The sequence below is a fragment of the Sphingomonas aerolata genome (assembly GCF_003046295.1).
GTDB classification, from domain to species: domain Bacteria; phylum Pseudomonadota; class Alphaproteobacteria; order Sphingomonadales; family Sphingomonadaceae; genus Sphingomonas; species Sphingomonas aerolata.
Genome location: NZ_PZZN01000003.1, coordinates 688590 through 746260, shown reverse-complemented (window position 1 = coordinate 746260; position 57671 = coordinate 688590). Strand labels below are relative to the sequence as shown.

General features: G+C 68.6%; 45 protein-coding genes and 1 pseudogene (2 of these 46 cut by a window edge). 13 read left to right on the top strand and 33 right to left on the bottom strand.

Features of this window, described 5'->3' with window-relative positions:
- On the bottom strand, positions 1-28 hold the 5' end (the start) of the coding sequence (locus C8J24_RS15900; RefSeq protein WP_107933872.1) for an SDR family oxidoreductase. It extends 713 nt beyond the left edge of the window; only the first 28 of its 741 coding nucleotides appear in the window; the start codon lies at positions 26-28; its stop codon lies off the left edge, out of view.
- Positions 25-1359, bottom strand: a complete 1335-nt coding sequence (fucP, locus tag C8J24_RS15895; protein ID WP_244180774.1) for an L-fucose:H+ symporter permease — start codon at positions 1357-1359, stop codon at positions 25-27. The genes C8J24_RS15900 and fucP overlap by 4 nt, the downstream gene beginning before the upstream one ends.
- 118 nt (positions 1360-1477) lie before the next feature.
- On the opposite strand from fucP, the gene C8J24_RS15890 reads away from it, so the two are divergent.
- Both C8J24_RS15890 and C8J24_RS15885 read left to right on the top strand, forming a co-directional pair.
- On the top strand, positions 1478-2332 hold the full coding sequence (locus tag C8J24_RS15890) for an amidohydrolase family protein (protein ID WP_107933868.1): 855 nt from the start codon (positions 1478-1480) through the stop codon (positions 2330-2332).
- Positions 2329-3105 carry an L-fucose dehydrogenase gene (locus C8J24_RS15885; RefSeq protein WP_107933866.1) on the top strand — a complete coding sequence of 259 codons (777 nt, stop codon included), beginning with the start codon at positions 2329-2331 and terminating at the stop codon, positions 3103-3105. Before C8J24_RS15890 ends, C8J24_RS15885 begins: the two co-directional genes overlap by 4 nt.
- A 4-nt stretch (positions 3106-3109) precedes the next feature.
- On the opposite strand, the gene C8J24_RS15880 is transcribed toward C8J24_RS15885, so the two are convergent.
- Together C8J24_RS15880 and C8J24_RS15875 are read right to left on the bottom strand one after the other, a co-directional pair.
- Positions 3110-3448, bottom strand: a complete 339-nt coding sequence (locus tag C8J24_RS15880) for an L-rhamnose mutarotase (RefSeq protein WP_107933864.1) — start codon at positions 3446-3448, stop codon at positions 3110-3112.
- 50 nt (positions 3449-3498) lie between these two features.
- Positions 3499-4311, bottom strand: a complete 813-nt coding sequence (locus C8J24_RS15875) for an IclR family transcriptional regulator (protein ID WP_107933862.1) — start codon at positions 4309-4311, stop codon at positions 3499-3501.
- Positions 4312-4455: 144 nt separating this feature from the next.
- Here C8J24_RS15875 and C8J24_RS15870 point away from each other — a divergent pair, with 144 nt between their 5' ends.
- A complete protein-coding gene (locus tag C8J24_RS15870; protein WP_107933860.1) occupies positions 4456-4776 on the top strand; it encodes a hypothetical protein in 321 nt (106 codons plus the stop codon).
- Between the two features lie 13 nt (positions 4777-4789).
- Here the strand turns inward: C8J24_RS15870 and C8J24_RS15865 are convergent, their stop codons facing one another.
- From C8J24_RS15865 to C8J24_RS15835, 7 genes are all read right to left on the bottom strand, one after another.
- Positions 4790-5869, bottom strand: coding sequence for a histidine-type phosphatase (locus tag C8J24_RS15865; protein WP_107933858.1), 1080 nt, complete (start codon positions 5867-5869; stop codon positions 4790-4792).
- Complete coding sequence (locus C8J24_RS15860) at positions 5851-6297, bottom strand: DUF4880 domain-containing protein (RefSeq protein WP_107933856.1); 447 nt, start codon at positions 6295-6297, stop codon at positions 5851-5853. The genes C8J24_RS15865 and C8J24_RS15860 overlap by 19 nt, the downstream gene beginning before the upstream one ends.
- A 7-nt stretch (positions 6298-6304) precedes the next feature.
- Entirely contained in the window at positions 6305-6790 is a 486-nt protein-coding gene (locus tag C8J24_RS15855; protein WP_244180773.1) for an RNA polymerase sigma factor, read from the bottom strand.
- 105 nt (positions 6791-6895) lie between these two features.
- Positions 6896-8308: an efflux transporter outer membrane subunit gene (locus C8J24_RS15850; RefSeq protein ID WP_107933852.1), complete on the bottom strand. Its 1413-nt coding sequence runs from the start codon at positions 8306-8308 to the stop codon at positions 6896-6898.
- Between the two features lie 10 nt (positions 8309-8318).
- On the bottom strand, positions 8319-11492 hold the full coding sequence (locus C8J24_RS15845) for an efflux RND transporter permease subunit (protein ID WP_107933850.1): 3174 nt from the start codon (positions 11490-11492) through the stop codon (positions 8319-8321).
- A gap of 122 nt (positions 11493-11614) precedes the next feature.
- The gene (locus tag C8J24_RS15840) at positions 11615-12883 is read right to left on the bottom strand and encodes an efflux RND transporter periplasmic adaptor subunit (RefSeq protein ID WP_107933848.1); all 1269 of its coding nucleotides are present in this window, start codon (positions 12881-12883) and stop codon (positions 11615-11617) included.
- 371 nt (positions 12884-13254) lie between these two features.
- The gene (locus C8J24_RS15835; protein ID WP_244180772.1) at positions 13255-14127 is read right to left on the bottom strand and encodes an oxygenase MpaB family protein; all 873 of its coding nucleotides are present in this window, start codon (positions 14125-14127) and stop codon (positions 13255-13257) included.
- Positions 14128-14246: 119 nt separating this feature from the next.
- Here C8J24_RS15835 and C8J24_RS15830 point away from each other — a divergent pair, with 119 nt between their 5' ends.
- Both C8J24_RS15830 and C8J24_RS15825 read left to right on the top strand, forming a co-directional pair.
- A complete protein-coding gene (locus C8J24_RS15830) occupies positions 14247-16058 on the top strand; it encodes a DUF885 domain-containing protein (protein ID WP_107933846.1) in 1812 nt (603 codons plus the stop codon).
- Positions 16059-16069: 11 nt separating this feature from the next.
- Positions 16070-18712: a M1 family metallopeptidase gene (locus C8J24_RS15825; RefSeq protein WP_244180771.1), complete on the top strand. Its 2643-nt coding sequence runs from the start codon at positions 16070-16072 to the stop codon at positions 18710-18712.
- On the opposite strand, the gene C8J24_RS15810 is transcribed toward C8J24_RS15825, so the two are convergent.
- From C8J24_RS15810 to C8J24_RS17995, 3 genes and pseudogenes are all read right to left on the bottom strand, one after another.
- Entirely contained in the window at positions 18709-20892 is a 2184-nt protein-coding gene (locus C8J24_RS15810) for a penicillin acylase family protein (RefSeq protein WP_107933840.1), read from the bottom strand. The genes C8J24_RS15825 and C8J24_RS15810 overlap by 4 nt on opposite strands.
- A gap of 81 nt (positions 20893-20973) precedes the next feature.
- Entirely contained in the window at positions 20974-22086 is a 1113-nt protein-coding gene (locus C8J24_RS18000; RefSeq protein ID WP_277352416.1) for a DEAD/DEAH box helicase, read from the bottom strand.
- A gap of 46 nt (positions 22087-22132) precedes the next feature.
- Positions 22133-22258: pseudogene (locus tag C8J24_RS17995) on the bottom strand (hypothetical protein); the annotation flags it as partial.
- A 559-nt stretch (positions 22259-22817) separates the two neighbouring features.
- Between C8J24_RS17995 and C8J24_RS15800 the strand changes: the two are divergent.
- Both C8J24_RS15800 and C8J24_RS15795 read left to right on the top strand, forming a co-directional pair.
- The gene (locus tag C8J24_RS15800) at positions 22818-25964 is read left to right on the top strand and encodes a TonB-dependent receptor (RefSeq protein ID WP_107933838.1); all 3147 of its coding nucleotides are present in this window, start codon (positions 22818-22820) and stop codon (positions 25962-25964) included.
- 110 nt (positions 25965-26074) lie between these two features.
- Positions 26075-27742 (top strand): glycoside hydrolase family 43 protein, encoded by a 1668-nt coding sequence (locus C8J24_RS15795; RefSeq protein WP_107933836.1) that lies wholly within the window; start codon positions 26075-26077, stop codon positions 27740-27742.
- 95 nt (positions 27743-27837) lie between these two features.
- On the opposite strand, the gene C8J24_RS15790 is transcribed toward C8J24_RS15795, so the two are convergent.
- The 5 genes from C8J24_RS15790 to C8J24_RS15770 all read right to left on the bottom strand — a co-directional run bounded on the left by C8J24_RS15790 (position 27838) and on the right by C8J24_RS15770 (position 33122).
- Entirely contained in the window at positions 27838-28218 is a 381-nt protein-coding gene (locus C8J24_RS15790) for a hypothetical protein (RefSeq protein ID WP_031394795.1), read from the bottom strand.
- Positions 28219-28339: 121 nt separating this feature from the next.
- On the bottom strand, positions 28340-28993 hold the full coding sequence (locus C8J24_RS15785; RefSeq protein WP_107933834.1) for an alpha/beta fold hydrolase: 654 nt from the start codon (positions 28991-28993) through the stop codon (positions 28340-28342).
- A 66-nt stretch (positions 28994-29059) separates the two neighbouring features.
- Positions 29060-30361 (bottom strand): CitMHS family transporter, encoded by a 1302-nt coding sequence (locus C8J24_RS15780; protein WP_056408458.1) that lies wholly within the window; start codon positions 30359-30361, stop codon positions 29060-29062.
- Between the two features lie 170 nt (positions 30362-30531).
- On the bottom strand, positions 30532-32037 hold the full coding sequence (locus C8J24_RS15775; protein ID WP_107933832.1) for an OprO/OprP family phosphate-selective porin: 1506 nt from the start codon (positions 32035-32037) through the stop codon (positions 30532-30534).
- Positions 32034-33122 (bottom strand): ABC transporter substrate-binding protein, encoded by a 1089-nt coding sequence (locus tag C8J24_RS15770; RefSeq protein ID WP_107933830.1) that lies wholly within the window; start codon positions 33120-33122, stop codon positions 32034-32036. The genes C8J24_RS15775 and C8J24_RS15770 overlap by 4 nt, the downstream gene beginning before the upstream one ends.
- Before the next feature lie 113 nt (positions 33123-33235).
- Between C8J24_RS15770 and C8J24_RS15765 the strand changes: the two genes are divergently transcribed.
- Both C8J24_RS15765 and C8J24_RS15760 read left to right on the top strand, forming a co-directional pair.
- Positions 33236-33901 (top strand): response regulator transcription factor, encoded by a 666-nt coding sequence (locus tag C8J24_RS15765; protein WP_031439546.1) that lies wholly within the window; start codon positions 33236-33238, stop codon positions 33899-33901.
- Positions 33891-35291 carry a sensor histidine kinase gene (locus C8J24_RS15760; RefSeq protein ID WP_107933828.1) on the top strand — a complete coding sequence of 467 codons (1401 nt, stop codon included), beginning with the start codon at positions 33891-33893 and terminating at the stop codon, positions 35289-35291. The genes C8J24_RS15765 and C8J24_RS15760 overlap by 11 nt, the downstream gene beginning before the upstream one ends.
- A gap of 11 nt (positions 35292-35302) precedes the next feature.
- On the opposite strand, the gene C8J24_RS15755 is transcribed toward C8J24_RS15760, so the two are convergent.
- From C8J24_RS15755 to madL, 14 genes are all read right to left on the bottom strand, one after another.
- The gene (locus tag C8J24_RS15755; protein WP_107933826.1) at positions 35303-35761 is read right to left on the bottom strand and encodes a MarR family transcriptional regulator; all 459 of its coding nucleotides are present in this window, start codon (positions 35759-35761) and stop codon (positions 35303-35305) included.
- On the bottom strand, positions 35758-36945 hold the full coding sequence (locus tag C8J24_RS15750; RefSeq protein ID WP_107933824.1) for an HlyD family type I secretion periplasmic adaptor subunit: 1188 nt from the start codon (positions 36943-36945) through the stop codon (positions 35758-35760). The genes C8J24_RS15755 and C8J24_RS15750 overlap by 4 nt, the downstream gene beginning before the upstream one ends.
- On the bottom strand, positions 36942-39104 hold the full coding sequence (locus tag C8J24_RS15745) for a type I secretion system permease/ATPase (protein ID WP_244180770.1): 2163 nt from the start codon (positions 39102-39104) through the stop codon (positions 36942-36944). The genes C8J24_RS15750 and C8J24_RS15745 overlap by 4 nt, the downstream gene beginning before the upstream one ends.
- Positions 39101-40429 carry a TolC family protein gene (locus tag C8J24_RS15740; RefSeq protein ID WP_244180768.1) on the bottom strand — a complete coding sequence of 443 codons (1329 nt, stop codon included), beginning with the start codon at positions 40427-40429 and terminating at the stop codon, positions 39101-39103. Before C8J24_RS15740 ends, C8J24_RS15745 begins: the two co-directional genes overlap by 4 nt.
- Before the next feature lie 114 nt (positions 40430-40543).
- Entirely contained in the window at positions 40544-48043 is a 7500-nt protein-coding gene (locus C8J24_RS15735) for a BapA/Bap/LapF family large adhesin (RefSeq protein WP_146163716.1), read from the bottom strand.
- A gap of 243 nt (positions 48044-48286) precedes the next feature.
- Complete coding sequence (locus C8J24_RS15730) at positions 48287-49165, bottom strand: hypothetical protein (RefSeq protein WP_107933820.1); 879 nt, start codon at positions 49163-49165, stop codon at positions 48287-48289.
- A gap of 35 nt (positions 49166-49200) precedes the next feature.
- Positions 49201-49413 (bottom strand): CsbD family protein, encoded by a 213-nt coding sequence (locus C8J24_RS15725; protein WP_056408432.1) that lies wholly within the window; start codon positions 49411-49413, stop codon positions 49201-49203.
- On the bottom strand, positions 49410-50942 hold the full coding sequence (locus C8J24_RS15720; RefSeq protein WP_107934290.1) for a PAS domain S-box protein: 1533 nt from the start codon (positions 50940-50942) through the stop codon (positions 49410-49412). Before C8J24_RS15720 ends, C8J24_RS15725 begins: the two co-directional genes overlap by 4 nt.
- Positions 50943-50946: 4 nt before the next feature.
- A complete protein-coding gene (locus C8J24_RS15715) occupies positions 50947-51312 on the bottom strand; it encodes a CsbD family protein (protein WP_031395490.1) in 366 nt (121 codons plus the stop codon).
- 40 nt (positions 51313-51352) lie between these two features.
- Positions 51353-51682: a hypothetical protein gene (locus C8J24_RS15710; protein WP_107933817.1), complete on the bottom strand. Its 330-nt coding sequence runs from the start codon at positions 51680-51682 to the stop codon at positions 51353-51355.
- A gap of 94 nt (positions 51683-51776) precedes the next feature.
- Positions 51777-51971: a hypothetical protein gene (locus C8J24_RS15705; protein WP_056676852.1), complete on the bottom strand. Its 195-nt coding sequence runs from the start codon at positions 51969-51971 to the stop codon at positions 51777-51779.
- Positions 51972-52126: 155 nt separating this feature from the next.
- On the bottom strand, positions 52127-52816 hold the full coding sequence (locus C8J24_RS15700; RefSeq protein WP_031440053.1) for a GntR family transcriptional regulator: 690 nt from the start codon (positions 52814-52816) through the stop codon (positions 52127-52129).
- A 4-nt stretch (positions 52817-52820) separates the two neighbouring features.
- Positions 52821-53585: a malonate transporter subunit MadM gene (madM, locus tag C8J24_RS15695; RefSeq protein WP_056022622.1), complete on the bottom strand. Its 765-nt coding sequence runs from the start codon at positions 53583-53585 to the stop codon at positions 52821-52823.
- A gap of 11 nt (positions 53586-53596) precedes the next feature.
- Complete coding sequence (madL, locus tag C8J24_RS15690) at positions 53597-54040, bottom strand: malonate transporter subunit MadL (RefSeq protein ID WP_107933815.1); 444 nt, start codon at positions 54038-54040, stop codon at positions 53597-53599.
- Positions 54041-54205: 165 nt separating this feature from the next.
- On the opposite strand from madL, the gene mdcA reads away from it, so the two are divergent.
- The 4 genes in view from mdcA to C8J24_RS15670 are tightly spaced (at most 11 nt apart) and all read left to right on the top strand, a layout consistent with a single transcriptional unit that may run on beyond the window.
- Positions 54206-55852: a malonate decarboxylase subunit alpha gene (gene mdcA, locus C8J24_RS15685; RefSeq protein ID WP_107933813.1), complete on the top strand. Its 1647-nt coding sequence runs from the start codon at positions 54206-54208 to the stop codon at positions 55850-55852.
- A gap of 11 nt (positions 55853-55863) precedes the next feature.
- On the top strand, positions 55864-56181 hold the full coding sequence (mdcC, locus tag C8J24_RS15680; RefSeq protein ID WP_056408413.1) for a malonate decarboxylase acyl carrier protein: 318 nt from the start codon (positions 55864-55866) through the stop codon (positions 56179-56181).
- Positions 56178-57137: a biotin-independent malonate decarboxylase subunit beta gene (locus tag C8J24_RS15675; RefSeq protein ID WP_107933811.1), complete on the top strand. Its 960-nt coding sequence runs from the start codon at positions 56178-56180 to the stop codon at positions 57135-57137. Before mdcC ends, C8J24_RS15675 begins: the two co-directional genes overlap by 4 nt.
- A protein-coding gene (locus tag C8J24_RS15670; RefSeq protein WP_107933809.1) for a biotin-independent malonate decarboxylase subunit gamma crosses the window boundary here: on the top strand, positions 57124-57671 show its 5' portion. The gene runs 169 nt beyond the window's last position; the window shows 548 of its 717 coding nt (coding positions 1-548); the start codon lies at positions 57124-57126; the stop codon falls past the right edge of the window. The genes C8J24_RS15675 and C8J24_RS15670 overlap by 14 nt, the downstream gene beginning before the upstream one ends.

Genomic DNA, 57671 nt, shown 5'->3' with positions numbered 1-57671 from the left:
CCAGCGCGCGTTTACCGTTCAGTCTCAATGGATCGTCCTCATGATAGGGGAAAGGGGGGCGTCGGTCGCGCCGCGCGCGAACAGTGCGACGACCGCGAAACAGATCAGCGGCAATGCCATCGCGACGTGCAGGCCACCCGCTGCGCCCGCGATCAGGCCCATCACCGGCGGCACGAGCGCACCACCGATGATCGCCATGATGATCAGCGAGGAGCCGATCGTCGCGCGCGGCCCGAGATCGCGGACGCCGAGCGCGAAGATCGTCGGGAACATGATCGACATGAAGAAGCTGGTCAGGCCTAGCGCACCGACCGCGATCCAGCCGCCCGACAGCATCGCCACCGCGCAGAGCGCGATGTTGGCGACCGCGCACGCGAACAGCAACCGGGTCGCCGGCAGCCTGTGCATCAGCGCGGCGCCGATGAACCGCCCCGCCATGAACAGCACGAGGCTGAGCGACAACAGATAGGCGGCCGACCGCTCGGGCGTGGCGGGGAGGCTGTCCTTCACGAAATCGACGAAGAAGCTCCAGATGCCGACCTGTGCGCCAACATAAAAGAACTGTGCGACCACCGCGCGCCACAGCCCCGGCGCGCGCAGGACCGTGAACAGCCCGTCATGCGCGCTGTCGTCGGTCTTGGTGTCGAGCGCGGGGAGGCGGACCAATGCGATGGCGACGCCGACCAGCACGACGATGATCGCCAGCAGCAGATACGGCACCTGCACCATGCGCGCCTCGGCGACGCGATAGGCAACCAGCTGCGCCTGCGGCATCGTCGTCAGCGTCGCCGCGTCATGCTCGACGCCTGAGAAGATGAACAGACCGCCGATCGTCGGCGCGAGCACCGCGCCGAAGCCGTTGAACGCCTGGGCGAGGTTCAGCCGCTGCGAGGCGCGCGCCGGATCGCCGAACGCGACGATATAGGGATTGGCGGCGGTTTCCAGGAAGGCCGCACCTGACGCCAGCACGAACAGCGCGCCGAGAAAGGCCGCATATTCGCGGACTTCGGCGGCGGGCCAGAACAGCAAAGCGCCGATCGCGTACAGCGCCAGACCGGTCAATATGCCTGCGCGATACCCAAAGCGGCGCATCACCAGACCCGCGGGCAGCGCCATCACGAAATAGCCGACATAGAAGACGAACTGGATCAGGCCGGCCTGCGCGCGATTGAGGTCGAGCGCCTTCTGGAACTGGCGAATCAGGATGTCGTTGAAGTTGTTGGCAAGCGCCCAAAGGAAGAACAGGCTGGTGACGAGGATGAAGCCCGTCCGAAATCCCGGCCGGATGAAACGCCCAGTGCTCGTCGCGGTGTCAGCTATGTCGGCCATGTGGCTCGAGCCCTTCGCAGCGTGTGCCATGACATCCTCTCTTCGTCGCCTCTGGTGCGATTGCCGCCATCATAGGCCTTGAGAGAGGTTTGCATATATAAAAAATCATGTCACAGGTGAGCAACAAGTGAAGGGATGCAAAAGCCCGATGGTGAAGAGGATCGATGCCCACCAGCATTTCTGGCGTTATCGCGCGGCGGAGTATGGCTGGATCCAGCCCGGCAGCGTGCTCGCGCGCGACCGGCTCCCGGTCGATGTCCGGCCCGCGCTGGAGGCCACCGCGTTCGACGGCTGCATCGCGGTGCAGGCCTGCCAAAGTGCGGCGGAGACCGACTGGTTGCTCGCGCTCGCGGACGAGACGCCCTGGATCATGGGCGTCGTCGGCTGGGTCGACCTGACCGCGCCCGACGTCGCAGTCCAGCTCGACCGTCACGCATCGCGGTCGCTTGTGGGCATACGGCACATCGCGCAGGACGAACCTGACCCGCGCTATCTGCTGGGCGAGGATGTCCTGCATGGCGTGCGGACGATCCTGGGGCGCGGTCTCGCCTATGACATACTGGTCCGCGGGCCGGCACAGCTGGGATGCGTTCCCGACATGCTCGCAGCGGCCGGGCCGGGGGCGCTGGTACTCGATCATGGCGGCAAGCCCGACATCGCGGGTGGCGAATGGGGCCCCTGGGCCCGGACGATCGCAGACATCGCCGCCTTTCCAGGCGTCACCTGCAAACTGTCGGGGCTGGTGACCGAGGCCGATCACGTCACCTGGTCGCCGACCGACATCGCGCGGTATCTCGACCATCTGCTCGCCTGCTTCGGACCGGACCGGCTGATCTTCGGATCCGACTGGCCGGTGTGCCTGCTTGCCGCCGAGCATGCGGCGGTGGTCGACCTGATCGAAACCTTCGTCGCGCGCGCCTGCCCGGGGCACCGCGATGCGATCTTTGGCGGCACGGCGGCGCGCGTCTATCGCTTATCTACTATCGAGGATGGACTATCATGAAGCTGGGACTCGACGGTAAACTGGTGATCGTCACCGGCGGTGGCGCCGGGATCGGCGGCGCGATCTCGACGCTGCTTGCGGAGGAGGGCGCGATCCCCGCGATCCTCGGTCGCAGCGCGCTCGACCCTGCGTTCGAGGCGAATATCCGTGCGCTTCAGCCCGCAACGATGTTCATCCGCACCGAGATGACCGACGACGGCGCCTGCGCCTCGGCAGTCGCGCAGATCGTCGCGGCGGGGCACGGCGTCCATGGCCTGGTCAACAATGCGGGCGCCAATGACGGGATCGGGCTGGAAGCGGGAACAGCGGCCTTCCTCGCCTCGCTGGTCGCCAATGTTGGCCATTATTACGGCATGGCGCATCATTGCCTGCCGCACTTGAAGGCCAGCCGCGGCGCGATCGTCAACATCTCGTCGAAGACCGCGCTGACCGGGCAGGGCCAGACCAGCGGCTATGTCGCCGCCAAGGCCGCCCAGCTCGGCCTGACGCGCGAATGGGCGGCGGCGCTGGTCGGCGACGGCGTCCGCGTCAACGCGGTGCTCCCTGCCGAGGTGATGACGCCGCTCTATCGCGCGTGGATCGACACGTTCGACGATCCGCAGGCCAAGCTCGACGAGATCGCGGGCAACATCCCGCTCGGGCGCCGGCTGACGACCGATCGAGAGATCGCCGATACCGTGGTGTTCCTGCTGTCGGCGCGGTCGTCGCACACGACCGGGCAGTGGATCATCCCCGATGGCGGCTACACGCATCTCGACCGCACGCTGACCTGACCGGTCAGCCCTGCTCGTCGAGCGCGAAGATCCGTTCGGCGGGCAGCCATTTCTCGCCCGGCTGCGCGCTCGGCAACGGGCGCTGCAGGCGCGACATCGCGGCCTCCCACGCGACCACGGCGGGATCGGACGCGTCGGCCGCGGCCTTCGCCTCGGGGTCGAAGTCGGGACCGGTCCGCATCATCATCACCAGCCGGTCATCGCGCTGATAGATGTCCATCGCCTCGATCCCCGCCGCCCGGATCGAGGCGAGCACGGCCGGCGGCACCGCGCGGTGGCGATCGCGATACGCCGCGATCAGCGCGGCATCGTCGTGAAGGTCGAGGAAAAGGCAATGCCACATGATATGGTGTTCCATCGTGAGGAGGGGAGTAGGCGACACGCTTGGAGCGGTCAGCCGTCGGATCCCGCGTCCGACACGCCATGGTCGACGACCCGCTGATACAGCCCGTCGCGGACTTCGGGGGACAGTTGCTCGGCGATCGTCGCGGCGGCATGGCGCAGCACAGCCTGCGACGCGTCCAGCGTCACACGCGCGCCCGGGCCATCGACGAACGGCACGGTCAACGCCGCCCGCGCGGACCCCATCACCAGAATCGGCACCGACATGTCGGTAATCGCATTCAGGACCGGACTTGGGGTGGTGTGCAGACCCTTCGCCGCGATCCCGTCCAGCTCCGCCGCCAGCGCGGCCGCATCGAATGCAGCGCCCGCCAGACGCACGTCGTCGAGCATGGCCTGGCGCACATCCGCCGACTGGAACGCGAGCAGGACGCGTCCCGACGCCGAGCGATGCAGCGGCCGGCGATAGCCAACCCGGATGGCAAAGCCCGACAGGCTGGGGGCCTCGACGCCGACGATCACGACCATCTCGGCACCCGACGCCACCGCCATGTGACAGCTTTGCCCGGTCCGCCGCGCGACCTCGCTCATGACCGGAAGCGCGATCCCGACGAGGTTGCGGACCGGCGGCTGGCTCATGCCGAGCGCGAACAGCCGGTTGGTCAGCCGGTAGCCGTCATCGCCCCGCGCGATATAGCGGTGTTCCTCGAGCACCTGCAGCATGCGGAAGATCTCGCTGACCGACCGGCCGAGCGCGGTCGAGATATCCGACATGTTGAGCGGCGCGGTGGCGGCGGCCAGCAGCTCGAGGATCTCGAGCCCCTTTTTGAGCGCGGGCGCCTGATAGCGCGATTTCGTCGTCATGGCTCCCCCGGTGCGCTTTTGGCGGCTTCTACGATCACCCACGCCAAGAACATAGCGGCTCCGTCGCAGGCTGGTAATTCAGGACCGGCCATGGCGTGCGATCGGACGCATGGTATGCCGTGACAGACCTGCTAAGGCGGCGGCATGTCGAAAAATCTCAGCACGTCCGGTACCATCGACGTCGATGGCACCACCTATGAATGGCGCCTCCAGAGCGAGCCACAATGGTCGGACGACGACGGGTGGAAGGGGATGGTCCTTTCGCTGCTCGAAAAGGACTGCCAGCGTGAGGCGATGCTCGAATTTCCCGCCCCCAAGCGCCTGCTGAAGGGCTTGCCGCGCGGACGGCTCCAGATCGACGATCCGACCATTTCGCGCGGTATCCGGGCGGCGTTGGGCGCAGGCTGGGAGCCGATGTCGCGCGGCAAGCCCGTGGTGTTCGTCGTCGACGCCGAGGGCAATTAAGCGCGCTTCCGCGCTAGCCCTGCGGTGGGGGCGACACCTGATCCAGGACATAGCGCGTGAAGCGGGGGAGCGGGCAGGGGTCGCCGCAGCCGGGGACCGGGATCGCGACGATCTCCGGCGGAGTCTGCGCCGACAGCGGGATGCGGTAGCGCATCTGGTCAAGCCCCTGCGCGACATAGCGAACCCGCACGACGCTCTTGCCGGTCGCGCCACGACGCCACAGCTCGAACACCAGCCCGCCGCCGGGGGCGGCTTCGCCGGCGCCGTAATCGCGCAGCGTCCAGTCGAGACCGAGCAGCCCGGCGAGCATCGTTACCGTGCCGTCATGGCCGCTGACGACGACGATCTTCTCCGCGTCGCCGATCGGGTCGGCCAGCGCGGTCGCGCCTGCACCGCGCTGGAGCGTCGCGAGCAGCCGCATCGCGAGATAGCTGCTGGTCTGGCGGCCGACTTCCGGGGTGCGCGTGCGCAGGTCGATGCCGGCCCCATGGACGGCGAGCGCCTTGCCGATCGTCGCCGCGTCGATCCCGCTCCAGCCGGGGAAGGCGAGCCCGTCCGCATAGGCCATGACGAGGCTTTCGGCGATCCCGGCAACCTGCAGACTGGGCGAGGTGAGGTCGGGCATGCCCGCCGCGTCGATCCGCATCGCGATCGGGGTATCGCCCAGCCGGCGCTGGACCCGGGTGCGCTCGGTCGTCGAGCACGGGATACGGCGGCATTGCAGCATCAGCGCCTCGAACCGGTCGCGGCCGGGGGTCTGACGCGCGTCCCACGCCGCCAGATCGCCGTCGACGCGTGCGGAGATTGCCGCGAGCATCCGCGGGGCGTCGAGCGGCGCGAGCGGGGTGTGCGGCGCCTCGAACAGCGGATCGGGCGCGGCCGCGGACTGGTGGATGGTCGCCGCGCACCCTGGGGTCAGGCCGGCGGCGAGCGCGGTCGCTGTGGCCTCGGTGCGCTGCGTGTGGTTCGCCCAGTAATAGACCGCGCAGTCGCTCGCGCCGAGCAGGCCCAGCTGCCGGTAGCGCGCCGCGTACCAGCCGCCGAGCATCGTCACGAGCGTCGCGCCATTCGCGGTCAGGTGCCCCGCCGGCACCTTGAAGCGCGGCCAGGCGCGGCGGCTGTAGCGGCCGAGCTCCTCCGGGCTCGGGCCGAGCCGTCGGGCAGCACGATCCGTCGCTGCTCGCCGATCCCCGTCCGATACGGCGTCGCGGCATAGGCGGCCTGGAACACACCGGTTCCTGCGACGGCCGTGACCGCGAGTGCCGCGACCCCGCCCAGCGCGCGGCGGCGCGTCACCACCGGTGCGCGCGACGGTGCGGTTCCCGGGACCATGTCCCAAAGGTCGGTCGCGCGCTCGAACCGTTCGGCCTGTTCGGGGTTCGCGGTCAGCCACTGCCGGAAGACGATCGCGTCCTGCGCGCTGCAATCGTCCGCGTTGAGCCGTGCGATCCACTGCGCCGCGGTGCGTTCGGGCGCCGCCTTGTCCGAAAACATCCGGTCTAGGGATTTGCGGCCATGCATTGCGTGCTCACCAATCCTCCGTCCAATCGACCAGGAAGGTCATCGCCTTGGCCATGTGCTTTTCGACCGCACTCTGGCTGATTCCCAGACGCGCAGCAATCTCGCGATATTTATACCCGTCGAGCCGCTGCATGAGGAAGATCTCGCGGGTCCGCGGGCTGAGACGATCGAGCCCCTCGCGCACCCGGTCGAGCCGCGCCTTCGCGATCAGCACTTCGTCCTGGATCGGCGAACAGTCGCGCAGCCATTCAATCGCTCCCGCGTCTTCGCTTGCCCCGCGAACAGCCTCGCGCCGGAACGCATCGCGGCCGCGGTTGACTGCCGCATGGACGAGGAACGCCTCGTCGTTGCGCGGCGCCGCGGGCAGGGTCGCCAGGCTGACATAGGCGTCGTGGAGCAGATCCTCGCCATCCGCCCGCCGCGTCAGCCGTTCGACCTGCGCGCGCAGACGCGACCAGCCCGCCCAGAGGCGACCCGCCCCCGTATCGACCATGCTGAGCTCGGACGTCCCCATCGGCCCAGGCGGTATGCGCCCGCCGGTACAGTTTGATGACGTGTCGGGGACGGATCAGTGACACGCGACGATGCCGCGCCGGTGTCAGCCGGCAGGGCGCCCCGGCGCCTGCCATCCCCCGCCGAGTGCACGGAACAGATCGACCTGCGCCCCCGCGATGCGGGCGTCCGCCGCGGCAAGCTCGGTATCGGTATCCGCCAGCGTCCGCTCGGCATCGAGGACGTCGAGGAAGTCGATCTGGCCCTCACGCTGGCGCGCGCGGGTGATGCGCGCGGCGGTGGCGGCGTTGTCGTGCGCGGATTGCAGCTGCGTGCGGCGATCGAGTTCGCGCGCATAGTTGGACAGCGCGGTCTCGGTTTCCTCGAGCGCGGTCAGCACGCTGCCGTCGAAGCTGGCCAGCGCGCCGCGCGTGTCGGCCTCCGCACCGGCGATGCGGGCGCGGGCGGCGGACTGATTGACCGTCCAGTTGAGCAGCGGGCCCAGCAACCAGCGGACCGGCCCGCCGGTGAAGACGTCGCCGACGCTGAGCGCGGTCGAGCCGATCGACCCGCCGAGCGCAATCTGCGGATAGAGCTGCGACGTCTGCACCCCGATCCGTGCGGTGGCGGCGGCGAGGCGGCGTTCGGCGGCGTGGACGTCGGGACGGCGAGCTAGCAGGCTCGCGCCGTCGCCGATCGGGATCGGCCGGTCGAGCCATGGCGTGGTCGTGCGTGCGCCGGCGCTGGCGGGCAGGTCCTGCGGGGTGCGGCCGGTGAGCGTGGCGAGCCGGAAGAGCGCGGCTTGGCGCTCGGCCTCGATCTGCGGGATGTTGGCGGCGCGCTGATCGCGTAGGGCGGCGATCCGGACCTGATCGAGACGCGCGGCGCGACCTGCATCGACCCGCTTGCCGGTCAGCGTGTTCGACTTGTCGAGCAGGTCGACGATCCGCCGGGCGACCGCGAGGCGTTCGGCGGATGATGCGGCGTCGACATAGGCGCGCGTTGTGGCGGCGACGATCGAGACCCGCACCGCGTCGGCATCGGCCTGCGCCGCGCCGACGTCGCCGCGCGCGGCCTCGACGTTGCGGCGGACGCGGCCGGCCAGATCGACCTCGTAGCTGACGTCGAGCCCGACATCGTAGGTGGCGCGCTCGCGGTCGAAGCCGGGCAGGTTCTGGAGTTGCGACGTCCGGGAGTAATTGCCGCTGCCGCTGGCGTTCACCTGTGGCTCGCGATCGGTCTTGGCGCCGCGCAACGACGCGCGCGCGCTGTCGAGCCGGGCGACCGCGACGCGCAGGTCGGTGTTCGCCGCCAGCGCGTCGGCGACGAGGCCGTCGAGGGCCGGGTCGCGGTACATCCGCCACCAGTCGTTATCGGGCGCGGTCGTGATCGTAGCGGCGTTCGCGGTGACGAACGATGCGGCGGCCTTGGGCGGGGTGATCGGCGCGACATAGTCGGGGCCGGCGGCGCACGCGGCGAGCGTCAGCGCCGAGAGGCTCGCGAGAAGCAGGGACTTCATGAGGCTGGTCCTATTCGGCTGGCTGTAGGGTCGCGGCGGGGGCAGCGCGGCGGCGTTCGAACCGCAGCGCCAGCGCCCGTGCGACGACGTAGAAGGTGGGGGTGAAAAGCAGCCCGAACCCGGTCACGCCGATCATCCCGAAGAACACCGCGGTGCCGAGCGCCTGGCGCAGTTCGGCGCCGGCCCCGTCGGCGATCACCAGCGGCACCGCGCCGAGGATGAACGCGAAGCTCGTCATCAGGATCGGCCGCAATCGGTCCTTCGCCGCACGCACCGCCGCCTCGACCGGCGACAGCCCGTCCTGTTCCTCGGCCTGCTTGGCGAACTCGACCACGAGGATCGCGTTCTTCGCGGCCAGGGCAATGAGCACGACCAGCCCGATCTGCGTGAGAACGTTGTTGTCCATGCCGCGCAGGTTCACCCCGGTCATCGCGGCGAGCAAACACATCGGCACGATCAGGATGATCGCGAGCGGCAGCGTCAGGCTTTCGTATTGCGCGGCGAGGACAAGGAAGACGAACAGCACGGCCATCCCGAAGACCAAGGCGGCGGTGCTGCCGGCCGCCTTTTGCTGGTAGGCGATGCCGGTCCATTCATGCGCATAGCCCGCGGGCAGCGACGCATCGGCGAGCTTTTCCATCGCCACCAGCGACTGGCCCGAGGAATAGCCCTTCGCAGTGTCGCCATCGACCTCGACCGCCGGGAACAGGTTGTATCGGACGACGCGGTACGGGCCGGTCTTGTCGCGGAACGTCGAGACCGAGCCGACCGGGACCATCTGGCCCGAATTGGAGCGGGTCTTGAGGTTGGCGATGTCCGCGGTGGTGTTGCGGAACGGTGCGTCGGCCTGCGCGGTGACGCGGTAGGTGCGCCCCAGCAGGTTGAAGTCGTTGACGAACGCCGAGCCGAGATAGACCTGCAACGCCTCGAACACGCGCTCTGGGGGGACGCCGAGCAGATTGGCCTTGGCGCGGTCGACATCGGCGAAGATGCGCGGCGTGGCGGTATCGAAGAAGGTGTAGACCTGCGCCAGGCCCTTGGTCTGGTTCGCCTTGCCGATCAGGTCGTAGCTCGTCTTGCCGAGGTCGCCATAGCCGTGGCCGCCCTGGTCCTGAACCATCAGGCGATAGCCGCCGGCCGAGCCGATGCCCTGGATCAAGGGCGGCGGGACGATCAGCAGGCGTGCCTCGGTGATGTCGCCGGTCGCCTTCTGCGATTCCGCCATGATGCTGGCGAGCGTGACGCCGAGTTTCTTGCGCTCGGCAAAGCTCTTGAGCGGAATATAAGCGGCGGCCGAGTTCGGGGCGAGGGTCTGCGATGGGCCGTCAAAGCCCGCGAGCATGACCGCGCCCTTGACGCCGGCAAGCGGCAGGATGCGTTTTGCGACCTTCTGCATTACCGCGTCGGTACGCTCGACCGACGAGCCGGGGGGCAGCTGGATGACGGTCAGGAAATAGCCCTGGTCCTGCGCAGGGACGAAGCCCGACGGGGTGACCATGAAGACCCCGACCGTGACCGCGATCAGCGCGGCATAGGCGACCATCATCCGCTTCGGCGCGGCGACGAGGCGCGCGGTGAGGCGGCCATAGCTTTCGCTCATCCGCTCGAACCCGCGGTTGAAGGCATCGCCCGCGCGGCGCACCGTGGTCAGCCGGTTGCCCGATCCTGTAGGGACGTTGGGCTTGAGCAGCATCGCGGCGAGCGCCGGCGACAGCGTCAGCGAGATGAGCAGCGAGATGATCGTCGCGGTCGAGATCGTGACCGCGAACTGGCGGTAGAACGCGCCCGACAGCCCGGTCAGGAACACCGTCGGGATGAACACCGCGCACAGCACGAGCACGATCGCGACGAGCGCACCCGACACCTCGTCCATCGACGTGCGCGCGGCCTCCAGCGGCGAGAGCCCGTGTTCGAGGTTGCGCTCGACATTCTCGACCACGACGATCGCGTCGTCGACGACGATGCCGATCGCGAGGACGAGGCCGAACAGCGACAGGTTGTTGAGGCTGTAGCCGAATGCGGCGAGCACCGCGAAGGTGCCGATCAGCGAGACCGGGATCGCCACGATCGGGATGATCGCCGCGCGCCATTTCTGCAGGAAGACGAGGATGACGAGCACGACGAGGATCATCGCCTCGAACAACGTATGCTTCACCGCGTCGATCGACTGCGCGATGAATTCGGTCGGGTTGTAGATGACCTTGTATTCCAGGCCCTTGGGAAAGCGCTTCGACATGCTCTCCATTTCGGCGGTGACGGCCTGCGCTGCGCCGAGCGCGTTCGAGCCGGGACGCTGGAAGACCGCGGCGATGACGGTGGGCTTGCCGCTGAGATAGGTGTTGGCGCCGTAATCCTGCGCACCGAGCTCGACGCGGGCGACGTCCGAGACGCGGACCTGGCGGCCCTGCGCGTCGGTGCGGATGACGACGTCCGCGAACTGCTTGGGATCGGTCAGGCGCCCTTGCGTCTCGACGTTGAGCTGAAACGCGCTGTTGCCCTTGTCATAGGGCGGCTGGCCGAGCGTGCCGGCGGCGACCTGGACGTTCTGCGCGCGGAGCGCTGCGACGATCTCGCCCGCGGTGAGGTCAAGCGCGGCGGCACGGCCGGGGTCGATCCAGACGCGCATCGAATAATCGCGCGCGCCGAACAGCTGCACGTCGCCGACGCCGTCGATGCGGCTGAGGCGATCGCGGACCTGAGTCAGCGCGTAGTTGGAGATGTAGCCGCGATCGAGCGAGTTGTCGGGCGAGACGAGGTTCACGACCATCAGGAAGTCGGGCGAGGTCTTGCGCGTGACGACGCCCAATCGCTGGACGTCCTCGGGCAGGCGCGGCACCGCGACCGCGACGCGGTTCTGGACGAGCACCTGCGCGGCATCGAGGTCGGTGCCGATCTTGAAGGTGACGGTGATCGTCACCTTGCCGTCGCCGGTCGATTGCGACGACTGGTAGAGCATGTTGTCGACGCCGTTGATCTCCTGCTCGATCGGCGCGGCGACGGTTTCGGCGACCGTCTCGGCCGACGCGCCCGGATAGGTCGCGCTGACGGTGACGGTGGGAGGGACGATGTCGGGATATTGCGACACCGGCAGCGCCATATAGGCGATCGCACCGACGATCGTGATGATCACCGCGATCACGCCCGCAAAGATCGGCCGGGTGATAAAGAAGCGCGAGAAGCGCATGGGGATTTCCTCGGTAGAGGGGCGCGCTCGATCGCTCCGTCATCCTGATGACAATCAGGATCCAGAGCCAACAGCGTGACGTTTCGAACTCTGGATCCTGACTTTCGTCAGGATGACGGACTTTATTGGGAGAGCGTGGCCTCACCCGAGATGGGCTGGACCGAAGCCGGCGCTGCGGCCCCCGTCGCGACCGCGATCCGGCCCGCCTTCGGCGCAACCGTCGCGCCAGGCATGGCCATCTGCGTCCCCTGGATGATGACCCGGTCGTTCGGCCCGATCCCCGAGCGGACGATCCGCAGGCCATCGATCACTGGCCCGAGTTCGACCGGTTTCTGGCTCACGACGTTCTTCGCATCGATCGTCAGCAGCACCTTGCGCGCCTGATCGGTCTGCACCGCATCGTCGGGCACCAGCAACGCCTGACGCGTCCCCGCACTGGCGAGGCGCATGTTGCCGAACATCCCCGGCGTCAGGAAATAGCCGGGGTTGGCGATTACCGCGCGGCCGCGGATCGTGCCCGATCGCTGGTCGAGCCCGTTGTCGGTGAAGTCGAGCTTGCCCTTCCAGCGATGCTCGGTCTCGTCCTGCAGCTGGATCTCGACCGCCGCTGGCACCGCACCGGGCTGCCGCGCGCGCTGCGTCTTGAGGTAGAGCGCCTCCGACCCGTCGAAATTGAAGTAGATCGGGTCGAGCGCGTTGATCGTCGTCAGCACGGTGCCGCCGGTGCCTTCGCCGCCCGCGACCTGGTTGCCGGCATCGACGCGGCGATCGGAAATGCGCCCGCCGATCGGCGCGCGAACCTGCGTGAAGCCGACGTCGAGTGCGCGGGCACGTTCGCGCGCCTGCGCGGCGGCGAGTGCGGCGCTGGCGGCTTCGAGCTTGCCACGCAGCGCGTCGACCTCACCCGCCGAGACGGCTTCGTCCGCGACCAGCCGCTGCGCACGGCCGAGGTCGGTCCGCGCGAGTGACAATGCGCTCCTGGCGCTTGCGACGTTGGCGTGTGCTTCGGCCAGCGCGGCGGCGAACGGACGCGTGTCGATCGTGAAGAGCAGTTGTCCCTTGCGGACGATATCGCCGTCATGGAAGTGGACGCCGGTGACTTCGCCCGCCACGCGCGGCCGGATCTCGACACTGCGGCTTGGCGCGAACCGGCCGACATAATCGTCCCATTCGCTCACCTGCCGCACCAACGGGGACGCCACCGTCACCGAGGCGGGCGGGGGCGCTGCCATCGCCGCATCGGGCTGATCGAGCAGGCGGACGCCGATCGCGCCAACCAGCGCGACGGGCACGAGCAGCATCGCGCCGCGCTGCCACACGGGTCTGCGTCGGGGGGCAGGGGCCGCCACCGGCGTGGCGTCGGCCGTCTTGATCGGGGTGAACACGGTCATGCCGCATCGCTCCGTGATCGATCGGCTGACGTGCACGTGAATCTGGGATATGCCATGGGATTGCCCCCCGTTGTAATGGACATGCGTCACCGATCGTCGGTGCGCGCGGCATCGACAGTCCAGATGACAAGCGTGGACGATATCCGGTCGCCGGCATTACGCCGTAACCGGTCTGAAAACTGCGGAACTCTTGGCGTTCGACTAGGACAGTGTCGGCAACTTCGCTGGCCGGAAGACGATTGACGGACGACAATTTGACCGACCATCGGCCGGGACTGTTTGTCTACCGGCTGGTATATAAAGCGCCGCGGAAACCTGTCAACCAGATTAACATACCGTCTGGTAGTTTAATCGCGACGGCCGGGGATCGGCTATTGGTCGACAAACGCCCAGCGCAATGTTCTCGCCAGATTGCGTGTGCCCGACGTGACGACGGGCCGCATCAACGCCGGCGACCCCGCCAGCCCATGCATCCGCCGCGCCCATTCGGGCAGCAGATCGACCGCGGCCTGCATCACGATACGCTGGACGGGCAGGGCGAGCGGGTTCGCGGGCGTCTGCTCCAGCACGAACCGGGCAACCTCGCGCGTCCGGGCATCCGCGACGAGCTGCGGGCGCATGGTCTGCAGATAACGGTCCGTTCCCGCCCGATCCCGCGGCAGCGATGCGGCGCCAAGCAGTTCGCCGACCTCGGCGAACGCTGCATAATAGGCGTCCTGCTCGGCCATGCCGAGCCGGTGGTCGCCGAAACGCTGCCACGCGGCGAGAAAGCACCAGGCCTCCGAGACATGGACCCAGGCGAGCAGCGCGGGATCGTCCGCTCGGTAGGGCGTGCCGTTAGGGAGCGTACCGGCGATGTGCGCGTGCACCGCGCGGACACGCGCGATCACCGCCTCCGCATCGGTGCGCTCGCCATAGGTCGTGACCGCGATGAACCGCGCGGTGCGCCGGAGCCTGCCGAGCATGTCTGTGCGGAAGTTCGAATGATCCCAGACGCCCGCCAGAACTGCCGGGTGCAGCATCTGCAGCAGTAGTGCCGCGACGCCGCCGACCATCATGCTGACCACGTCGCCATGCACTGTGCCGATCACCGCATCGGGCGCGAACATCGCCGCAGCGCTGCGCTCGACCGGCGCCTCGCCGCGCGCCTGGTCGTTGAACAGCGCACGCACCTGCCCGACGATCCGGGCCTTGGCGCCGGAGCTGGCCCGCTCGCGCAGCAGAGTAGGAAGGTCTTTCATCATGGCATGAACGCGCGATCGCCAATTTCGCACCTGACGCTGGAGCGGCCATGCAATTGGCGGTCCGTGATTGCGCTGACGGGATCCGCGCGCGACAAGCACGCATTCGACAGGAGAATGTAATGCGTCTTGCCTTTGCCCTATTGCTGCTGCCCACCGTGCCGATCGTCCTCGCCGCCGCCCCGGTGCCGGTGGAGACCCAGCGCGTCGCGGCGCAGGATGTGGCACTGCTCGCATTCCTTGACAAGGCCTATGACGAACAGCTTGATCTCAGCCCGGAATCGCTGACCCAGCTCGGCCTGAAGACGCATTATGATCGGCTCGACGATTATACAGACGACGCCGCGGTTCGCGCGCAGGCCCTGTCGGAGCGGCAGCTGAAGGCCATGCGATCGCGGTTCCGTCCCGACGATCTGGGCGAGAGTGCGCGGGTCAGTTACCGGCTGTTCGAATATGAGGTCGACCGCGGGCGGCAATCGCTGCGCTTCCGCAAGCTGCGCTTCCCCGTCACGACCAACGGCAGCCCCGCGGGCGACATCCCCGTGTTGCTGATCAACAACCACAAGGTCGATACGCTCGCCGACGCGCAGGCCTATATCGCACGGCTGCGCGATACCGAGCGCGTCATGCGCGAGGTCAGCACGACGATGCGCGAGCAGGCGGCGGCGGGAATCATCCCCAACAAAGTCAACTTCGCACCCGCCCGCGCCGATGCACGCGCCGTGCTGGTCGGTGCCCCGTTCGACGCGGGCGCGGATTCGACGGTCATGGCCGATTTCCGCAAGAAGGTGACCGCGTTGGCAGTGCCCGCGGCGACCAAGGCGGCGTTGCTGGAGGAGGCGCGCGCGGCGCTGACAGGGCCGTTCCGTGCCGGCTATGACCGGCTGTTCGCGACGCTCGATGCGATCGAGCCGCAATCGAAGGGCAATTTCGGGGCCTGGAATCTGCCCGATGGCGCGGCCTATTATGCCGACCGGCTGAAGACCTCCACCACGACCGCGCTGACCGCCGACCAGATCCACGATCTGGGCCTGAAACAGGTCGCCGCGATCCGGCAGGAGATGGAGGCGATCAAGCGCGAGGTCGGCTTCACCGGCACGCTCGAACAGTTCTTCGACAAGATCCGCACCGATCCCCAGTTCAAATATCCCAACACCAGTGCGGGGCGCGAACAGTATCTCGGCGACGCGCGCGGCGTGATCGCGTCGGTGATGGCGGCCGCCCCCCGCTATTTCCGGACCCTGCCCAAGGCGCCGCTCGAGGTGCGCGCGGTCGAGAAATGGCGGGAGGGCACCGCGTCCACCGCCTTTTACAACCCACCGTCGGCGGACGGATCGCGGCCCGGAATCTATTACGTCAACCTGGTCGACATGAACCAGACGCAGAAGGTTCAGGTCGCCGGCATCGCCGCGCATGAGGGCGCGCCGGGGCATCATTTCCAGATCGCGCGCCAGCAGGAACTGACCGGCATCCCCAAATTCCGCAAGTTCGGCGGCTATGGCGCCTATATCGAGGGATGGGGGCTGTATTCGGAACGGCTGGCGAACGAGATGGGGGTCTATAAGGATCCCTATGCGCGGTTCGGCATGCTGTCGCTCCAGGTATGGCGCGCGATCCGGCTGGTGCTCGACACGGGCATCCATGCAAAGCGCTGGAACCGCGACCAGGCGATCGCCTATTTCAAGGCGAACAGCTCGGTGTCCGACAAGGATATCGCGCGCGAAGTGGACCGGTATTTCAACTGGCCGGGGCAGGCGACCAGCTACATGGTCGGCCAGCTCAAGATCGCCGAACTGCGCGCGCGCGCCGAACGCGAACTGGGGTCGCGGTTCGACATTCGCGATTTCCACGAGGCCGTGCTGGACCAGGGGGCGCTGCCGCTGGACGTGCTCGACGAGCAGGTCGGTCGCTACATCGCCGCACACCGGCAATAAGGGGTGCGACGATGCATCCGGACATGCCGCGCGAAGCGGACCGCCGCGCCCTGTTGAAGGGCGCGCTCGCACTCCCGGCGATCGGCTGGCCGGGAATGGCGCAGGCGGCCGTCGCCGCCGATCCGCTGACCGGGCCGGGCGTATCGCTCGCCTTGGCGCAGCGGCGGGCGGCACAGATCGCGCGGGTGCGCTACGCCATCTCGCTCGACGTCACCGCCGCCGACCGCGCGGTCGGGTCGGTCGTGATCCGGTTCGACCGGGTCAGGGACAGCGGCGACCTCGTCCTCGATTTCCGCGGGACGATGCTGACCGGGCTGGAGGCGAACGGCGTGGCGGTCCCGGCCACTGCGCGACGCGATGGTCATCTCGTGCTGCCAGCGCGCGTGCTGAAGACCGGAGCCAACAGCGTGTCGGCGCGCTTCGAGACCCCGATCGCGAGCGCAGGCGCCGCGATCATCCGTTTCAAGGACCCGGCCGACGGGCGGACCTATCTCTACACATTGCTGGTCCCGTCGGACGCCAATCTGCTGTTTCCCTGCTTCGATCAGCCCGACCTCAAGGCCCGCATCCGCTGGGACGTCGTCGCGCCCGAGGGCTGGACGGTGATCGCCAACGGACCGGTCGCCGCGAAGACTCCGACAGGCGCCGCGACCCGCTGGCGGTTCGCGGAGACCGTGCCGATCTCCACCTATCTCGCCGCCTTTGCCGCCGGACCCTGGGTCGGTACGACTTCGGCCCCCGCCGGGGAGCAGCCGATCACGCTCTACGCCCGCCATTCGCGCGCCGCCGAGGTCGATGCCGAGACACAGCTTGCGACCAATCGCGCAGCGGTGCGCTGGCTTGCGGACTGGTTCGGCATCGCCTTTCCCTTCGCCAAGCTCGACCTCGTGCTCGCGCCGGCCTTTCCCTTCGGCGGCATGGAGCATGTGGGCGCGGTCTTCTACAATGAGGACCGCTTCGTCTTCCGCGAACCGCCGACATTGCCGCAACGGCTGGCGCGCGACCAGACCATCTATCACGAGATCAGCCACCAGTGGTTCGGTGACCTCGTCACGATGCGCTGGTTCGACGATCTGTGGCTGAAGGAGGGGTTCTCGACCTTCATGGCCGCGCGGATCCAGGCGGACCTGCAGCCGGACAGCAACGCCTGGACGACGTTCCTTCTGTCGATCAAGACGCCGGCCTATCGCGCCGACGCGACCAGCGGCACGGCACCGCTCTGGCAATCGCTCGACAATCTCGACGCCGCCAAGAGCAATTACGGACCGATCGTCTACAACAAGGCGCCGGCGGTCATCAAGCAGCTGGCGTTCTTCGTCGGCGAGGACGGGTTCCGGCGCGGCCTGCACCTGTTCCTCACCCGGCATGGCTATGCCAATGCGACCTGGCAGGATCTGCTCGGCGCGGTGGGTGAGGCGTCGGGCATCGATCTGGCTGCGTTCGGTCGCAACTATGTCCTGCGCGCAGGGCTGCCGCGGATCGAGACCGCGCTGACGCTCGCGCAGGGGCGTATCGACGCGCTCGTTTTGAAGCAGCGACCGGAGAGCAGGCTGCCGGGTGATCCGGGTGGCGCCTGGCCGATGAAGGTGCGCGTCCGCCTCGGCTACCACGACCGCGAGGACATCGTGCTCGACGCACGCTTCGAGGGGGCGGTCGCGACCGTCGACAAGGCCGCCGGACTGCCCGCGCCCGACTATGTCTGGGCGAATGACGACGACCAGGGTTACGGCCTGTTCATGCCCGACGACCGGACCGTCGCGTGGATCGCGGCGCGGGTCGGCAGCGTGACGGACAGCCTGTTGCGCGCGATGCTGTGGAGCGCGCTCTGGGACGTCGTCCGCGACCGCCGGCTGCCGCCCGAACGCTATCTTGCGGTGCTGTTGCGCGCGCTTCCCGCCGAGCGCGACGAACAGATATCGCGCGCGATCCTGTCGCGCGGGGCAGCGGCGCTCGACGTCTATCTCACCGAGGCACGCGGCGCGGGGCTCCGGGCGGGCTGGGAGACCGCGCTGCTCGCGCGGATCGACGATGCGGCGATCGGCTATGGACTGCGCAAGGACGCGCTCGACCGTCTGATCGCGACCGCACGGACGCCGCTCGCGCTCGACCGCCTCCGCGCCCTGCTCGACGGCAGCGCGCGACTGGCCGGCGAGCCGATCCGCCAGCCGACGCGCTGGGCGATCGTCCGGCGGCTGATCACGATCGGTGCGCCCGACGCGGGCACGCGCTTCACCGCCGAGCGCGCGCGCGATACCTCGACCGAGGCCGCCAAGGATGCCTTCGTCGCCGAGGCTGCATCCCCGCGGGCCGCGGTGAAGACCGCCTATTTCAAGCGCTATTTCAACGATGCCACGCTCAACGAGGCATGGGCGAGCGAAAGCCTCGGCGCGTTCAATGCGGACGGGCAGGCGGCGCTGACGATCGGGTTCCTGCGACCCGCGCTCGATCGCCTGCTGTGGATCCGGCAGAATCGCCGCATCTTCTTCCTGCCCGCCTGGATCGACGCGTTCATCGGCGGGCAGGTGAGCCCGGACGCGCTGCGGATCGTCGACGATTTTCTTGGCGAGCAGCGGTCGTTGCCGATCGACGTGCGCCGCAAGATCCTGCTGGCGCGCGACGAACTGGCGCGCACCGTCGCCATTCGAAAGACCTAGGCGCCGGGGCGGTATTCCCGGGCGACATGCCCCTTGAGCTCGTCGGGATGGAAATAGACCGGGCGCAGCGTGCCGCCGGCGTAGCGCGCGGCCTGGTCGGCGAAGTGCGGGGACGCGGGATCGCCGCTCTGGCCGCCGACCATCACCGCCGTCGCCTTCACCCGCGGTCCGAATTCGACGACCGCGACGAAGCTGTTGCCGCTGGTCCCGTAATAGCGCTTCGTCCCCGGCCAGCGCTTGGCGCCGAACGATGCGAGGCTGCCCCATTGCGCGGAGGTGAAGGGGATCGGTGTCGATGCTCGCGCGTCGTCGAAATGCGGCTGGATCGCGTCGTCGAGCCGCTGGAAGCGGTTGATCGCCTGCCACGGCGTCCGCCAGTCGCCAAAGTCACGGGCCAGCTGATCGACCGCAACCGACAGCGCGGCCAGCTTCGCTTCCGGCGTGACGCGCGTCGCGATGTAATCGGGTACGTTCATCCGCTCGGATTGTGCGAACCCGCCGACCTCGCGCCACAGCTGGTCGCCCCAGAACACCGCAAGGCTGGTAGCCACCGAGCCATAGCCCCAGCGGTGATCCCAGCGATCGAGCAGCGCGATCGGCGCGGCGAGTTTCGCCCGGCGTGGATCGCTGGCCGGCAGCGCCCGCCAGGAGGCGACCAGGCCGGGGAGAAGCCGCGCAAAGGCGGGAAGGTAGGAATCATAGGCGGCGGCATGCAGCGTCTCCGCGGTCCAGCCGCGTTTCCCGGTCAGCAGCAGATCCGCATGGACGCCGCGCGCATTGCCGCCGACCTGATCCATGTAGCGGGGATAGTCCGCCGCCCGCGGACTATCAGGTCCGGCCGCGCTCCAGGGCCAGTCATTGGTGTTGTGCACCCAGCCGGTGCGCGGGTTCGCGACGCTCGGCAGCGTGGCGAGCCCGTGCAGGCCGCGCCAGTCGGTCGCCGGGTCGCTGCCGTCGACGGGCCGGGTATAGTCGAACCGGTCGCTCCTGACCGGCATGAACTGCGGCATCAGGAACGCGATCTCGCCCTTGGTGTCTGCGAACAGCGTGTCGTTTGACGAATTCGCCTTGCGCTGCGCGACCGCCATATAGCCCGCCAGATCGGTCGCCTTGGTCCGCAGATAGCTTTGCTCGAGCGCAGGCACGGGCTTCCACATCAGCGCGGTCGCGATCCAGCGTCCCGCCTTGCTCGCGACGATCGGGCCGTGATGCGTGCGATAGGTCGTGAAGCGGCGCGTGCCCGAGGTGCCGTCGGCGTTGCGGACGCGTAAAGTGACGACCCTCGTGGTGACCTTCCACAGCGCCTTGCCGTAGCGATAGCGGTAGCCCGTGTCGCCGCGGACGACCCGTTCAGCAAAGTCATCGACATTGTCGACCGTCGACGAGGTGTGCATCCAGCCCGCAGACGGGTTGAAACCCTGATAGATGAAGAACTGGCCCCAGGTGCTTGCGCCGTAAGCGTTGAGCCCCTGGTCGCTCGTCATCTGCGCCTCGGAGCGGAAATAGAAGCTGGTGTGCGGGTTAATCAGCAGCAGCGCATGACCGTTCGCGGTCAGGCGCGGCGCGATCGCGATGCCGTTCGACCCCGACGGTTCGCGCGGCACCATGCCCAGCTCTTCAGGGCTGGGCGGCGTCGGCGTGCCGTAGAAGGTCTTGAGGTCACTCAGCGATATCCGCTCGATATCGCCGCCGATGCTGCCTTCGGTAAAGCTCAGCGCCATCCACGGCTCGAACCGGGTGAGGACCCGTGGCTTCCGCTGCGGATGGGTCGCCAGATAATAGTTCAGCCCGTCGGCCCAGGCCTGCATCAGCGTCCGCAGCCAGCCGGGGCTTGCCGCATAGTCGCGCTGGAGTTCGGCCGGATCGACGAACAGCCGCTGCCGCAAATCGGCCCAGACCGCGTCCTCGCCGTCAGCCTCCGCACTGCGGCCGAGCGCGGTCAGGTAATTCGCCTCGATCCGCGCGAAGTCGTCCTCGGCCTGTGCGTAGATCAGCCCGAACACCGCATCCGCGTCGGACCGGCCGCGGACATGCGGGATCCCCCAATCGTCGCGGGTGATCGTCACGCGTGCCGCCTGCGCCGCCCACCGTGCCCGCTCGGTCGGTGGGGCACTGGGCGCCGTCGTCAGCATCGCCAACAGGATCACCGGCGTGCGGGCGTGTCGAAGGATCATGGCCATCGCGGCAGCCTAAGCCGCAAACCGGGGAATGACCATGCGTCGCCCCCGCCGTCACGACGGGGTCGACACGGTGCCCCGCGGTCAGGCGGCCTGGGCGGCCATACGCGCGGCGAGCTTCTCTTCCTCGGTCCACACCTTGCGCTCGCGCGGCGGCTTGGGCGCCTTGACCTGCTTGACCGGGCCACCGCCCAGCACCGGCGCACGCTTGGTCGAGTGACGCGCGACTTCGCAATGCCATTCGTGATCGTCGTGCACGGTCAGCGTCCGCCCGATCTCGCGCTCGACGTCGTGGAGCCATGCGCGCTGTTCGGCGTCGCAAAGCGTGACCGCGAAACCACTGCGGCCCGCACGTCCGGTCCGGCCGATCCGGTGGACATAGCTTTCGGGCAGGCTCGGCAGGTCGTGATTGAAGACGTGAGTCACCGTGTCGACGTCGATCCCGCGTGCCGCGATGTCGGTCGCGACGAGCACCTGGACGGTGCCGGCACGGAACGCGTCGAGCGCGCGCTCGCGCTGACCCTGCGACTTGTTGCCGTGCAGCGCCTCGGCGGTGATCCCCGCTTCGCCGATGAACGCACAGACGTCGTTGGCGATGTTCTTCTGGAGCGTGAACACGACCGCCTGACCGATGTCGGGCGTGCGCAGCAGCGCGAGCAGCGCATCCTTCTTGTTTGCGGCATCGAGGAACATCACCGACTGCTCGATCCGGTCGACCGTGGTCGAGGGCGGGGCGATCTCGACCTTCGCCGGATCGCGCAGCAGGCTGTCGGCCAGCGTCGCGATCGACTTTGGCATCGTCGCCGAGAACAGCAGCGTGTGCCGGTCCGCGGGCAAGGTCGCGACGATCCGCTCGATCGGCTTGGCAAAGCCCATGTCGAGCATCTGGTCGGCCTCGTCGAGCACCAGCGCCTCGAGCGCCGACAGGTCGCAAAGCCCCTGTTCGACCAGATCGAGCAGACGGCCGGGCGCCGCGACGATGATGTCGACGCCCGCCTCGAGCGCCTTGACCTGGTGGAACTGGCTGACGCCGCCGAAGATCGTCATCACGCTCGGCTTCAGATGGCGGCCGAAGCTCTCGAACCCGGCGGCGATCTGCGACACGAGCTCGCGCGTCGGCGCGAGGACGAGGATGCGCGCGCCGCCCCTGGGGGCAGGGCGGGGATCGGCGGCGAGCCGGTGGAGCAGCGGGAGCACGAAACGCGGCGGTCTTGCCCGTGCCGGTCTGCGCCATGCCGAGCATGTCGCGGCCCTGCAGCAGCTGCGGGATCGACTGCGCCTGGATCGGGGTCGGGTGGGCATAGCCCTGTTCGGCGAGCGCCTCGAGCAGGAAGGGCGCCAGAGCGAGGTCAGCGAAGGTCGTGGTCATGGGAAAGCGGCGCCTCCGGCGCTGGGCAAGGCCGCGCCTGGTCGGGCTTAGCATTTCGGGAGCGCGCGCTGGTAGGTTTTATGCTGCACTGCGTCAACGCGGAATAGCGGCAGCGTGCCTACGGCCTTCCCTTACCGGCGGCAGCGGGCAACCTTTGAGGACAAAATGCACCACGGACCGCCCTATCCGACGTGCTCGCGGTCTCTGGGGAGATCTTAAAGGATTGGCCAAACCAAAACCGGCTTGACTCGCTAACCAATCATGGCGAGATACCGGTAACATTAGACTGCGTCAGACGGTTTCATGAGGGATAGGATGAGTGACCATGAAAGTGTCCGGCCAATGTCGCGGCCGCCAGATCGGCCGGCGGATGCCCCAGGCAGGCGTGCCGCTACGGCGCTTCCCCTGAGTCAGCTCGGGTAGCCCTCCGCGCCTACCGGCTGATCAAATACGCAAACAGCACCACGTTTTAGCCAAACCGGGACCCGCTTTCCGCGCCCCAGTACTGACTTCGTATGCCGCAACGAACGGCGACGACCCCATAGAGAGGACCCTGATCATGAAGGCATTTCGACCGGCGCGTTTGACGCGTGCAGCCTTGTTGTGCGCTACCACATTGACCGTGTTGGCGCCGTCGATCGCGCTGGCGCAGACGGTGCCGCCGCCGCAGGAGCAGGTGCCGGACAATGGTCAGGATCCAGCCCCGGCAACGCCGCCCGCGCCGCAGACCGAGGACACGCAGGGCACGCCCAGCGAGGACATCGTCGTCACCGGCTACCGGTCGAGCCTCGCCAAGTCGACCGATGCCAAGCGCGCGTCGACCGGCTTCACCGATTCGATCTTTGCCGAGGATATCGGTAAGTTTCCCGACACCAACATCGCCGAATCCTTCAACCGCATTCCCGGCATCACGATCACGCGCGACGTGACGGGTGAGGGGACCAATGTCGCGATCCGCGGGCTCGGATCGAACTTCACCAACGTGACGCTCAACGGCGCGACGATCGCCGTCGCGTCGTCGGGCGCGACCGACGCGCAGGGTACGGACCGCTCGGTCGACCTGAGCTTCTTCCCGACCGAATTGTTCACCAAGCTGACCGTCAACAAGAGCTATACCGCCGACCTGCTCGAGGGCGGCGCGGCGGGCAATATCGATCTGCGCTCGGCACGTCCGCTCGACCGCGCGACCGGATTCCTGAACTATAACGTCCAGGGTACGCGCCAGTCGCCCGAAGACCGGATCGGCGCGCGCGGCGCGCTGATCGGCAGCTGGCGGACCGACACGTTCGGGATCCTGGCCGGCGTGTCGGCACAAAGGCTGTTCACCGATACGCGCGGGTTCGAGACGATTGGCTATACCAATCCGGCGCTGACCGCGGCGCAGTGCGGCGCCACGTCGGGCTGCAACACGACTGGCGGCGGCAACTGGACGATCCCGGCGGTGGTGCCCGCCGGCGCCGGCGCCGGGCTGGTCGCGGGGACGCCGATCGACCGGGCGTTTCTGCTCGCGAACAACCCGGGCGCGACGATCCAGCAGATCGACAATGCGCTGCTCCCGCGGCTCGGTCGCACGACCAGCATCCGCGGCCCGCGCGACCGGATCAACGCGATTGTCAGCACCGAATGGCAGCCGACCGATGCGCTGCATTTCTACATCGATGGTTTGTACGGCTACAAGAAGAACGAACTCACCCGCGAGAACATGGCCTGGATCGTCCGCAACGGCGCGATCATTCCGACCAACCTGACCTTCGACAATCCCGATTGCACGATCGGGTGCGTCGTGACCGGCGGCACGTTTGCAAACGCGCAGTTCTTCAACGAATTCCGCCCCTATACCGAGACGACCAAGCTGGTCAGCATCAACCCGGGCGGCGAATGGGAGATCTCGCCGACGCTCAATGCCTCGCTGCAGGGCAATTATGCGCGGTCGACCTTCCACCGTGAGAGTCCGACCGTGGGCCTCACCACCCCGCTCGGCGTCGGCAATACCGTCACCTACAGCAACACCGGCGGGATCCCGACGATCCAGAGCGGGCTCGATCTCAACGATCCCGCGAATTTCGGCTGGAACGCGGGCAGCCGGGTCGGCATCCAGGACGAGCGGCGTCTCAACAAGAGCAAGGGCGCGCGTGGCGATCTGACCTGGGGCGGCAAGGCGCTCAACCTCAAGATCGGCGGCGCGTTCGACGACGTGTCGCGGCGGATCCGCGGGTTCGACAACAGCCAGGCGTGGCAGAATGCCGTCTGCGGCAACAATCCCAACGTGTTCGTCGCATCGCCCAACACCCAGCCGCCCTGCGCAGGCCTCGACGCCCCCGGCGCCGCGCCGGCGGGCTATCCGAGCTATCCCGGCTATGGCACGGGCGCGACCACCGGCCTGGCGGGGCCGGTCAGCTATGGCGGCTCGCTGGTCCCCAATGCGGCGGTGCCCGGCTATCTGAAGCCCGGCCCGGCAGGGTTCGTCACGGTCGACTGGCCGGCCTTTGCCGCCGCCACCAACTATGACAGCTTCCACGACGCGGCGCCCGAAACGGGGGCTGCCAACACCGGCGCCAGCGGCGGTGCGATCCGCGAGGTCGTAAAATCCGCCTTCGCCACGCTCAACGGCGCGCAGCAGATCGGCGACAACACGCTGCGGTTCAATGTCGGTGTACGCTACGTCAACACGATCCAGACGATCACAGGCCGCGTCTCGCTGCCGGATCCGCGCAACACGACCAGCACGGGCGCGAGCTTGCCCGACGGCAGCCGTTACGTGAATATCGTCAGCGAGGTGTCGACGCGCAACGTCTATTCCAAATGGCTTCCCGCTGCGACCTTCGCCTATGACCTTGGCGACCAGGCGGTGGTGCGTGTCGCCGGCTCGCGTACGATGACGCGTCCGGACCCCTCGGCGCAGCTTCCCGGGGTCAACTTCGGTGCGCCGTCGGCGGATCAGGCGAACATCGGCAACCCGGCGCTCAAGCCGTATATGTCGACGAACCTCGACCTCGGTTTCGAATATTATACCGGCCGTGAAGGCGTCGTCAGCTTCAACGCGTTCCGCAAGTCGATCGAGGGGTTCACCAATACCGCGATCAACACCGTGCCGTTCGCGGCGCTGGCGCAATACGGCATCACCTTCGACACGCTCAACGCCAACCAGCAGTTCGCGATCCAGTCGCGCGGCGGCCCCGGCGTCGCGCAGGTCCAGGTCACGTCGCAGGTCAACGTCCCCAACAAGCTGACGATCAACGGCCTCGAATTCCAGTGGGTCCAGCCGCTCGACTTCCTGACCCGGATGATCGGCGTCACGGGCTTCGGCTTCAATGCCAATGCGACGATCGTCGACCAGCGCAGCGATGGCCCGGCAACGGCGTTCGGCGTGTCGCCCTTCACCTACAACATCACCGGCTTCTACGAGAAGAACGGCGTGATGCTCCGGGTGGCGACGACCTCGCGTCAGGGCGCACAGAATAGCGGCGCGGCGCAGAACGGTATCCCGGCGGCGGCGCTGTTCGGGACGGACTATACGACCTACGACTTCTCGTCGTCGTTCGATCTCGACAAGATCTTCGGCCTGGCGGGCGCACCGCAGCTGACGGTCAACGTGTCGAACTTCACCGACGCGACGCTGCGGTCCTATTTCCAGTTCGAGAATGCGACCTTCACGCAGTATAAGCCGGGTCGTCAGTTCCTGATCGGCCTGCGCGGCACCTTCTAGGACCGACGGTCGGGACGGTCGCCACTGCGCGATCGTCCCGGCAGCCGTCGAAGGACACGAACGACCCAGTTTTGGTACCGCCGCCCGCCCCGGACAAAGGATTCCCCCTCATGCGCATCCTCACCCTCGCTCTCATCGCGCTCGCCGGCACCAGCGTCGCGCAGGGCAGCCCGGCGCAGACCGCCGCTGCGCCGTCCGACGCATCGCCCCGGTTCAGCCGTTTCAGCTATGAGGGGCGGTCGCCCGGCGCGGCACCGTTGCAGCGCAACCAGTATCGCAACCCAATCCTGTCGGGCTATTATCCCGATCCGTCGGTCACCCGGGTGGGCGAGGACTATTATCTCGTCAATTCGTCGTTCGCGCATTTCCCCGGACTGCCGGTCTTCCATTCGCGCGACCTCGTGAACTGGACTCAGATCGGCAACGCGATCGACCGCCCCGATCAGCTCGACTTCACCGGCATGCGGACGTCGCAGGCGGTGTTTGCGCCCGACATCTCCTATCACGATGGCGTCTTCTACATCGTCAACACCTGCGTCGAGTGCAAAGGCAATTTCGTCATCACCGCGCGCAATCCGGCCGGCCCCTGGTCCGCCCCGATCTGGCTGCCGTTCGAGGGCATCGACCCCTCGATCTTCTGGGAAGGCGACAAGGCCTATATCGTCAACAACCGCGCCCCCGCCGAACCCCCGCGCTATGACGGGCACCGGGCGATCTGGATCCAGGAATATGACTGGCGCAAGGGGCAGATGGTCGGCGAGAGCACGCAGCTCGTCAATGGCGGTGTCGACCTGTCGAAAAAGCCGGTGTGGATCGAAGGACCGCACATCTTCCGCAAGGATGGCTGGTATTATCTGACCGCCGCGGAGGGCGGCACGAGCGTCAACCATTCTCAGGTCGTGCTCCGGTCGCGGACACTGCGCGGCCGCTATGAGCCCTATGCCGGCAACCCCATACTGACGCAGCGTGATCTCGACCCCGCGAGGTCGCGGCCGATCACATCGGCGGGGCATGCCGAGCTGGTCCAGACTCAGACTGGCGAGTGGTGGGCGACCTTCCTCGCGGTCCGGCCCTATTCGGGCGACTATTATAATATCGGACGCGAAACGTTCCTGCTTCCCGTGACGTGGAAGGATGGCTGGCCGATCATCCTGCCCAAGGGGCAGCGCGTTCCCGAAGTCGCAGCGTCGCCCAGATTGCCTGGGCAACGCCCGGCACCCGTGCCGACGGCTGGCGCCTTTTCCTATGTCGACGAGTTCGATGGCGATCGTCTGGCGATGCAATGGGTCGGTGTCCGCACCCCCAAGGCACCCTTTTATCGCCTCACTGGTGGAGAGCTCGTGCTCGGCCGGGGCGCGCCGATGGGCGATCTCGCGGGCGTTCCCGCCTTCGTCGGCCGGCGCCAGCAGCATCACGACGCGACGATCTCGACCACGCTGCGATTTTCGCCGAAAACCGGTGATCGTGCCGGCCTAGCCGCGATGCAGAGCGACAAGGCACATCTCTTCTTCGGGCTGACGCGGATAGCGGAGAAACCCGTCGTGGCTCTCTATACGACGCAGGAAGGCAAGGAGCAGCTCGTCGCAAGCGCGCCGGTCGATCCGGCGGGCCCGGTCACGCTGACGATCGACGCCACCGGTGGCACGATGCGCTTCAGCTACACGACCGGCGCAACGCCTCGCACGCTCGCATCAGATGTCGACGTCCGGTTCCTGAGCACCCGGATGGCGGGCGGCTTCGTCGGGACGCTCGTCGGCCCCTATGCCTGGACGCGCTGATCTCGCGTGGCACCGCTGCGAGTCATTGTTGCGGGCGTGATGCCGGAATAAGAAAAAGGCGCGGGCTGGCTGACGTGCCGGCCCGCGCCTGAACCTCAGGCCTTCTTGCGCGCGCGCTTCGGGCTTGCGGCTGCTGCGACGTCCTCTTCCTCGTCCGGGCTATCCTCGCCCGCCTCGGTCAGTGCCTCGCCGAGCGCACGCAGCTTGTCCTGCGACGTGTCAGCCTTTTCCGCGATCTTGGTCGTCGCGGCACCAAGCCGGTGCAGCAGCGCATGGACGCGGTCGGCGTCCGGCGCGTCCTTCTCGAGCTGCTTGCGCAGCGATGCCAGGTCGCGAAGAATGCCCTTGGCGCCGGGTGTCTCGATATCGGCGAGTGCGGCTTCCCAATCCTCGACCATGTCGGCGCCCTTGGCGGGCTTCGTCGCGTCGAGACCGCGATTGATCGCGTTCATCGTTCCTGCAAATTTGACGGCCATGTCTGCTCTCTCCTAGCCGGTATCGGCGAGCATCAACGCGGTCGGGCGGCGCGAATGTCCCGCCATTCCTATCAACCTGCATCAACATGATCGCATTTTGTTCGGACACCCGCCGCGTGTGTCAGCGCAACCAGTTGCGCAGCAGGGCGGTGACCTCACCCGGTCGTTCGAGCGGGGCGAGATGACCACAGCCCCGCAGCTCGTGGAACCGCGCGCCCTCGATCAGCGTGGCCAGCGCGCGCGCATCGTCGGGCGTGCAGATCCGGTCGCGATCGCCGACCGCGACGAGCGTCGGCACGTGGATCGCGGCGATCGCATCGCTGATGTCGGGCCGTTCGAGCAGCGCGCGTTGCTGGCGTTCGAAGACCGGCTTGCCGACCCGGTCCGCCATCGCCTGCACCGGGCCCGCCACGATCGCGGTCAGCCGCGGATCGGCATGCGGGGCGGTCGCGAGCAGCCCCTGGCCGTCGACCGTCCGCGGACGCATCGTCATCGACGCGCGCGTGCCGAACAGTGCGACACGCAGGACCCGGTCGGGCGCCTGCCGCACCATCTCCATCGCGACATACCCCCCCAGGCTCACCCCCGACACCGCGAAGCGCGGCGGTGCCTTGGCGAGCACGCGCGCGGCCATCGCCGACAGCGTGTCGTCCTGCGACAGGTCATGGAACTCGGGCTCGGCGAGCGCGGCCAGATCCATGATCTGCCGTGCCCAGAGTCGCCCGTCACAGCCCATGGCGGGGAGCAGCACGAGCGGGATCGGCGAACGGGTCATGCGGTGTCTCCGGTGGCGGGAAGCAGGGGGCGGATGGCGGGGGGCATCGTCGGGCGGCCGGACCGGTCAGGCGACGAACGGGAAGGCGAGCGCGATCATGCCCACCACCGTCATCACCGCGCAGACCAGGATCGCCGGCACAAGCGTGAACCGCTGATGATCCGCCAGATCGATCCCGACCAGGCTGACGAGCAGATAGGTCGACGGCACCAGCGGGCTGAGCAGATGGACCGGCTGGCCCATCAGCGACGCGCGCGCGATCGCCTCGGGTGCGACGCCGTAATGCGCGCCCGCCTCGGCGAGGATCGGCAGCATCCCGAAATAGAAGGCGTCGTTCGAGATGAAGAAGGTGAAGGGCAGGCTGAGCGCTGCGGTGATCGGCGCCATATAGGGGCCCATCGCCGGCGGGATCACGCCGACCACCGCCTTGCTCATCGCCTCGACCATCCCGGTGCCGCCGAGGATCCCGGTGAAGATGCCCGCCGCGAAGATCAGCGACACCACCGCGAGCACGTTGCCGGCATGCGCGGAGATGCGTTCCTTCTGGTCGGCGACGCCGGGGTAGTTGACGATCATCGCGATCGCGAAGGCGAGCATCATCAGCACCGACAGCGGCAGGATGCCCCAGACCAGCAGCGTCAGCAGCGTGACGACGAGGGCGGCGTTGAACCAGATCAGCTTGGGCCGGCGCGCTTCGGGATATTGCGACACCGCCATGCCGGTGAACGTGTCGGTCGCGGTGATGCCCGCTTCGCCCATGCGCGCACGCTCCTTGCGGCCGAAATACACCGCCAGCCCGACGAGGAAGGCGAGCCCTGCGATCATGCCGGGAATGAGCGGCAGGAACAGCGTCGCGGGATCGAGCTTCAGCGCGCTCGCGGCGCGTGCGGTCGGCCCGCCCCACGGCGTCAGGTTCATGATCCCGCTCGTCGTCATCAGCAGGCAGACGAGATACAGCCGGTTCATGTCATAGCGCTTGTACAGCGGCAGCAGCGCGGCGATCGTGATGATGTAGGTCGTCGAGCCGTCACCATCGAGGCTGACGAGCGCGCACAGCACGACCGTGCCGATCAGGATTCGCATCGGATCGCCGTGCACCATCCGGATCAGCCGTCCGACCAGCGGATCGAACAGGCCGGTATCGGTCATCGTCGAGAAGAACAGGATCGCGAACAGCAGCATCACGCCGGTCGGCGCGAGGTTCTTGATCCCGTCGATCATCATCGGGCCGAGACCCGCGGCCTCGCCGGCGAAGACGCCGAAGATCGAGGGGATCACGATCAGCGCGACCAGCGGCGTCATCTTCTTGGTCATGATTAACGTCATGAACGTGGCGACCATCAGGAAGCCAAGCAGGGCAAGGTTCATCGCATCGTCCTAGAAAAGGGCGTGAAAAAGGGGGGTGGGGGCAAAACCCCCGTCATCCTGACGAAAGTCAGGACCCAGGGTTACCGAGCGCTGCCCCTTGTGGCTCTGGGTCCTGACGTTCGTCAGGATGACGGAGCGAGGGGGCAATGCTCTACGAACATCACCACGCATCAGAACGTCACACCGACGCGCGCGCTGACCGTCTGGCCGCTGTCGTTGCCGACATAGTCGCCCGCACGATTGTCGGTGTTCCACTGGATCGCGTTGACCTGGAACCGGGTGAAGCTGTTGAGATACCAGTTCACCCCGACCGTCGCGGCCCAGCCGTCGCCGCCGGTCAGCAGGTCGCTGTAATCGAGGCTCTCGTACCGCGCGGTCAGCTCGATCGCCCCGACGCCGCCATCGAAGGTGGGTTTGAGCACCTTGGGCTGGCCGAAGCTGCCGAGCCGCGGGTTATAGGGCGGCAGGTCGCCGGTGAGGAACAGACCACCCGACACGCTCCACGCCTTGCTGACGAAGTCGGGCCGTCCACCGTCGAGCCGCGCATTGCGCTGGCCGGCTTCGCCCATCACCCACAAGGGCCCGCGATAGCCGCCGAGCTCGACGCCGTAGCCGGTCGTCCCGGTGCCGCCCGTAAGCGGTCCGCTCGACACGCGCAGCGCGCCATTGAAGCGCCCGCCGATCACCGTGTTGCGCGTCAGCGTGCCGGAAACCGACGACAGCGATTCGTCGAAACCCCAGAGCCCGAGATGGAGCACGCCGGTGTCGGACTTGATCGGATTCCAGTGCGCGCGGCCGAGCACCGTGCGGCTGTCGCCGACCGTCTGCGTGCCGTCGATCCGGTCGCCGGTGACGGTGACCGACGCGTGGCCGGTCTTCCAGAAGATCCGCGGCATCACGCCGATGCCGTAAAAGCCGCGCTGCGGAATGATCGCGGTGGCGACCGTCGTGCGCTCGAGGAACGGGGTCGAGTCCGACCCGGTCGATCCTTCGAAGCTGCGGTCGTTGAACAGATGGCCTGCGCGCACGTCGTAATCGAGACCGGGCGTGATACGGTTGCGCCAGCCGACGAACGCGGTGACGACGTCGACCTCGTTTTCGGAAAAGTCGCTTTCGAACTGATAGAAGAAGTGCGTGCCGACGCCGCCTTCGAGACCGAGGCGCAGCGCGCGCATGCCCGTCGTCGTGATGTTGCGGCCGTCATATTTCGACCCGAAGCTCGAGCTTACATCGGTCAGGATCCGGCCGCGCGGCTTGAAGGTATAGACGCCGTCCGCCGAGTGGAAGACCGGCAGGCCCGCACCCCATTCAGTCGTCAGGCCCGATGGATTGTCGCGTGCCGCCACGGCCTGCGCGACGCTGCGGTCGGCAGGGCCGGGAGGCGCGAGCTGCGGCGCGAACGGCACGGTGCGCCGGGGCTCGCCGGTCTGTGCGAGCTGCGGCTGCGGTGTGGCGCCGGTCGGCTGGACGGGGGCCGCGGGCGCGGCCGCCTGCGCGACGACCCCATTGGTCTCGAGCCGGTCGAGCCGGGACTTGAGCGTGGCGATCTCGGCCGCCTGCGCGCGGACCAGTGCGGCGAGGTCGGCGTCGCTGGGCGCCGGTGCCCCGGTCTGGGCGAGCGCGGGTGTCGCGATGATCAGCGCGACGAGAGCGCAGCCGGTACGAAATGGGGTCATCGGGAAAAGGCTCCGTTGGCAAGAAGGGCGGTCCAGTCGCGCAGGAAGCGCTGGCGTTTGAGATGATCGAGCGTGACGAGAAGCTGCGGTCCGACCCGGATCGGTCGGGCCTGCGCAGCGGGAAGGCGGCGCGCGGGGACGTCGGTGCGGACCGGCCAGAGGCTGCGCTTTGCGAGCAGCGACTGGCCCTCGCGCGACAGCAGGAAGTCGAGGAACAGCTTGGCCGCGGCGGGATGCGCGGCCTCGCGGGCGATGAACGCGATCCGCGAGGTGACGATCGTGTAGTCCTTGAGGAACGCCACGCCGATCCGCGGATCGGTGCTCGCGCGCTCGAGCGCATAGGAGCCGATGACGTTGTAGGCGATCGCCTGCCGCCCCTCGGCGACGCCGCGCAGCATCGGCTCGCTGGTCCGCGACAGGACCGGCTTGGTCGCCGCGATCGCCTCCAGCAACGACCGCGTGTCGCGCGTGATCGCCATGTCCTCCGACAGATAGAGATAGCCGACATTCGAGCGTGACGGATCGAAGGTCGTCACGCGCCCGGTCAGCGCGGTACGCTGCGTCCGCAGCAGCGCCTCCAGCTCGGCATGCGTCCGCGGCACGCGCGCCGGCGGCAGCAGCCGCTTGTTGTAGACGATCCCGATCGGCTCGGCGGTGACGCCGAAGCCCATGTTTTTCCAGACCGAGACGGCGGGCAGCGCGGGTTTTTCGGGGCTGGCATAGCTTTGCGCGAAACCGTCGTTGATCAGCTTGACCTGCAGATCCATCGCCGACGACCAGACCAGATCGGCGGACAGGCGCCGCGCGCGCGTCTCGGCGACGAAGCGGCGATACATTTCGGTCGATCCGAGATCGGCGTAGAGGACGGTGATGCCGGGATAGCGTTTGCGAAACGCGGCGACCACCGGCAGCAGCTCGGCGCGATCGGCATTGCCATAGATCCTGACCTGCCGCTCGGCGCGTGCGCTTTCGATCAGCGTGTCATAGGAGCGGGGATAGCCCGCCGGACGCTGCGCCGACACCGCGGTCGCCGCGAACCCGGTCAGAGTGGCCAGCAATCCGATCGTGAGAACCATTCGTGCCATCGTCACCTCTCCTCGCCTTCCGTCTCTGTGTTCGGATAGGCAGTAGCGGTGGAATACGAATCGAAGCTGTCACCAACCTTTCACGCCCTTTTGAATCAACGAGGTAAGCCGATTTGCGCATTCTGCTGATCGAGGACGACGCCGCCCTCGCGCGCAGCATCGCGGCATTGCTGCGGGCGGGCGGCAATGCGGTCGATCATGTCGCGAGCGGCGAGGAGGCGCTCGGCATCGTCGCGGGCGAGCCCTATGCGCTCGTCATCCTCGATGTCGGGCTGCCCGGGATCGACGGTTTCGCGGTGCTCGAGACGCTGCGGCGACGCGGCGAGCGCGTGCCCGTGCTGATGCTGACCGCACGCGATGCGCTGGACGACCGCGTGCGCGGGCTCGATCTCGGCGCCGACGACTATCTGCGCAAGCCGTTCGACCCCGAGGAGCTCGAGGCGCGGGTCCGCGCGCTGGGACGGCGACGCGGCGGCGATCCGCTCCCGGTGCTGAGCGTGGGGAGCTTGACGATGAACCGCTCGACGGGCGATGCGGATATCGCCGGCCGGGTCCTAGATCTGCGCCGTCGCGAACGCGCGGTGCTCGAGGCGCTGGCGATGCGCGCGGGCCGCGTCGTGCCGCGCGAGCTGCTGATCGGCGAGGTGTTCGGGTTCGACGAGCCGGTCGGCGGCAACGCGATCGAGGTCCATGTCACGCGGTTGCGGACCAAACTCGCCCCCGACGGTCCAGGTATCCGCACCGTCCGCGGCGTCGGTTATATGCTCGATGCGGGCTGAGGCGCGTGCCCCCGCGCTGCGGACGCGCCTGCTGGTCGCGGTGCTCGGTCCGCTGCTCGCCGCGGCGATCCTGATCGGCGTGGTGGGCGCGACGCTGATCACCGACGTCGTCCGGCGCACCAGCGACCGCGTGCTCGGGGGCGCGCTCGGGGCGATCGCGGAGACCGTGCAGGTCGAGCGCGGCGAGGTCACGCTCGACCTTCCCGCCGCCGCGTTCGGGATGCTCGAGAACGCCGAACGCGACAATGTCTATTACCGCATCGCGGTCGGCGGGGACCTGCTCACCGGTTATGCCGACCTGCCCGCACCCGATCCCGCCGGGCTCGCGGTCGATGTGCCCGCCTACCGCTTTGCGCGTTATCGCGGTCAGCGGATCCGCATCGCCGAGGTCCGTCGCGACCTGCCGCGGATCAACCGGCCGGTGATCGTGCAGATCGCCGAGACGATCGACAATCGGTCAGCCCTGACCCGCCGTCTGATGATCGCGCTGCTCATCGGCGAGTGCGTCCTGGTCGGTGGTGCCGCGCTGCTGCTCCGCCCGGCGCTGGGGTGGAGCCTGCGCCCGCTGGCCCGGCTGCGCGGCGCGATCGAGGCGCGCGACAAGCGGGCGCGGCCCGACTTCTCGCCGCTCGACACGGGGCCGCTGCCGCGCGAGCTCCGCCCGCTCGCCGGCGCGTTCGACCGATTGCTCGCGCAGCTCGATACCGCGACGGTCGGTGTGCGGCGCTTCACCGCCGACGCATCGCACCAGATGCGCACGCCGCTCTCGGTCCTTAAGGTTCAGGTGGCGCTCGCGCGGCGCGGTTCGGGCGCCGAACGGCATGAGGCGCTCGACGAAATCGCCGACGCCGTGACGCGTCTCGAACGGCTCGTCACCCAATTGCTGGCGCTGGCGCGGGCGGAAGAGGCGGGGGTGTCCGCCCCGCTCGAAACCGTCGACCTGCGCGAGGTGGCCGCCGCGGTCATCACCCGCCAGATCAACCAGGCGATCGAGGCGGGGATCGACCTCACGCTCGAAACCGACCCGGTCGAGACCTACCGGGTGGCCGGGCACCGGACGCTGATCTTCGAAATCCTGTCGAACCTCGTCGACAACGGCATCCGCTACAATCAGCGCGGCGGTACGGTCACGGTCAGCCTCCAGACGTCGCGCGGGGAGACCGCGATCGCAGTGATCGACGACGGCCCGGGCATTGCCGACAACCAGCGCGAGGTCGCGTTCGACCGCTTCGTCCGTCTCGGCGCACCGGGCAGCCCGGAGGGCAGCGGGCTCGGGCTCGCGATCGTCCGCTCCGCCGTCGCGCGGTTGAACGCGACCGTCGGCTTCGGCGCAGCGGACCGCGGCACGACGATCGTCGTCCGCTTCCCCGGTGCCGCCGCGGCCGGCTGACGCCGTGCCCGTCAGCCGCGCAGCTTGCCCGGTGCGAAGGATTTCGGCGCCACCGCCGGGGCCGCATCCCCGGCGCCGCGATCGAACAGATGGTCGAGCATCGCCGCCATCGCCCTGTGGCCGGTATCGGTCAGGCTGACATGCACGCGTCGGTGATCCGCGGGATCGACATGGCGGCGCAGCAGCTCGGCCTGTTGCAGCCGATCGATCCGCCGCATCGTCCCCGCCGCACTGCCCCCCGACATCAGCGTCAGATCCTTCACGCAGAGCGTCTCGCCGGTGGCGGCCGCAATGAACAGGTCGATCATCATGTCCCAGGCCGGATCGACCAGCAGGTCCTGTGGCAGGAACGCGCTCATCGTCGCGCGCAGCTGGCGGGCCTGTCGCGCGCGGGCGAGCAGAGCGGGTGCGATCGGTCGCGGGGCGCCCGCGCCGGGTGCGCGCAGGTTGCGGCGTGCGACATCGGTCATCGTTCGCGCAGCGCCTCCCGCGCCCGGTTGAGGGGTTTGACGAGATACTGGAGCACGGTCTTGCTGCCGGTATGGATATCGACCGTCGCGACCATGCCGGGGGTGATCGCGAACCGCGCGCCGGCCTTGTTCGTCAGCGAATCCGCCTTGGTCCGCACGAACACGCGGTAATAGAGGATGTCGGGCTTCACCTCGTCGCGGATCGTGTCGGGCGAGATGCTGACCACGCTGCCCGTCAGGCCGCCATAGATCGAATAGTCATAGGCGGTCACCTTGACGCTGGCTGCCTGGCCGGGGCGGATGAAGGCGATGTCGCGCGGCTGGATCCGCGCCTCGATCAGCAGCCGGTCGTCGAGCGGGACGATCTCCATCAGCTTGCCATTGGGCGGCACGACGCCGCCGATCGTCGACACCTCGATGTTCTTGACGACCCCGCGGACCGGCGAGCGCAGCGTGAGGCGCGAGAGCGTGTCCGAGCGCCCCCGAACCACCGGTGCGAGCGAGTCGACCTGTTCGGTCACTTTGGCCAGATCCTGTCGCGCCTCGACCATATATTGCGACCGCAGATCGGCCTTTTTAAGCTCGAGCTCGGCCCGCTGGCGTTGCAGCCGCAACACCTCGACATTGCTCGCCGCGCCGACCGCGATCAGCGATTCCCCGATCCGGACCTCGCGTCCGATCAGCGCCAGACTCTGGTCGATCAGCTGGATCGACGATTGCAGGCTGCGTCGCCGGGTGTCGTGGAGCTGCGTCTCGGCGGCCTTCAGCTCGGGATAGCGGTCGAGCTCGGAGGCGAACGTCAGCGGCGTGCCGTTCGCCTCCGCCTGAAGCCGCGCGACGCTGGCCAGCGCGGCGCGATATTTGGCGGCGGTCTCGTCGACGGTCGACCCCGCCTGGGTCGGATCGAGCTGTGCGAGCAGCTGCCCCGGGGTGACGATATCGTCCTGACGCACCGGAAGCTTGGTCAGGATCCCGCCCTCGAGCGACTGGATCACCTGTTCGCGGCTGGTCGGCACGACGCGCGCTTCGCCGGTCGCCACCTCGTCGAGTGCCGCGAACCACGCCCAGCCGAGTGCTGCCACGAACAGCGCGGCCAGGATCCAGACGAGCCGCGTCGCGGTCGCGAGCCGGACGCTGCCTTCACCGCCGAACAGGTGGTCGTCGTCGATCGCCCGCGCGCTCATGCCGCGGCACTCCGCGTCCCGCGCATCTGCGCGAGGATCTGGTCCTTGGGCCCGTCGAGGACGATGGTGCCGTTGTCGATCACGATGATCCGGTCGACGATCTCGAGCATCCGCATGCGGTGGGTCGCGACGATCAATGTACGCGTACGGCTCCACGCCCCGAGCCGCGCGATGAAGTGCCGCTCGGTACCCTCGTCCATCGCCGCGGTCGGCTCGTCGAGCAGCGCGACGCTCGGCTGGCGGAGCAGCAGCCGCGCGAGCAGCAGCCCCTGGATTTGCCCACCCGACAGGCCTCTGCCACCCTCCTGCACGACATGGCCGAGCCCGTCGCGCAGCCGGCGGACCATCCCGTCCGCGCCGACCATCGCGAGCATCTCGCTGATCTCCCTGTCCGACGCCATCGGCGCGCCGAGCGTCAGGTTTTCCCGCAGCGTCCCGTGAAACAGCCGCGAGGTCTGGGTCAGCAGGCCGATGTCGCGGCGGACATCGGCGGGATCGACCTGATGCAGCGCGAGGCCGTCGAGCAGCACCTCGCCCGACACCGGCTGCAGCATCCCCGACAGGCCCTGGAGCAGCGTCGACTTGCCAGCGCCGTTGCGCCCCAGCAACGCGATCCGCTCGCCCGCCGCGATGTCGAGCGTCTGGACCGTCAGGGCAGGGGGCGCGTTGGGATCGGCATAGGTGAAGACCGCGGACCGCAGCGCGAAGTCGCCCTGGACTGCGGGCAGCGGGATGCGGTGATCCGCGTCGGCGGTGTCGACGGGCAGCGCCATGATCTGGTTGAGGCTGCCCATCGCCACCTTGGCATGCTGGAACCGGCTGAGCAGCTGTGTGACCTGGGCCATCGGCGCCATCATCCGCGAGCCGAGGATCGAGGTGGCGACCAGCACGCCGGTGGTGATGTCGCCCGCGATCACGAGCGGGGCGCCGACGAAGATGATCGCGGCATAGACGCCGCTCTGGACGCTCTGGGTCCACACCGACAGGCCGTTGGTCAGCCCGCGCAGCCTGAGCTGCGCCTCGCCCGCGACCGCGGTATAGTGGTTCCACTGATGGTGGAACCGGTCCTCCGCCTGCAGCGCCTTGATGTCCTCGATACCCTGTACCGATTCGACCAGCATCGCGTTGCGCAGCGAGGATTCGCGCATCGATTCGGTCGCGTACATCCGCAGCCGGCGTTGCGCGAGCAGCCCCGGCAGCAGCAACAGGACCAGCGCGGCGAGCGGCACCAGCGCCAGCGCGCCGCCGACATACCAGAGGACGCCAAGGAACAGCAGGAAGAAGGGCATGTCCGCGACCGTCGCGACGGTCGTCGAGGTCAGCATGTCGCGCACTTGGTCGAGGTCGCGCAGCTGCGAGATGAACGTACCGGTCGAGGTCGGGCGCGCGCGGTTGCGGACCCGCAGCGCGTGACCGAAGACCCGGTCGGAGATGCGCAAATCGGCCCGCTTGCCAAGCACATCGACGATGTTCGTGCGGAGCCGTCGCAACACGAAATCGAAGCCGATCGCGATCAGCACCCCGACGAACAGGATCGTCAGCGTCGGGATCGAGCCCGCCGGCACGACGCGGTCATAGACCTGCATCGAGAACAGCACGCCCGCGAGCCCCAGGCAGTTGGTCACCACCGACGCGACCATGACATGGCCGTAGGACGGCGCGTCGGCCATCAATATGTCGCGCAGCCAGTGATCTTGGAATGGCCGGATATAGGCGTCGATCCGCGTGTCGGGCGCCGAGCGCGACGGCCGGGGAATGACATAGCCGGTTGCGCCGGCGGTCAGCTGGTCGATCGGCAGATGCGTCGCTCCACCCCGGTCGCCCGGCACGATCAGCCGGGCCTGGCCCTCCGCGTCGATCCCCTCGATCAGCGCGATCTCGCCGTCGCGCAGCCGGACGATCAGCGGCAGCCGCCAGCTCGTCAGCCGCATCCCCGCGGCGGGGACGAACTGCACGCCGAGCCCGGTCGCGCGCGCCAGCGTGCGGATACGCGCCTCGTCACCGTCGCCCAGCTCCCAGTGTGCGGCAAGCCGCGCGCGCTGTTCGGACAGCAGCAGGCGATAGTGGCGGGCAACGCGGCCAAGCAGGTCGAGCCACGCGTCGATGCCGGCGCCCGGTCCGCCCGCCGCCACCGCGATCGGCACCCGATCGGCGGTCACAGCGTCACCCCGCGCACCGTCGCACCGGACAGCGCAAACGCGTCGCGCATCCGGCCCGACAGATACAGGCAATCGACCTGAAGGCTGCGCAGGGTCTGCGCGACGTTCACCGCCTCGAACCGGACCTGCTGGAATTCCTGTTCGGCGTTGAGCAGATCGACGAGCGTGCGCGTGCCCATTTCGAGATACTGGATCCGGTACAGCCGCCCCGTCTCGCGCATGTTGGTCTGGCGCGACTGCAGCGTGGCGACGACCTGTGACAGGCTGTCGATCTGCTGGCGGGCCTCTGCCAGCCGCTGGCTGCTCTCGTTGCGGACCCGGCGCGTGGCGGCCTGGGCCGCCTCCAGCTCGAACGCCGCGCCGCGCGCACGCGCACGCGTGACGCCGCCCGCGAAGATGTTGCTCGAGACGCGCAGGCCGACATTGTAGATGCTGCGATTGCCGAGCGGCGCGGTCACGTCGGTCGAGGCGTCGCCGCCGATCGACAGCGTCGGATAGCGGTCCGCGCGGCTGCGACGCAGCGCGGCGGCGGCGCGGTCCGCCTGCGCCTCGGCGGCCATGACCAGCGGCACCGTCTCCCAGGCGGGCACCGGACCCGAACAGCTCCGCATCAGCCAGTCCGGAACGTCGGCGGACACCGCGGCGGGCGGGGCGTCGCGACCGAGCAGGAAGGCCAGATTGCTCGCCCAGCGGCGTTCCGCCGCCTCGACCGTCGCGAGGCTCGCCGTCGCCGCCTCGACCCGCGCCTGCGCCTGCAGCGCATCCGATCGCGTCGCGGCACCAAAGGCGGTACGCTTGCCGACAAGCTCGCTGATCTCGCGGATCCGGTCCGCCTGCTCGGCCGCGATGATCCGCTGTGCGGACGCGCGCTGATATTCGATCACGGCATAGGCTGTGTCGCGGATCAGCGTGTCGACCGCGAGCAGCATCTCGGCACGCCCGACCCGCGTCCCGGCGCGCGCGCCCGCGATCTCGCTCGACACCTTGCCGAAATCGAACAGCATTTGCGACGCGCCCAACTGGGGTCGCGGCCGCAGGGTGCCCGATACGCGGCTGTCAAACCCGCTGCCGATCCCGGCGCTGACGGTGGGGAGATAGCCCGCGCGTGCCGCCTTCACCTCCTCGCCGCGCGCCGCCAGCGCGCCCGCTGCCTCGGTCAGCGACGGATGCCAGGCGACCGCTTCGCGTGCCGCGGTTTCGAGCGTCACCGGACCCGGCGTCGCGGGGCCAGGGGTGTCGACCGCTTGCCCGGCGTTGCACGGCACAGCCGCCAATAGGACGCCCGCGGCCAGCGATCGCATCGCGCTCATAGTGGAAGTGATCATTGCGTCCCTGTCCTCTGCTGGCACCAGCAAAGGACAGGGGTGCTTAACGAAACGTATAGAGTAAACAGTCTTTAAGTTGCTGAAATGGTTCTAGAAAAGACCAGTTTCGAATGCTTATACAACATGACTGGTGACAAGTCCGTTCTGATCCTGATCCGGGATAGTGGCGAGGTAATCGAACGGATCGACGACGGTGGCGATTTCCGTGACGACGATCGGATCGAACGAAACCGTATCGGGCTCTTCTCGGATCGATGCTTGTGGTTCCTCTGCAAGATACTGTGACAGCACGTCCTCCAACTCGCCCTGACCCTCGAACAGATCATAGGTGGCGAGCCCGATCACCGGTCCGGCCGCCGCGAACGCGCCCGATTCGACGCTCTGTACCGTGAGCGCGTCGAGCGGGATGACGTCGAGGTCCCCGGTCTCCACCAGCGCCGTCAGCTCCGCGAACCCGTTTGCGTCCGATGCGACCGATGCGAAGCCCGCCGCAGCGGCAGGTCCGTCGCCGGGCACGTCGATCGTCACGGTCAGCGTCGCGGTGGACAGCACGCCATTGGGCTGGACGAGCTGATAGGTGAAGCTGTCGGTGAGATCGACTGCGGAGAAGCCGAGCGTCGCGCTGGGCTGATAGGCATAGCCGCCGGTCTCATCGATTTGCAGCGTGCCATATCGGCCGGTCAGCGTGACCGGAGTGTCGCCGATCTCGGCAAAACCGCTGCCGCGATCGACGCGGATCGCCGCGAAGCTGGTATTGGTCGTGTCATTGTCGAGCAGATTGCCCGTCGCGGTCTCGCGCGTCGCCAGCGTGTAATCGTTGAGGAACAAGGTGCTCGAGCCCAGCGAGACCGTGGTGCCGAAACTCCCGACGCTCAGCGCAGCATTGCTGCTGACCTGGTAGGAATAGCTGCCGCTGGGCAGGTCGTCGAAGGTGAAGGTCGCGACGCCGCCGAGCCCCAGGTTCAACGCCGTATTGATGGTGCTGGTGCGAACGACGACTCCCTCGGCGTTCCGCACGCTGACGGTATAGGCCGGCAGTACGGAGAGCAGCCCGCCCGTTCGTGCGGCGACGATCGTGATATCCGACACCGCGGCGGGGGCGACGGTGAAACTGCCAGTGCCCGTGCCGGTGGCTTGCCCCGTCAGGATCGCCCCGGTCGACGTGAAGTCGAACGCCTGTGCGGGCGGCAGCGTGGTGACGACATTCTGGAACGTCACGTCGGCAAACGCCTGGTCGGCGACCGCAAGCGGCGCGCCGGTGATGTCCGGGCTGCCGATCGCGATCGTCAACGTCGCGGTTTCACGCTCGCCATCGGTCGGGTCTACCAGCGTGTAGGTAAAGGTCTCGGTCCGCCCGATCGCGCCGGCATTCGCGACGGGGGTGTAGCTGTAGCTGCCGTCGGGGTTGATCCTCAGGCTGCCCCAGGCGCCGGTGACGCTGCTCCCGTCCGGTCCGACGTCGGTCGTCACGCCGTTGACCGTGACGCTGGCGACGCGGGTTCCGGGGCCCGTGACGTCGATCTCGCCACCCGGGCCCGCGTCGGTGATGACATTGCCGGTCGCCGCGATCGGCGTTGCACCGGCAATGTCGGTAAAGTCCGAATCGATCCCGGCGACCGACAGATCGCCGAGCAACCCAAGTCCCGCCGTCCCCTGGAAGGTCAGGAATGCCCGGTAGACGCCCGGTCCCAGCGTCTCGGTCGCGCTGAGATTGCCGTTGAGCAGACCGATCTCGAGCAGCGAGGCCGGTCCGTTGCCGGTGACCGCGACCCACTGCGTCCCCACCAGCTTCTGCACGACCACCGCATAGTCGCTGGCAACGCCGATCGACACCGCCGCGTCATAGGTGAACCGTGCATCCAGGCTGTGGCCCTCCGCCACCGAGAAGCGGACGTTGCGAACCGCGAGCACCTCGGCGTCGAGGTCGACGAGGCCCAGCGAGACAAGGGCAAGATAGCGGGCGCTCCCCAGATCGACCGGGGCCGTGGTCGGCAGGAGATCGAGGCCGGCGGCGTCGACATTGCCGAACGCGGCGATGTCGAACGGGGCGGCGATGCTGGCAGGGACCGAGACATTCCCCGTGGCATCGGCCTGGGTGACGCTCAGCGTCCCGCCCGCCGCCTGTGCCGGCGCCAGCGTGACCGTATAGCGGCCATCGGCATCGACGGTCGCGACGCCGATCAGCGTGGCATCGGGATCGCGAACCTCGACCCGTGCGCCGACCTCGCCCGTCCCGGTCAGCGTCGTGCCGTCATTGGTGATCGCGGAGATGATCGGCGGCGGCGGGGCGGTGATGTCGGGCGCCGCGACGGTCGCGATGGCCGAGACGTTGCCGGTGGGATCGGCCTGGCTTGCCAACAGCGTCTCGCCATTGACCGGCGCCGGGCTCAGCTGCGCGGTGTAGCTGCCATCCGCGGCGACCTGTGCGGTGCCCAGGATGACGGCACCGAGACGGATCGTCACGGTCGCACCCGGCTCGCCGATCCCGGTCGCCGTGCTGCCGTCCGGTGCGATCGTGACGACGGGCAGGGCGGGCGCGGTGTAATCGGGCGCAACCAGCGCGATCGGCGCCGAGACATTGCCCGCAGCGTCAGCCTGTGTCGCGGCCAGCGTCTGTCCATCGGTCTGCGCGGGCGTCAGCGTCACCGCATAGGCGCCGTTCGCGCCGACGATCGCGGTGCCCAGACTGGTCGTATCGGCCGCGCGGATCGTGATCGTCGCGCCCGGTTCGCCCGTGCCCGTGACGACGCCTCCCGTCAGATCGAGCATTGCCGTGGGGGCGGCGGGGGCGGTCAGGTCGGGCGCGACCGCGGTGGCGGGCGGCGAGACGTCGCCGTCCGCGTCGGTCTGCGTGACGCGGACCGTCTCGCCGTCGATCCGGGCGGGGACGAGCGCGACACGGTAGCTTCCGTCCGGACCGGCGACGCCGGTGCCGATGATCGTCCCGACCGCATCATAGACGATAACCGCGGCACTGGCATTCGCCGTCCCCGCCACCGCAGCGCCATCCGGGTCGACCGCGGCGCTCGGCGCATCGGGCGTGGTGTCCGCGACGAGGTCCGGTGCGGTCGCGGTCACGATGGGCGAGCCGTTTCCGGCAACGTCCCGCTGGTCGACCCCCAGCACTTCGCCGTTGGTCTGCGCCGGATCGAGCGGCACCGTATAGGTGCCGTCGCCCTGGACGACGGCCTGACCCAGCACGCGGCCCAGCGGATCGCGGACGGTCACCGTCGCTCCCGCCTCGCCCGTACCGGTGAGCGTGAGTCCATCAGGCGCGACGGTGGCCAGCGGCGCGGCCGGCGCGGTCAGGTCGGGCGCGGTCAGTGTGGTTGCGGGCGACGGATTGCCCGCGGCATCGGCCTGCGACACGCTCAGTGTCTGGCGGTCGATCTGCGGGGTCGCGAGCGTGACGCTATACTCGCCTTGCGCGGTGACGATCGCGGTTCCCAGCGGCGTACCAAAAGCATCGCGGACCGTCAGCGTCGCGCCGGGCTCGCCGGTGCCCATGACGACCGATCCGCTCGCGTCGAGCATCGCGACGGGCGCAGGCGGCGCGGTGATGTCCGGGGCCGTCACGCCGGTCGACGCGGAGACATTGCCCGCCGCGTCGGCCTGCGTCACGCCGAGCCTCTCGCCATTGGCCTGCGCCGGGGTCAGCGTTGCGGCATAGCTTCGGTCCTCCGCGACGATCGCGGTACCGATCACGATGCCCGCCGCGTTGGTGACGCTGATCGTCGCACCAGGCGCGCCGGTACCGGTCGCGAGACTGCCATCGCCGCTGATCGTCGCGGCGGGCGCGTCGGGTGCGGTGGTATCGGGGGCCAGCAGTCCCACCGGGGCCGAGACATTGCCCGCGCGATCGGCCTGCACGACCGACAGCGCTTCGCCGTCGAGCTGCGGGGGGACGAGGGCGACGGCATAGGCGCCGTCGGCGGCGACGATGGCGGTCCCAAGCGTCGCTCCGCCGGGCGCGGTGACGGTCACGGTGGCGCCGACCTGGCCTGATCCGGTGACGACCGAACCGTCCCCGCTGATCGTCGCGGTCGGCACGCCCGGCGCGGTGATGTCGGGGGCGATCGCGGTGGCGGGTGCGGACACATTGCCCGCCCCGTCGGTCAGCGTCACGCTCAGCGTCTCGCCATCCGCCTGGACGGGGTCGAGCACGATACGGAAACCGCCATCGGCGGCGACGGTCGCGGTACCGATCGCGGTGCCGGATGGATCGCGCACGGTGACGATCGTACCGGCCTCGCCTGTGCCGACGAGCAGGCTGCCATCGCCCTCGACGGTCGCCGTCGGCGCTGCAGGGGCGGTGACGTCGGGCACTGCGATCAGCGCGGGGGCCGAGACATTTCCGGCGGCATCCGCCTGCGTCACCGCAAGCGTCCCGCCATCGCGCTGCGCAGGATCAAGGATCACCGCAAAGGCCCCGGCGGCATTCGCGGTCGCGGTGCCGATCACGGTACCGTCGGCATCGCGTACCGTGATCGCCGCGCCGGCGTCGCCCGTCCCGGTCAGGGCCGTACCCGTCTGGTCGAGCACCGCGCTGGGGGCGTCGGGCGCGGTCAGGTCGGGCGCGATCGCGGTCGCGGGGGGCGAGACATTGCCGTCGCCGTCGGTTTGCGTCACGCGGATCGTCTCGCCGTCACGCAGCGCAGGGACGAGCGCGATGCTATACTGTCCGTCGCCCGCGGCGAGACCCGTCGCGATCACCACGCCATCGGCATCGAACAGCGTGACCGTCGCGCCCGCTACCGCGCTCCCCGTCACCGCGCTGCCGTCGATGGTGATCGTCGCGGTCGGTGCATCGGGGCCGAGATCGGCGACCAGATCGGGCGCGACAGCGGTCGCCTCGGGCGAGGCATTGCCCGCGGCATCGACCTGCCGCACGCTCAGCGTTTCCCCGTCGATCTGCGACGGCGTCAGCGTTACCGTATAGCTGCCATCGCCCGCGACGATGATCGTGCCGATCACCGCGCCGACCGGGCTACGCACCGTCAGTGTCGCACCCGCTTCTCCGGTCCCGGTCAGGCTTGCACCATCGGCGGCGACCGTCCCGGTTGGCGCAGCTGGCGCGGTCTGGTCGGGTGCGATCAGCGCGGTGGCGGTCGAAACATTGCCCGCGGCATCCGCCTGCACGACCGAGATAAGCTGGCTGTCGATCTGCGGCGGGACGAGCACGACATCGTAATTGCCGCGCGCATCGACGATCGCCGCGCCGATCTCGGTATCGGTGGCGTCGCGGACCGAGATCCGGGCGCCGGGCTCGCCCGTGCCGCTCACGATCGTCCCCGTCGCATCGAGCGCGGCGGCCGGGGCCGCCGGCGCGGTCACGTCGGGGGCGATCAGCGACAGTGGGGACGCGGCATTGCCTGCGGCGTCCGTCTGGATCACGTTGAGCCGTTCGCCATTCGCCTGTGCCGGGTCGAGCAGCACGCTATATTGCCCGTCGACCCCGACCTGCGCGATGCCGATCGTCGTGCCGGCAAGGTCGCGGACCACGATCTGCGCCCCGGGTTCGCCCGTCCCCGTCACCAGCGTACCGTCCCCGTTGATCGCGGCGACCGGCTGCGCCGGCGCGGTGAAGTCGGGCGCGATCGTGCTCGCCGTGCCCGACGCATTGCCTGCGGCGTCGCTCTGAACCGCCTCGACCCGTTCACCATCGGTCTGCGCCGACCGCAGCGTGATTTCGTAGCGTCCGCCGGCGTCGACGTTTCCGCTTCCGAGCACAACGCCGTCCTCGCCGGTGATGGTGATGGTCGCACCCGGCTCGCCCGTGCCGGTCGCGATCGTGCCGGTGCCGTCGAGCGCGATCGTCGGTGCTGCCGGCGCGGTGATGTCGGGCGCAACGACCCCGACCACGGGTGAGGCATTGCCCGCCGCATCCGCCTGGCTGACGCCCAGCGTCTCGCCATTGGTCTGCGCCGGCGACAGCGGCACCGCAAAGCCGCCGTCCGTCCCGGCGGTCGCGGTGCCGATCACCACGCCATTGGCGTCGGTCACAGTCACGGTCGCGCCCGCCTCGCCGGTCCCGCTCAGCAGCGTCCCGTCGCCGCTCACCGCCGCGGCGGGGGTCACCGGTGCCGTGAGGTCGGGCGACGCGATCTGCACCGCAGCGGAGACATTACCCGCAGCATCGGTCTGTGTGACGGCGAGGCTGCCGCCACTCGCCTGCGCGGGCGACAGCGGCGTCGTGAAGCTGCCGTCCGCCGCCACGACGACGCTGGCGATCACAATGCCCGCAGCATCACGCACCGTGACGGTCGCGCCCGCTTCGCCGCGCCCGGTGACGGTCGCACCACCAGCGTCGATCGCCGCCTCGGGCGCGCCGGGCGCGGTGGTATCGGGCGCAGCGACCTGCACGGCGGGGGAGACATTGCCCGCGGCGTCGGTCTGGGTGACGGCGAGACTGCCGCCGTTCGCCTGTGCGGGCGACAGCGGCGTAGCGAAGCTGCCGTCCGCCGCCACGACGACGCTGGCGATCACAATGCCCGCAGCATCACGCACCGTGACGGTCGCGCTCGCCTCGCCCCGACCGGTGACGGTCGCACCACCGGCGTCGATCACCGCCTCGGGCGCGCCGGGTGCAGTGGTATCGGGCGCAGCGACTTGTACGGCGGGGGAGATATTGCCCGCTGCGTCGGTCTGCGTGACGGCAAGGCTGCCGCCGTTGGACTGAGCGGGTGACAGCGGCGTCGTGAAGCTGCCGTCCGCCGCCACGACGACGCTGGCGATCACAATGCCCGCAGCATCACGCACCGTGACGGTCGCGCCCGCCTCGCCCCGACCGGTGATCGTCGCACCACCAGCGTCGATCGCCGCCTCGGGCGCAGCGGGTGCGGTGGTATCGGGCGCAGCGACCTGCACAGCGGGGGAGACATTGCCCGCGGCGTCGGTCTGCGTGACGGCAAGGCTGCCGCCGTTGGACTGAGCGGGTGACAGCGGCGTCGTAAAGCTGCCGTCCGCTGCCACGATGACGCTTGCGATCACGGCGCCAGCAGCATCACGCACTGTGACCGTCGCGCCGGCCTCGCCGAGCCCGGTGACGGACGTGCCGTCACCTGCGATCGTGACGCTCGGAGCGGCGGGGGGTGTTGTGTCGGGCGGGGTGATGACGGGCGGGGTCGTCACAGGTGGGGTGGTGACGGGCTGGGTGGCCGGATCAGGCTGGGTCGCGGGTGTATCCGAGCCGCCGCCGCCGCCCAATGCCGCCGCCGCGCCGCCTGCCGCGACCACCCCGCCCAGCAGGGCAGCGGGCAGCGCGAGTGAGGCGCCACCGCCGCCGCCCGCCGCCGCGACAAGGTCCTCGGGATCCTCGAGCGGGACGAAGCGCGGCGCGCCCGGCGCGACGCGCGCCTGCCACATGGTGCCGCCGGGTTCGTTCAGGACGAGATCATGCGGTGCGACCCCGGCATCTTCAGGATGAAAATTGGCGACCTCGACATGGTCCCCGTTGGTCAGGCGGACGATGAGCGCATTGCCCTCACGCTCGAACCCCGCGACTTCGGAGCGGGCAAGGTCGAGCCGGACGACGCTCGGCGCATCGAGGCTCACGGCCTCTCCCGATACGCGCGTGACGGCCCCGGTTGCTTTCGAGATGACGTGTACGTCCATGCTTCATCCTCCTGTGCGGGTCAGCGGCGCGGCGGTGCCGACGGTCCCAGCGGGCACGTCGACGACCTTCGAAACTGCTGACTTCTCGAGAGGGACAAAGCGCGGCGCGGTCGGGGGGCCGCAACCATTCCGCTATCGGAATCAATTCCGCAGCCAAGGTCATGGCACGGCAGCGCGCGGGCCAAAAAAAAAGGCGCCGCCGGAGGATCCGGCAGCGCCCGAGATAGGCTCGGCGTATCGCGATCAGATGCGGCGGCGCGTCGCGGCGGTCGCGCCGGCCCCTGCGGCGGCGGCACCGATCAGCAGCGCGATCACCACCATGAACGACGTGCCCGCAGCGGCGCCGGCGGCGGTGTCGGTCGCCGACTTGGCGGTCGCGATCGTCTCGTCCTTGGTCTTGACGAACTGTGCCTTGGCGCGCGTGACCTGAGCCTGGGCTTCGGGACGCGCGATCTTGCGCTGCGCGGCGACGATGTCGACGATGCGGCTCTCGGCACGCGCGCCGTCCGGCCCGCCACGGGCGAGCGCGGGAAGCTGCTTGGAGACTTCCTTCTGCGCCTGTTCCGACGTCATCTGTGCAGGATCCGACGGTGCGTCCGACAGATAGGCGGCCGCCTCTTCGCGGACGTCGCCCGTGTCGACGCCGGCGACGTCGGCAACCTTGGGCGCAGCAGCCCCGATCCCGGTCCCGGCTGCGGTTGCAACCGAGCTGACGGTGCGGAAGGCGCCGCCGATGATCCCGCCGACCGCCGAGGTCAGCAGGTACAGCGTCAGGATCAGCGTAACGCCCCAGACCACAAGGCCATGGACGAGCCCGTCGAACCGGTCATGCACGCCGGCGACGCGTGCCGCAGCATATCCGCCCGCGCCAAGCGCGATGATCGTCGTGACGATCCAGTACAGCCCGGCACCGATGCCGAAGCCCGCAGCGCCCGGCGTGGTCCCCTCGACCGGATCGACCAGGGTCAGGCCGATGCCCGTGCCGAGAATGCCCAGCACGAGCTGGACCGCGATCGCGAGGACGACGCCCGCAAAGATCGCCCCCCAGGATATGCGGCTGGGCGTCTTCGCAAGACGCAGGTCGTCGGCCGGCAGAACGCCGGGTGTCGTGTTGATCGTCATAGATGCTCCTGTTGAATAATGTGCCCGCGACGGCGTCAGTCGGCTCCGTCGCGGTCGATGGAATGATCCGTTTCATGCGGCTCGGCCTGGGCCTGCTTCGCGCCGGCCTTGCTTTCGCGGCGGCCGCTGCGTTCGACACCGGGGTCGCCGATGATCTTGCCGATCGCCTCCTGGACGGAGCCCTTGGCCTGGCGCGCGCGTCCGGTCTTGCTGCCGGCCTTGCCGCCTGGTGTCGTGTCGTCGGTCATGCTGCGACCTCCTTGCTTGCCGCGTCGGCCGGATGACGCGCGGGCAGCGAGTCTCCGTCGAAGCCGCGCGCGCGCGCCCAGGCTGCGGCGGCGTTGCGGCGGTTGACCCCGATCTTCGAATAGATCCGCGCGACATGGTTGCGCACCGTGTTGCCTGAGACGTCGAGCGTCCGGGCGATCGACTTGTCGTCGAGCCCGCGACAGATCAGCGCCAGCACCTCGCGCTCGCGCGGGGTCAGCTCGTCGAGCCCGACGCCGACCGGATCCGCCTGCGGCGTCCGGATCCGCGCGAGCTTCTCCATGATCGACCGGCTGAGCCAGCTCGTATCCTGCATCACCGCTTCGATCGCATGGACCAGCTCGCGCTCAGATGCCTTGCGCGTGCTGATGTCGCGCATTGCCCACAACATGCACGGTTCGCCTCCAAGCTGGATCGGTTCGCTCGAGACGATCCCGTCGATCACCTGACCCGATTTCAATCGGAGCCGCAGTTCGCGATCGCGGATCGGCCGGTCGGCGGCGATCTCGCCCTCGATCTCGTACTGGATCGCACCGGTCTCCCACAGATCGACGACCCCGAGCGGCCGATCGACGATGTCCGCCGCCGTATAGCCGGTCAGCTCGGTGAACGCCTCGTTGACGTCGCACAGCCGGTGGCCGTCGCGCGTGCCGATCGCCAGCGCGACCGGCGCCAGCGAGAAGGTACGCGTGAACCGGTCCTCGCTGTGGCGCAGCGCGGTCTCCGCCTTGCGACGCGGTTCGAGGTCCGCGAAGGTGAACAGCATGCAGGCCTGCTCGGCCAGATCGATCGGCTGGCCCGCGACGATCACCAGCTTGGTACCGCCTTCGGGCAGGTCGAGTTCGGCCTCCATCTGCGGGATCGTCCGCCCCTCGCACAGCCGCTGCTTCGCCACGTCGCGCTTGTCGGCATGCGCGAGGATGTCGAGATCGTAGAGCGTGCGCGCGAGCACCCCGTCGCGCTCATGCCCGGTCATGTCGAGAAAACCCTGATTGACCTTCACGAATTTCAGATCGCACAGCCGGCAGATCAGCGCGGGCGCAGGGTTCGCGTTAAACGACTGCTCGAACCGGTCTTCCGCCTCGAACTGCGCCGAGACGTCCTGAATGACCAGGACGAGGCATTCGGGCTCGTCCTGGTCGTCGGTCAGGACGAGGCTGCGGACCTGATGGACCCAGCGCGGGCTGTCCTCGCCCGCGACCGCCACCTCGACCACCACCTGCGAAAACGCCTCGCCCGACACGACGCGCTCGATCGGATAGTCATCGTCGCCCAACCGGTGGTTGTTGCGATAGCGCAGCTGGAACTTCGCGCGATAGGCGTCGACCGTCGCCCCCAGATCCTCGACCGCGTCGACCCCGTGCATCGCGAGCGCCGCAGCGTTCGCCCACAGGATCGACTGGTCGGGATCGATCAGGATCACGCCCTCGTCGAGCCCCGCGATGATCTGGCGCAGATGGCGCAGATCAGCGGAGTCGCGCAGCGACTTGAGGGCGGGGGCGGCGGTCATCGGATCAGTCGCGCTGGCCGTGGACGAGCCAGGCCAGGCCATAGCCGATCGCGGCGGCGCCGAGTGCCCAGAGCAAAGGTGCGTCCTCGGCGGATTCCTGCACGGTCCGCGCGCCCTGTCGCGCCAGCTGGCCGGCGCGGTCGGCGGCCTCGCGGGCGTCGCTGCCGAGCTTGTCGGCGAGCTCCGGGGCGCCATCGACCGCATCGGCGACCGCGGACTTCGCGCGGCCGTAGAGATTCTGTGCGCCGCCCGCGACCTGATCGACGACGCCGTCGACCTGCCAGTCACGGCTGCTGACGGTATCGCCGATCGTCTTCTCGACCTTGCCGCCGACATAGCGTGCGCCGCCCTGGAATTCGTCCTTGTTCATCGTCTTGTCCTTCTCGAAAGTGGGGAAACGTCAATTCGGCTCAGGGCAGGACACGGCAGCCCGCCGCGGCCTTGCCGACCTCGAGCGCGATCGCCGGATCGCGCAGTTCGGAGGCGACACGGATCAGGTCGGACGGCGTCAGCGCCCCCGGCGTCGTGTCGTTCTGCCGATACGCCGCGGTCGCCTTGCCGAGCCGCTGGAGCTGCCCGAGCGACAGGCGCGACTGGAGCCGCTCGCCGACGCAATCCGCGCGCGGCGCGTCGAGCCCGTAGCGCAGCAACCCCGAGGATATGCGCGTCGCCGGTGCCGCACAGCCGACGACTCCCGTCATCAACACAAGCGAGGCGATCGTCGCAGACAGGCTTTTCATGATCGGGCTCCCGACATTCCAGGAGCGCAACTGCTTCCGGATCGGACGCATAAAGCGTGAAACAGGACGTAAGTTCCTGGTATTTATGCGCTAATTATGGGTACTCATATACTAGAGGGTCGGCTGCCCGCGCCCGGTACAATCGCGCGAACCGGCGATGCAGCGTCACCGTGCTGGCATCGGTCGCCACGCTGGCGCGCCGCTCGTGCCAATCGGCGCGCGCGTGAAAATAGGCGGCCTCGCCGGCCCCCCCGGTCTGCGGCGGCCGGTCGTCGTCCTGATCCGTCATCGTCCTGCTTTTCCCAATGGTCGTCGCCGCGACCCTAGGCCGTCAGCGCCACCGCCGCGTGATCGGAAAGGACCAGTGCACTGGGTAGATATCCCAGTCGGCGCAGCATGCCTCCGGGGGGACTCATACGTGGCGGAACCCTCCACGCCGGGCGATCATCCCGCCGGCTTGGCGTGCGCGGCGTCCTGGTGCGCGATATAGCTGTCGAGCGCGCTGGCGGCGTTGAGCATGTGCGCGCGCATCCGCCGGGCCGCCTCGTCGCCATCGCCCTCGGCGATCGCGCGCATCACCGCGTCATGCTCCGCGCGCGAGCTGACGAGGCGGCGGTCCTGACGTAGCTGCATCCGGCGGAACGCGTTGAGCCGCGTCCGCACCGCGATTGCCTGATCGGCCAGAAAATCATTATGCGCCGCGCGGTAGATCGCCTCGTGGAACTCACGGTTGAGCGCGTCATAGGCGTCGACGTCACCCGCCACGACCGCCGCCTCGCTCGCCTCGTGCACCCGCAGCAGACGGCTGCGTTCTAGCGGCGTGATCCGGTAGGTGGCGAGCCGGACGCACACCGCCTCGAGCTCCGCCATCGTCTCGAACATGTCCATCACCTCCTCGGCGGTGACATGACGGACGATGACGCCGCGGCGCGGGCGGACCTCGACCATCCCGCTGGTCGCGAGCTGGCGCAGCGCCTCGCGGACCGGGGTACGCGAGGCGCCGTAGCGGTCGGCCAGTTGCTGTTCGTCGAGCATCGTGCCCGGCGCGAGCTCGCCGGACGAGATCGCATCGGTCAGCGCGTTGCGGATCCGGTCGGACAGCAGCCCCGTGTCTTCGCTCTCGATATCCGCCACGCTGTCAGCCCCCCACGATCGCGCGGACGATCAGATAGAGGATCGACGGCGCCACTAGGCACCCTAGCCCGGTATGGAAGGTCGCGGTCAAGGCGCCATAAGGTACGAGCCGGCGATCGGTCGCGGCAAGCCCGCCTGACACGCCGCTGACCGTCCCCATCAGCCCGCCGAACACCATCGCGCTGCGCGGGTTGTTGAGCCCGATCAGCCCGGCGACCAAGGGCGTGCCGACCATCACCATCACGGCCTTGAACACGCCCGTCGCGATCGACAGCGCGATGACCGGCGAGCTCGCGCCGATCGCAGCCCCCGTGACCGGCCCGACGATATAGGTGACCGCGCCCGCGCCGATCGTCGTCATCGACACCGCATCGGTATAGCCGAACGACGCCGCGACCAGCGCGCCGACGATGAACGGCAGGATCGTGCCGAGCAGCAGCGCGACGACGCCGATCAGCCCCGCCTTCTTCGCCTGTTCGACATCGACCTCGCACGCGGTCGCGACGATCGCGAAGTCGCGCAGCATCGCGCCGCCCATCAGCCCGATCCCGGCGAGCATCGGCAGGTCGGCGAGCCCCTTGTGTCCGCCCGTCGCGATCCCGCCCCAGAAGGCGAGCGCGAGGCCGATCAGGATCGCGATCGCCGAGCCGTGGACCCGGCCCATCGTCAGCTTGGCGGACAGGATGTTCGACAGCCACATGACGATGCCGACGACCGCGAACGCGGTGAGCAGCGCATTGGCGGTCAGGACCTTGGTGATCATTTCCATGCGTTCGGTCCTCAGCGCGGGGTGATCGGGGCGGGGGATCCGGCGGCGATCGCCATCTCGGCTTCACGCGACTCGCGCGCCTCGATCTCGTCCATCGTCTCGGGCGTGCCCGACAACCGGCTGATGATCGCGACCGCGCTGAAGCACAGCAGCAGCGCGCCGACGCCCGCGATCAGCACGATCGGACCGCCCTCGACCGCGGCGACGACATCCTGCTGCGCCGCCATCGCGACGACGATCGGGATATACAGCGCACCCCAGAAGCCGATCCCGCGCGACACGCCTTCATTGTAGCGACCGCGCGTCTTCAGCCACATCCGCGCGGCGATCAGCAGGATCATCGCGATGCCGACCCCGCCGACATTGGCTTTCACGCCGAGCAGCACGCCAAGGCCTTCGCCGAGCAATTGCCCGATCAGCGTACAGATCGCGAGCAGTGCTACTCCGGCGATCATGCGCCGCGTCCCGCATCTGTGGCGGCAACGGGTAGGGGCTCGCTCATGGCATATCCTCTCTCTGTATTCGATCTGGCGTCTTATACGTCATCAAGTATGCACAGGGTTGCGTTTGGAGCAATAGCGAATACAAGAGAGCCGGAATAAGCGTCAGGAGGCGATGCGGTGCGGCAATGGAATACGCGCAAGCAGATGCGCGAGGAGCGGATCGCGGCTGGTCGGGGCTTTGCCACCGGCAAGCTGGTCGATCCCGAAACGCTCGTCGACTTTCTCGAAGCGGTGCTGAGGCCCGGTGACCGGGTCTGTCTCGAGGGCGACAACCAGAAACAGGCGGACGTCCTGGCCAAGGGGCTGGCCGCGATGGACCCGGCGCGGATCCACGATCTGCACATGGTGCAATCGGGCGTCGTGCTGCCCGAGCATCTCGACGTGTTCGACAGCGGCATCGCGAAGCGGCTCGACTTCTCCTACTCCGGCCCGCAATCGGCACGGATCGCGAGGATGCTGTTCGGCGGCAAGATCGAGCTCGGCGCGATCCACACCTATCTCGAACTGTTTGCGCGCTATTTCGTCGATCTGACGCCGCAGGTCGCGCTGATCGCCGCGGTCAGCGCGGATCGTCACGGCAACCTGTATACCGGCCCCAATACCGAAGACACGCCGACCGTGGTCGAGGCGACGAGCTTCGGCAGCGGTCTCGTGATCGCGCAGGTCGGCGAGATCGTCGATACGCTGCCGCGCGTCGACATCCCCGGCGATCAGGTCCATTTCGTGCTCGACGCCGGGCGGCCCTTCTATGTCGAGCCGCTGTTCACGCGCGATCCCGCGGCGATGACCGAGACTCAGATCCTGACCGCGATGCTGGCGATCAAGGGGCTGTATCAGCCCTACGGCGTGCGCCGGTTGAATCACGGCATCGGCTTCAACACTGCGGCGATCGAGCTGCTGCTGCCGACCTATGGCGAGAAGCTCGGCCTGAAGGGCAAGATCTGCACGCACTGGGCGCTCAACCCCCACCCGACACTGATCCCCGCGATCGAGGCGGGCTGGGTCGAGCAGGTCCATTGCTTCGGCTCCGAAGTCGGGATGGAGGATTATCTCGCCGCGCGGCCCGACATCTTCTTCACCGGCCCCGACGGCTCGCTCCGCTCGAACCGCGCCTTCAGCCAGACCGCAGGGCTGTATGCCTGCGACATGTTCATCGGCTCGACGCTGCAGATCGATCTTGCCGGGCACAGCTCGACGATCACCGCGAACCGCATCGCCGGCTTTGGCGGCGCGCCCAACATGGGCTCGGATGCGCGCGGCCGGCGCCATCCGAGTGCACCGTGGTTGCAGGCCGGCGCGGAGGCGGATCCCGATACCGCGGCACCGCTTCGGCGCGGCCGCAAGCTCGTGGTGCAGATCGGCGAGACGTTCGGCGAGGGCAACGCGCCGCTGTTCGTCGAGAAGCTCGGCGCGCTTGAACTCGCGGAAAAGCTCGATCTCGATCTCGCACCGATCATGGTCTACGCCGACGACACCACGCACATCGTCACAGAAGAGGGCATCGCCAATCTGCTGCTCTGCCGCAATGCGGACGAGCGCGAACAGGCGATCCGCGGCGTGGCGGGCTTTACCGAGATCGGCCGCGGCCGCGACAAGGCGATGGTCGAACGGCTGCGCGAGCGGAAGATCATCCAGCGGCCCGAGGATCTCGGCATCGACCCGCTCGACGCGAACCGCAACATGCTCGCCGCGCGTTCGATCAAGGACCTGATGCTCGCCTCGGGCGGGCTCTACCGGCCGCCGAGCCGGTTCCGGAACTGGTAGGGGATAGAAGCATGGAAATCCTGCATTTCGATATCGCCGCGCCCGTCCCCGCGGGCGGCACGCGCGCGATGGCGCTGGTCGGCGTGGTCGCGTCGGGCAATCTGGAAGTGCTGGTCGAGCGCGGCGCCGCGGCCGATCGGTGCGCGATTGAGATCAGCACCGCGGCGCACGGCTTTCGCGACCTGTGGGACGCGGTGGTCGCCGATTTCGTCGGCCGGCGCGCGGCGGGCGGCCTGCGGATCGCGATCAACGATGGCGGCGCGCGACCCGATACGGTGTCGCTGCGCCTCGCCCAGGCCGTCCGCATGATCGAGGAGCCCGAAGCATGAGCAGTCTTCATCAGAGCTGGTACGAGGCCGGCGCGCGCGAGCGGATCGCGGCGCTGGTCGATGCCGGCAGCTTCACCGAATATGTCGGTCCCGAGCGTCGCGAGACCAGCCCGCATCTCGGCATCTTCGACCTGCCCGCGCAGTTTGACGACGGCATCGTCGTCGGCGCTGCGACGGTCGACGGCACGCCGATCCTGATCGCCGCGCAGGAGGGCCGCTTCATGGGCGGCGCATTCGGCGAGGTGCACGGCGCCAAGCTGACCGGGCTGCTCCGCGCCGCCAAAGCCCTTAACCGCGATGTCGTGATCGCGTTCGACACCGGCGGCGTGCGTCTGCAGGAGGCCAATGCCGGCGAGATCGCGATCGCCGAGATCATGCGCGCGGTTACCGAAGCGCGGATCGCGGGCGTGCGCGTCGTCGGGCTGATCGGCGGGCGCGCTGGCTGTTATGGCGGCGGCGGGCTGATCGCCGGCTGCTGCTCGACGCTGATCATCTCCGAACAGGGCCGGATCAGCGTCACCGGCCCCGAGGTGATCGAGACCAACAAGGGCGTCGAGGAATTCGACTCGCGCGATCGCGCCCTGGTCTGGCGGACGATGGGCGGCAAGCACCGCACGCTGATCGGTGGCGCGGACCTGTTCGTCGACGACGATGCGGCGGCGTTCCGCGCGGCGATGCTCGCGGCGCTCGTGCGACCAGCCAAGGCGGGTTCCGTCCGGAACGCCTCCTCTGTCCCGTTCGGGAGAGGGGAGCGACCCGGTCTCGATCTGGCCACTCTGGACGCGGAACAGGACCGCCTCGAACGCCGCATCGCCCGGTTCGGCGACGCCGCCGACGCGACCGACATATGGCGCACGCTGGGCATCGACGACGCGCGGGCGATCCCCGACATGCCTTCCGCCGCCTTCGCGACCCTAGCCGCCCAGTACCGGGAGAGCGCCGATGACGCCCGCTGAGATCCTCGACTCGCTGTTTCCGGCCGGCCATGATGTCACCGCGGAGGGCGACCTGCTGTTCGGGCGAGGCACATCGCCCGGCGGACGGGTCGTGCATGTGATCGGCGCCACCGCCCGCGCGCCGATCGGCATCGACCAGGCGATCCGCCTGTCCGGCGCGGTGCTCGCGATCGCGTGCAGCGACGACGACGCGCCGATCCTCTTCCTCGTCGACAGCGCGAGCCAGCGGATGAGTCGACGCGACGAACTGCTCGGCCTCAGCGAATATCTCGCGCATCTCGCCAAGTCGCTGCTCCTCGCCGAGGCGCGCGGCCACCGTACGATCGGCCTGCTCTATGGCGGCAGTGCGGCCGGCGCGTTCATCTCCACCGCGCTCGCCTGCGACACGCTCGTCGCGCTGCCCGGCGCGCATCCCGAAGTCATGGACCTCGCCTCGATGGCGCGCGTCACCAAGCTGTCGATCGATCTGCTCGAGGACAAGGCCAAGACCACCCCGGTCTTCGCCCCCGGCCTCGACAATCTGGTCAGCGTCGG

What these genes read in the sequence shown, in the direction of transcription:
- fucP (WP_244180774.1), bottom strand. Translation starts at nt 1,359, where the DNA reads ATGGCACACGCTGCGAAGGGCTCGAGCCACATGGCCGACATAGCTGAC.
- C8J24_RS15890 (WP_107933868.1), top strand. Translation starts at nt 1,478, where the DNA reads ATGGTGAAGAGGATCGATGCCCACCAGCATTTCTGGCGTTATCGCGCG.
- C8J24_RS15885 (WP_107933866.1), top strand. Translation starts at nt 2,329, where the DNA reads ATGAAGCTGGGACTCGACGGTAAACTGGTGATCGTCACCGGCGGTGGC.
- C8J24_RS15880 (WP_107933864.1), bottom strand. Translation starts at nt 3,448, where the DNA reads ATGTGGCATTGCCTTTTCCTCGACCTTCACGACGATGCCGCGCTGATC.
- C8J24_RS15875 (WP_107933862.1), bottom strand. Translation starts at nt 4,311, where the DNA reads ATGACGACGAAATCGCGCTATCAGGCGCCCGCGCTCAAAAAGGGGCTC.
- C8J24_RS15870 (WP_107933860.1), top strand. Translation starts at nt 4,456, where the DNA reads ATGTCGAAAAATCTCAGCACGTCCGGTACCATCGACGTCGATGGCACC.
- C8J24_RS15860 (WP_107933856.1), bottom strand. Translation starts at nt 6,297, where the DNA reads ATGCATGGCCGCAAATCCCTAGACCGGATGTTTTCGGACAAGGCGGCG.
- C8J24_RS15855 (WP_244180773.1), bottom strand. Translation starts at nt 6,790, where the DNA reads ATGGTCGATACGGGGGCGGGTCGCCTCTGGGCGGGCTGGTCGCGTCTG.
- C8J24_RS15850 (WP_107933852.1), bottom strand. Translation starts at nt 8,308, where the DNA reads ATGAAGTCCCTGCTTCTCGCGAGCCTCTCGGCGCTGACGCTCGCCGCG.
- C8J24_RS15845 (WP_107933850.1), bottom strand. Translation starts at nt 11,492, where the DNA reads ATGCGCTTCTCGCGCTTCTTTATCACCCGGCCGATCTTTGCGGGCGTG.
- C8J24_RS15840 (WP_107933848.1), bottom strand. Translation starts at nt 12,883, where the DNA reads ATGACCGTGTTCACCCCGATCAAGACGGCCGACGCCACGCCGGTGGCG.
- C8J24_RS15835 (WP_244180772.1), bottom strand. Translation starts at nt 14,127, where the DNA reads ATGATGAAAGACCTTCCTACTCTGCTGCGCGAGCGGGCCAGCTCCGGC.
- C8J24_RS15830 (WP_107933846.1), top strand. Translation starts at nt 14,247, where the DNA reads ATGCGTCTTGCCTTTGCCCTATTGCTGCTGCCCACCGTGCCGATCGTC.
- C8J24_RS15825 (WP_244180771.1), top strand. Translation starts at nt 16,070, where the DNA reads ATGCATCCGGACATGCCGCGCGAAGCGGACCGCCGCGCCCTGTTGAAG.
- C8J24_RS15810 (WP_107933840.1), bottom strand. Translation starts at nt 20,892, where the DNA reads ATGGCCATGATCCTTCGACACGCCCGCACGCCGGTGATCCTGTTGGCG.
- C8J24_RS15800 (WP_107933838.1), top strand. Translation starts at nt 22,818, where the DNA reads ATGAAGGCATTTCGACCGGCGCGTTTGACGCGTGCAGCCTTGTTGTGC.
- C8J24_RS15795 (WP_107933836.1), top strand. Translation starts at nt 26,075, where the DNA reads ATGCGCATCCTCACCCTCGCTCTCATCGCGCTCGCCGGCACCAGCGTC.
- C8J24_RS15790 (WP_031394795.1), bottom strand. Translation starts at nt 28,218, where the DNA reads ATGGCCGTCAAATTTGCAGGAACGATGAACGCGATCAATCGCGGTCTC.
- C8J24_RS15785 (WP_107933834.1), bottom strand. Translation starts at nt 28,993, where the DNA reads ATGACCCGTTCGCCGATCCCGCTCGTGCTGCTCCCCGCCATGGGCTGT.
- C8J24_RS15780 (WP_056408458.1), bottom strand. Translation starts at nt 30,361, where the DNA reads ATGAACCTTGCCCTGCTTGGCTTCCTGATGGTCGCCACGTTCATGACG.
- C8J24_RS15775 (WP_107933832.1), bottom strand. Translation starts at nt 32,037, where the DNA reads ATGACCCCATTTCGTACCGGCTGCGCTCTCGTCGCGCTGATCATCGCG.
- C8J24_RS15770 (WP_107933830.1), bottom strand. Translation starts at nt 33,122, where the DNA reads ATGGCACGAATGGTTCTCACGATCGGATTGCTGGCCACTCTGACCGGG.
- C8J24_RS15760 (WP_107933828.1), top strand. Translation starts at nt 33,891, where the DNA reads ATGCGGGCTGAGGCGCGTGCCCCCGCGCTGCGGACGCGCCTGCTGGTC.
- C8J24_RS15755 (WP_107933826.1), bottom strand. Translation starts at nt 35,761, where the DNA reads ATGACCGATGTCGCACGCCGCAACCTGCGCGCACCCGGCGCGGGCGCC.
- C8J24_RS15750 (WP_107933824.1), bottom strand. Translation starts at nt 36,945, where the DNA reads ATGAGCGCGCGGGCGATCGACGACGACCACCTGTTCGGCGGTGAAGGC.
- C8J24_RS15740 (WP_244180768.1), bottom strand. Translation starts at nt 40,429, where the DNA reads ATGATCACTTCCACTATGAGCGCGATGCGATCGCTGGCCGCGGGCGTC.
- C8J24_RS15735 (WP_146163716.1), bottom strand. Translation starts at nt 48,043, where the DNA reads ATGGACGTACACGTCATCTCGAAAGCAACCGGGGCCGTCACGCGCGTA.
- C8J24_RS15730 (WP_107933820.1), bottom strand. Translation starts at nt 49,165, where the DNA reads ATGACGATCAACACGACACCCGGCGTTCTGCCGGCCGACGACCTGCGT.
- C8J24_RS15725 (WP_056408432.1), bottom strand. Translation starts at nt 49,413, where the DNA reads ATGACCGACGACACGACACCAGGCGGCAAGGCCGGCAGCAAGACCGGA.
- C8J24_RS15720 (WP_107934290.1), bottom strand. Translation starts at nt 50,942, where the DNA reads ATGACCGCCGCCCCCGCCCTCAAGTCGCTGCGCGACTCCGCTGATCTG.
- C8J24_RS15715 (WP_031395490.1), bottom strand. Translation starts at nt 51,312, where the DNA reads ATGAACAAGGACGAATTCCAGGGCGGCGCACGCTATGTCGGCGGCAAG.
- C8J24_RS15710 (WP_107933817.1), bottom strand. Translation starts at nt 51,682, where the DNA reads ATGAAAAGCCTGTCTGCGACGATCGCCTCGCTTGTGTTGATGACGGGA.
- C8J24_RS15705 (WP_056676852.1), bottom strand. Translation starts at nt 51,971, where the DNA reads ATGACGGATCAGGACGACGACCGGCCGCCGCAGACCGGGGGGGCCGGC.
- madM (WP_056022622.1), bottom strand. Translation starts at nt 53,585, where the DNA reads ATGGAAATGATCACCAAGGTCCTGACCGCCAATGCGCTGCTCACCGCG.
- madL (WP_107933815.1), bottom strand. Translation starts at nt 54,040, where the DNA reads ATGATCGCCGGAGTAGCACTGCTCGCGATCTGTACGCTGATCGGGCAA.
- mdcC (WP_056408413.1), top strand. Translation starts at nt 55,864, where the DNA reads ATGGAAATCCTGCATTTCGATATCGCCGCGCCCGTCCCCGCGGGCGGC.
- C8J24_RS15675 (WP_107933811.1), top strand. Translation starts at nt 56,178, where the DNA reads ATGAGCAGTCTTCATCAGAGCTGGTACGAGGCCGGCGCGCGCGAGCGG.